Source organism: Corallococcus sp. CA049B (assembly GCF_003611685.1).
Taxonomy (GTDB): Bacteria; Myxococcota; Myxococcia; order Myxococcales; family Myxococcaceae; genus Corallococcus; species Corallococcus coralloides.
Genome location: NZ_RAWC01000020.1, coordinates 1 through 57,671 on the forward strand (window position 1 = coordinate 1; position 57,671 = coordinate 57,671).

Genomic DNA, 57,671 nt, shown 5'->3' on the forward strand with positions numbered 1-57,671 from the left:
GACAACGCCCTGCCCCCTCGCGGCGGGACGGGGGCCACGGCGCCGGTTCCGGCAGGCGCGCCCCCCGCGACGACCGGCGCCACGGCCCGCCCCGCGCCGGTGGCGTCGCGCTTCGGGCTGGCGGTCATCGCCGGGACGACGCGCGGCCAGCGCTACAAGCTCCCGGTGACGGGCTGCGTGGTGGGCCGCCAGCGCGGCGCCATCCTCTTCCCGGACGACGTCTTCGTGTCACCGCTGCACGCCACCTTCCTCGTGAAGGACGGCGCCCTCTTCGTGCGCGACGAGTCGAGCGCGTCGGGCGTCTACGTCACCTTCGCCGGCACGGAGCCGCTGGCGCCGCGCGCCCTCTTCAGCGCCGGCCAGCGGCTGTTCCGCTTCACCGGCCGCGTGGAGGCCCCCGCGCCCGTGGCGGGCCGCCCCACCCCGTATGGCTCGCCCGTGCCGCTCGGCCAGGCGCTGTACGGCGTGGAGGAGGTGCACATGGGTGGCAGGGCGGGCCGCGCGGTGGTGACGGCCGCGGCGCTGCTCACCATCGGACAGGCCCACTGCGACCTCGCGTACCCGAACGACGAGGGGCTCGCCGGCCGGCACTGCGAGCTGAGCCCCACCGCGACGGGCGCGATGCTGCGCGACCTCTCCGGCGGCCTGGGCACCTTCGTGCGCATCCCGCCCGCCACGGAGCGGCCCCTGCGTCCGGGCGACCGCGTCCGCCTGGGCCAGCACGTCATGCAGGTGGAGACGCTGGGCTGACGCGAAGCAGCCCGCCCCCGCCGGAGCGGGACGGGCGCTGCCGGCCGCTCAGGGCGACGAGGGACGCGCCACCGGGCTGCCGAGCCGGACCTCGATGTACGCGCGCGCGCGCGAGTCGGGCATGTCGGTCAGGTGGCGCACCCACCAGCCGCGGGCCTCGTCCGTGTTGTCGCGCTGCCAGTACAGCTCGCCCAGCTTGAGGGCCAGCTCCGCTTCCGGGTTGAAGTTGAAGGCTTCCTTGTAGCTGGAGGTCGCGCGGCCCAGCTCCCCGGCCATCACGTCGCGGTCCCCGTCCTGGGTCAGCTTGCGCGCCTTGTCCACGTTGCGCGCGTTGCTGGGGATCTGCCGCAGGTAGTCCGGCTGATCCGAGCCGGAGGTGAGCAGCCGGGGCGCGTTGGGCGGCGCCACGTACTGGTTCCCCTCGGAGCCGCTGCCCGCGCCAATGCCGAAGTAGTAGACGAAGAAGCCCACCGCCCCCAGCACCAGCACGGTGGTGAGCGCCTTGAAGAAGAGGATGATGCCCTCGCCGCCACCGGAGGCGGGCGCGACCACGGAGGTCTGCGTGCCCTCCTGCGCGAGCGTGGCCTCCGCGGAAACGGGCGTGCGCGAGTGGGGCAGGCCCTGCACGGTGGCTTCCACCGTCACGTCGTTCCAGGCCGTGTTGTTGCGCGCGGCGTTGTGCGCGGCCTGCGACTTGCGCGGGATGGGAGCCAGCACGCCGGAGGCCTGGGGACGGCGCCCGCCCGTGTCGTTGGCGGCGGCCCCTCCGCGACGGCGCTCCTTGTCCACCGCGAGCAGCTCCGCCTTGAAGGCCCCGGCGTTGGCCGGCCGGTCATCCGGGTCCTTGGACAGGACGCGGAGGATCAGCCGCTCCATTCCCGGGGAGATGCGCGCGTCCGGACGGCGGCGCGTGGGCGGAGGCGGCTCCTCGGTGAGGTGCTTGGTGGCGAAGCCCACCGCCGAGTCGGACTCGAAGGGGAGCAGGCCCGTCATCAGCTGGTAGAGGATGACGCCCACCGCGTACAGGTCCGAGCGGTGGTCCAACACCGCGCCGCGCGCCTGCTCGGGCGACATGTACTCGGGGGTGCCGCACACGAAGCCCGCGCGCGTGAGGGCCGGGCCCTCGTCCTGCGAGTCGGTGATCTTCGCGATGCCGAAGTCCAGCACCTTCACGAAGTCCGGCTCGTTGCGGCGCTGCTCCACCATGATGTTCTCGGGCTTCAGGTCCCGGTGGATGACTCCCGCGCCGTGCGCGTCCGACAGCGCGCTGAGGATTTGAAGGGCGATGCGCACCACGCGCGCCTCGCCCAGCGGCCACTCGCGGCTGAGGATCTGATGCAGGTCCTGCCCGGCCACGTACTCCATCGCGATGAAGAGCGCGCCGTCGTCCGCCTGACCGAAGTCCAGCACGCTGATGGAGTTGGGGTGGTTCAAGCGGCTGGCGGCCTTGGCCTCGCGCTGGAAGCGCGCCACGGTGCGCTCGTCCGACAGCAGCGTGTGGCGCAGCACCTTCAGCACCACCATCTTGTCCAGCGCGAGCTGACGGGCGCGGTACACCTTGCCCATGCCACCCTCGCCGATGAGGGCTTCCACCCGGTACTTGGCGGCAATCGTCTTGCCCACGTATTCGTCGCCGCCGTCCGCCGTGCGCAGGAGCGTCGCGCCGCAGGCGGGGCAGTAACGGGAGGAATCTTCGGCGTCGGCGCCGCAGGAAGGGCAGTACACGTCAGCGTCCAGTCAGTGGGGCCGGGACTTCACCATGCCCCTCGGGTGGGAGCAAGCCGTGCGCTGTCGGGCCCCCCAACGCGGCGCGGGCCTGCTAGAAGGGACGCTCGCATGGACGCCGTGGACTACTGCCCCCGCTGTGACACCGAGAATTCCCGGGATGCCACTGTCTGCCGAGCTTGCGGCTCGGCGCTGCGCTCCGGGACCATGGTGATGGCCGTGGCGCACATCTCGTCGCGCCCCCAGGTGTCCATCCGCGTGGTGCGCGCGGACGGCGGCCCGGAAGCGCTCGTGCGCATGCAGCGCGACACCCTCACCTGCGGCCAGCAGGCGGACATCGCGCTCAACGACGACCCGTTCATCATGCCCGTGCAGGCGCGCTTCTTCTTCTCCGGCGCCCGCCTCGCCATCGAAGACGTGGGCGGCGCCAACGGCGTCTTCGTGCGCCTGCGCAATGAGCGTGAGCTGCCCGCCGGTGGAGAGCTGCGCCTGGGCCGCCAGCGCATGGTGCTGGAGCCCATCCCCGCCGCGGCGCTGGGGCCCGGCGGCACGCAGGTGTGGGGTTCGCCGGATCCCGGCTACCGGCTGCGGCTCATCCAGCTGCTGGAGGGCGGCCTGCGCGGCGCGGCCTTCCCGCTCAAGGACGGCGACAACCTGCTGGGTCGTGAGCAGGGCGACATCGCCTTCCCCACGGACGGCTTCGTGTCCGGGCGGCATGCGCTGCTACAGGTCAGGGGGGACCGGCTGATGGTGCGCGACGTGGGCTCGTCCAACGGCACCTTCATCCGCCTGGCGGGGCCGACCTTCGTCGACAACGGCGATCACTTCCTCATCGGCCGCCAGCTGCTGCGGGTGGAGATCCAGCCCGCGGCGGCCTGAAGCGGCGGTCCTTCGCTCGAGCCGCGCGGACCGCACGGGCATGGAAGCCCCGTGCGGCCCGGTCAAGCCACGGCTTCAGCCGTACGACTTCTCCTTCTTCTCCTGCTCTTCCTTGCAGCGGATGCAGAGCGTCGTCACCGGACGCGCATCCAGACGCTTCGGGGAGATGTCCTCCTCGCAGCGCTCGCAGATGCCGAAGGTGCCGTCCTCCACGCGCTTGAGGGCGCCGTCGATCTTCTGCAGGAGGAACTTCTCGCGGTCCCTCAGACGGAAGACCATGGACTGGGTGTACTCGGAGGCGGCCTGGTCGATTTCGTCAGGCAGGTCGTCCGTGTCGAAGGACGATTCCTCCACCAGGGTCTTCTTCGCGCTTTCGAGCAGGCTCGCTTTGCTGTCCTCGAGCATCTTCTTGTAACGCTTGAGATCTTTCTGGTTCACAGCCTGCGGCTCCGTTGGACGGGTAGAGGGGGCCTGCCCCCGAAAAAAAGGGCCCGAAAGCTTTATTCATGCAGCTGCCAGTGTCAAGCTGACCTGCTCTAAAACGAAGGGTGCATGAGGGGCGCCTTGAGCGACAACACGAAGTTCGATCGGGAATTCATGCGCTCGGCGCTCTCCCTGGCCGCCAAGAGCGAGGTCGACCACTTCCTCTACATCTGCGACACGCCCATTGCGCCGGAGGACCTCCGGGGTAAGCCCGCGCGCAAGAAGCTGGTGTACGCGGTGACCATGGACAAGCTGGCGCAGGAGCTCCTGCACAAGAAGGTCCGCGCGCTCGTCATCCCCGCGTACGACTACTCGCGCACGGAGCGGGTGAAGGTGGCGCTCGTGTCCGCGCTGTCCCAGGGTGCGTTCAAGGAAGGCGACCTGGTCCTCTGCATGACGGGCAAGGTGGGCCGCGCGCCGGACACGCTGATGCAGATGCGCATCGGCGGGTCGCTGGACGACCGGCTGGCCATCGAGGGCGTGAAGCTGGGCGAGGAGTTCAACTCGCAGGTGGTGGACGCGCTGATTCAACTGGCGCTGCAGATTGGCCAGGAGGGCTTCGAGGGCCACCCCATCGGGACCATCATCACGATTGGTGACCACACGAGCGTGCTGGAGAAGAGCCGGCAGCTCACCATCAATCCGTTCCAGGGCCTGTCGGAGTCCGAGCGCAACGTGCTCGACCCGAAGATCCGCGACGCCATCAAGAACTTCTCCGTGCTGGACGGCGCGTTCGTCATCCGCGAGGACGGCGTGGTGCTGTCCGCCGGCCGCTACCTGTCCTCCAACGACGACACGGTGAAGATTCCCCTGGGCCTGGGCGCGCGTCACGCGGCCTCCGCGGGCATCACGTCCACCACCCACTGCATCGCGCTCACGGTGAGCCAGACGTCCGGCGCGGTGCGGCTCTTCAAGGGCGGCAACATCGTGCTGGAGCTGCACCAGACGGCGCGGCGGACCTGAGAAGCGCCCTCCCCTACTTCACGCGCTCGGGCGCGGCGTGGGGCTGGTGCTCTTCGCGGTAGATGTCCGCCAGGGCGTGCGCCTTCTCCACCTCGTCGCGCGCCGCGTCCAGCGCCATCACCCGGTCGAAGCGCTCCACCTGCTCGCGCAGCGCTTCCGTGACGACGCCGCCCGCGGCCATGCGCGCGGACGCGCTCTCCCGCTCGATGCGCAGGTCCGCCACGCGCTCGCCCAGCTCGCCGGCCGCGCCGAGCAGCAGCTCCGAGTCCCGCTCCGCGCGCCGCAGCGACTCCCGCGTGGATTCCAGCAGGCGCTCGGTCTGCACGCGGTCGCGCTCCAGCACGCCCACGCCCTTCGCGTCTCCCCGGTCATGCGCCGTCTGCCGCCGTCCGGCGATGTCGCCCAGGCGGGCCGTGTAGCGCGTCACGCCGCGGGAGAGCTCGCCCTTGAGGGCCAGCAGCGTGGCGGCGGACTTGCGCACCTCGGCAGCCTGGCGCTCCAGGTCCTCGATGAGCCGGTCGAACGTGGCCAACGGGTCCACGGGCGCCGCGGGGGTCTTCTTGCGTTTGAGGAAGCCGAACATGGCGCGAGCCGAAGCCTACCCGAACGGGCGGCAGAGCAACCGCACCCGTTCCAGTGCCTCGGCCACCGGACGCCCGCCGCCGGACAGCACGGCCAGGTAGCGCGCGGGCGTGAGTCCGTAGACGGACAGCAGGTGCTGCAGGAGCACCACGCTCTCCGTCGCGCGCCGGTCCGCGGAGGCGAGCGACGCGGCCTCGCCCACCGCCTCCAGGATGTCCGTCACCCGCGCCACCAGCTCCGCGCCGGGCGTCTCCGGCACGAGGGACGCAGAGGGCGCGGACGGGAAGAGCGCGTCGAAGGAGGCCTCCACGGCCACGCCCGACCCGGGCGCGCGGCCCGCCGCCACCGCCTCCAGCGCCTCCAGGTGCGGGGCCAGGGCCTCCAGGGCCTCCAGCGAGGCCGGCACGTCGCGAGGCAGGAGCGTGCGCCAGGGCGTGTCGAACTCCGTGCGCGCCCAGCGGATCTCCTCGTCGGAGAGCGGGTGGTAGAAGGCGCGGCCTCCCGCGGCGCGCTGCTCCAGCACCAGGGACTTGAGGTCCGGGTTCTCCTCGCCCAGCGAGATGAAGCTCAGCGCGATGTCCAGGGCGCCCATGGGCGCGCGCGTGCGGCGGATGAGGTCCAGGTCCACGCGGTCCTCGCCGTCGGTGATGAGCACCACCGTGGCGCGCGCGAGGTACGGGTCGCGCCCCTGCGCGGCGCGGATGGAGTCGAAGGCGGACAGGAGGGCCAGGGAGATGTCCGTCTGCCCTTCCGCGGGCGAGTCCCGGAAGAGCTTCTCAATCTGCCGGGTCGCCTCCGCGGCGGTGTCCACGCGGGCCAGCTCCGTGGGCACGTCGTTGAAGAAGCTGAAGTAGAGCGGGTCGAAGCTCTCTCCGCGCCGCGCCTTCACGCGCAGGTTGTTCAGCTCCGCGATGATCAACGCGTCACGGAAGCGCGCCCGCGCGCCGTGCATGGAGCCGGAGGCGTCACAGACGTAGACGCGCACGGCGGTGCGCTTCACCTTGCGCGGCTTGGGGGGCGGCGCGTCGTCCAGGTACGTGCGCACGAGCTGCCGGTGCCCCGCGAGGTCCTGGAGCAGGCGCCGAGGGTCCGTGATGACGAAGTGGTGGACCTCGTCCAGGCTGCCCGTCGTGGCGAACGACATCGTCTGCGTCGGATAGGGCACCTGGCGCGGGACGGCGCGCACGGCGGCGGCGTCCTTCTCGACGATCTCCTCCGACAGCGCGTCCTCCACGTCGAAGAAGCGCGCGCACCCCGCCGCCAGGTCGAACGTGGCCAGCTGCTCCGGCTTCAGGGAGAACGCCAGGTCCGCGAGCTGCTCGTCCGGCGCGTCCTCCGCCTCGCGTCCGGAGTCCGCCTCGGCATCCGCCTCTCCCAGCCACTGGAGCCGCGTGCCCGCCTCCGCGTCCTCCACCATCCGCGTCAGCCGGGACTCGGGGGGAAGCAGCGGCGTCAGCGCGCGCCGCGCCGCCGAGGCCAGCTCCGCGTCTCCCGCTTCGATGGCGCGTTCGTAGAGGCCCTGCAACGAACGGTAGGCGCCCCGGGGATCCCTCTGGGCAGTCTCCCGCACGCCGCGCACCAGCGCCTCCAGGGAGCGCGTGGGAGGCACCTCGCGCACCCGCTCGCGCGCCTCCGCCACGTCGGTGCGCAGCGCCATGCTCCGCGCGCGGTCCGCGTCCGTGGTGCCCAGGCGCAGCAGCATCTCGTGGGCCAGGTCCAGGTCGCGCCGCTTCTGCACCAGGTCGATGACGTTGTCCCGCGCGCGAGCGGCCAGCAGCTCCGCGACGGCCAGGCGCGCGTTGGCCGGCGGCCGCTCCCGGGTCGTCCCGGCCGGGCGCTCGAAGATCTCGAACGGCGCGTCCTCACCGCCCTGGGCCTCCAGCGGACGGCTGAAGAGATCCGCCACCTTCACCGCGCGGGCCAGCCGCACGAAGCCACGGTCCAGCGCGGTGAGGGCCCCCGAAGGCATCTCCCCGGAGCGGTGCGCCTTCTCCACCAGGCGCAGGCACTCCTCGTACTCCTCCAGGGCCTGGTTGGCGCGCGTCGCGAGCCCCTGCGCGAGCGCCCCCGCCCTGCCCCGCTGGGTGCCCAGCGCGAGCAGCAGCCGGGCATCCGCGGCGGTGTGGATGCCCACGCGATCCAGCTCGCGGTCGAGCGCCACGAGCACCGGCAGGCCCAGGTCCTCCGGCCCCTTCAGCTTGCGGCCGAAGGGCCAGGACCACGCGCCGCCACGGGCCGCCGCGGGCTGGCGGAGCGCATCCAGGCGCTGCCGCAGGGGAGTGAGCCGACGCGCCAGCACGTCTCAGCGCCGCCTTCCGGACAGGGCCCCCGCGCTCACGGCGCGGTCCGCCGATCCAGCACCTGCCGGCTGAAGCGTCCGAAGTCCTCGTCGACGCCGCGAAGCTGGGTGGACAGCTTGCGCGCGCGCTCGCCCAATTCGCCCGGGAGCGTCTCCAGCAGGCCCAGGGCGGCATTGAGCCGCACCAACTCGCCCTCCTTGAGCGCGAGCTGGGGGAAGCGGCTGCGCACCAGCCGTTCGAAGGTGCGCTCCGCGTCGGCGCGGCCGTTGAGCGCGTCCGGTGCGGGCAGCGCGGACAGCAGCTGCGTCAGCCAGCTGCGCAGGTACTTGATGCGCGACTGGAGGAAGGACAGCTCCGCCTCGCCCACCGCCGCGTGCACCGTGTCGGAGAGGAACGCCGACGCGGACGGGGGACGCGCCGCCATCAGCTGCCCGTCCAGGGCCACCAGCGCGTAGAGCTCGCCGTCGGGCGCCTGCGCGGACAGCTCGCCCCGGTAGTAGGTGTACGCGTCGCCGCTGAGCACTGCGTTGGGGGCTGGCGGGGGGCTGGCCACCTCGCGCGACAGCACGCGGGCGTGCTCCCGGAGACGGTTCTCCATCAGGTCGCGGCACTCGGCGAGCACCGGCTCCGCCTTCACGCCCTCGCGCCGCAGGTTCTCCGCCACCGCCTGCACCGCGCGGCCGTACTGTTCGATGCGCTCGAAGGGAGTCGCCCCCAGCACCTCGCGCGCGTACGCCACGCTCAGCGGCCGGAGCATCTCCTGCTTCAACCCGGCCTGCGAGGGGTCCAACGCCGTCAGGGCGGTCTCCAGTTGGGTGAGCCGGCGCGAGTCCGCGGACAGCGCATCCAGCGGATCCTTGCGGCCCCGGGGCGCCTGCGCGGGGAACGCCGCCGACACCCGGCGCCGAAGCGCGGCCACCACCCGGCGGCGCGTGTTCCGCTCCGCGTCGCGCAGCCGCTCGTGGAGGGACGGCACCTCCTCGCTGATCAGCGCCACCAGCAAGCCCATCACGCCCAGCTCCTCCTCCAGGTTCTCCGCGAGCCCGATCAGCCACTCCATCTTGACGCTGTCCTCGAACGCCAGCCCCTCCGCCGCGGACGCGCTCATCTCCAGCGCCTGCTCCAGGAAGCGCGCGGCCGACTCGCACAGCGCGGGGTAGCCCGGCTTGAGCTCCGGCACCGCCCGGCTCAGCTCCAGGACGTCGCGGATGGCGATGAGCAACGCCACGCCGCCGCGCCCCTCCCCCTGCCCCGCCGTCATGCCCCGCGACAGCCGCTGCTCCAGGGCCGCCACCAGCGCACGCGCCGCCACCAGCAGCGGCGCCCGGTTCTGGCCGTGGCGAGGCCCGGGCACCAGCTTGCCCAGCACGCCGCGCGCGGTGGTGGACACCACGCCCGCCTGCCAGTTGCGGCTCAGGCCCTCCGCGGCGTTCACGTCGTCGGCGGCCGCGAGCGTCGTCGCCTCGCGCTCCACGCCGCCGCCCAGCTCCTGGCGCACCTTGCCCAGCACCTCGTCGAAGGTGCGCTGCTCCAGCCGGACGATCTCCAGCTGCGCCCGCTCGCGAGGGTCCACCGCCGCCTTGAGCAGCGCGTCCGCCTCCGCCGCGGGCGGACCGCCCAACAGGAAGAACCAGCGCAGCGCGTCCAGGTCCTCGACGGTCGCCTCGAGCGGCCGGTCCGGACGGCGGTAGATCTGATCGCGCACCACCGCCGCCTTCAGCGTCCAGAGCGCCTTCACCACCGAGCGCTGGGAGAAGTACTTCGTGGGCACGTAGTCCGGCAGCTTCGACACCTGCGCCACGAGCGCGCGCTCCAGCGCGTCCGTGAGCATCTCCACGCCCTCCAACACGTGGCCGGGCACCTTCACCTGGGCCACCGCGTCCTGGAGCAGATCCAACTGCTGGAGCGTCAGCGTGGCGCGCAGGTCCGGCCGCGTCCCGTGCACGAAGCGGTGCAGCATGGCGGCCCGGCTCTCCCGCCGGGCGAAGGCCTTGGGCACGAAGCTGATGAAGCTCAACCGGTCCGCGAACGCCAGCAGCAGCTCCGGCGAGCGCGCCAGCACCTCCGTGAGGTACCGGTTGCTCGTCATCACCACGCACTCGGTGCGGCCGGCCGTCACCTTGCGGCCGTGCTTCAGCTCCCGCTCGTACATCACGTTGAGGATGGAGCGCAGCAGCATGTCCCGGCCGTCGAAGACCTCGTCCAGGAACGCGTGCACCGCGCCCAGCATGCCCTCGTCGGTGAGGTACTCGGTGCGCCCCGTCTCCGTGAGCACCTTGAAGTCCACCGGACCGATGAGGTCCGTCTGCAGCGTCGTCTCCGCGATCTGCTTGGAGAACAGCGACGGCAGCCCGGACACCTCGTCCGTGATGCGCCCCAGGACGGCGCTGGCGACCGCGCTCTTCGCCGTCCCGGGCGGCCCCACCACCAGCACGTGCTCGCGGCAGAGCAGCGCCAGCTCAATCTGCGTGAACAGCGTTTCCCGCTCCAGGTACGTCTCCCGCAGCTCCCCGAAGAAGCGGCGAAAGGACTGGGCGGCCTGCAGGTTGGGAGGAGGCGAAGTCACGAAGGGGCCAGAGGAGGATGCGGGGAAGGCCGCATGCTACCCGCGCCCCTCCCCCTATTTGAAGTGCACCGCACAGGCCCCGTCGGGGCAGTTGCGACCCGCGATGCGGAAGCGGTAGCGGGCCACCACCCCGTACACGGCGTCCGCCAGCTGCCGCAGTCCGGGGACGTAGTACACGTAGAGCAGCCGCCCCAACGGCCGCCGGCCCAGCGCGCGGACAATGGCCTCCGCTCCCTCCAGGACCCGGCCATCCGCCTGGATGAGCTGCATGGCCTTCTCACAGCGCTCGAAGCTCACCCCCGGGAAGGCAGCCAGGACGCCCTCGTCGCGGAACGAGAGCAGCTCCGTGCCCTGCCCACCCACCAGCTTGCGCATCTCCCGAGCGGCGCCGCTGCACACGCGGCAGTGGCTGTCGTAGAGCACCACGTCATGTCCCGGCGGCGTCGTCTGGAGCGTCGTCATGCGTCAGCGTCCCCTTGCGCCCAGTATGTCAACGCGGCTTGAACATCTCATGCAGTTGTCCGTGCACGCTGCGCCAGATGTCGTGCTGCCGTTCAATAGGATCCATCAGCGCCATGCCCACCGACGTCGCCGGGGAGCTGCCCTGGAAGGCCGAGTACTGTCGGATGCGCGTGCCGCCGCTGCCGTCGTCGTCGAAGACGAACTGGTTGGTACCGCGCAGCGGGTGCCCGTCCAGGGTGGTGATGTGGACGACGCGCTCCGTCTCGTTGAGCTTCACGGTGATGGGCGCCCACACCGGCGGCGGCCCCTGCTCCTCCAGGAACAGCCGGGCGCCGTCCGTCAGCGCGCTCGCCGCTGGCCGCAGTGAGATGCCCGCCGCGCCGAAGAGCAGCTCCGGGTTGCTGACGAAGGCCTCGAAGGCGTCCCTCGCGGACACACCGGGGAGGGTGCTGGTGTAGTCGGTGAGCGCCGTGGGAGCCCCCGCGATGGGCGGGCTCGGGTCCAGGTGTCCCAGCTGCTTGCGCGCGTAGGCATCCATCGAGGCGCCCTTGTCCAACGTCACGCTGAACGCGGCGGCCTGGGTCTGCTCCAGGAGCCGCGCCCCCTGCTTCAGCTGCTCCTGGATGGAGCCCGTGGGCTTCGGCGGGAACGCGCCCCCCACGCCGAAGTCGAAGCCGTTGCCCTCCCGCGCCCGGGGCGCCACCTGCGGCGCCCGCGCGGGAGTCGTGGCCGGCGCGCCGGTCCCCCGAAACACCTCCACGGAGTTGGCCGGAGCGGCCGACGTCCGCGAAGGCACCTCCGAGCGCGGGGCCAGGGGAAGCGCTACGCCCTCGGGCGCGGGGAGGTCGGGGAGGACGCCGGACAGCAGGGAGTCGATGCGGGACATGGCGGGACACCTTCAGGGTGGACAGCGAGGAACCCACCCGCCCCTTGCAGTGCTTCCGCCACCCGCGCCCGCGTGAATTCGCGGGGTTGCTCCCGGCCCTCATCCCACGTCCGGCACACCCGTCCACCGCCGCGGAAAAGAAGAAGGCCGGCGCCCCTCGTCGGAGCACCGGCCCTTGGACTTCAGCCCCCGCCTCGAAGCGGGAGGCTCACGGCATCAAGACTGGCGGAACTCGGCGTCCACCACGTCGTCCTTCGCGGACGGCTGGGCGCTGGAGCCCGGAGCCGCGGAGGGCTCGGCGCCCGGAGGAGGCGTGGCACCCGGCGCGCCGCCGGTGGCCCGGTACATCTCCTCCGCCGCCTTGTAGCTGGCCTGCTGGAGCTTCTCGAGGGCCGCCTTGATGGCGTCCTTGTCCTGCCCCTCGCGGACGGAGTTCAGCTCCGCGACACCGTCCTCGATGGCCTTCGCCACGTCGGGGGTGAGCTTGTCCTTGTTCTCCTTGATCATCTTCTCCGCGGCGTAGGACTGGCTCTCCGCCTGGTTCTTCACCTCGACCAGCTCGCGGCGCGCCTTGTCCGCGCTCTCGTTGCTGCGCGCGTCGTCGACCATCTTGGTCACTTCGTCCTTCGACAGGCCGGACGAGTGGCTGATGGTGACCTTCTGCTCCTTGCCGGTCGCCTTGTCCTTGGCGTTGACGTTGAGGATGCCGTTCGCGTCGATGTCGAACGTCACCTCAATCTGCGGCACGCCGCGCGGCGCCGGGGGCATGCCCGTCAGGTGGAAGCGGCCGAGGCTGCGGTTGTCGCCCGCCATCTCGCGCTCACCCTGCAGCACGTGGATCTCCACCTGCGTCTGGCCGTCCGCCGCCGTGGAGAAGGTCTCCGACTTGCGCGTGGGGATGGTGGTGTTGCGCTCGATGAGCTTCGTCATCACGCCGCCCAGCGTCTCCACGCCCAGCGACAGCGGCGTCACGTCCAGCAGGAGGATGTCCTTCACCTCGCCGGAGAGCACGCCCGCCTGCACCGCGGCGCCCACCGCCACGACCTCGTCCGGGTTCACGGAGCGGTTGGGCTCCTTGCCGAACAGCCGCTTCACGGCCTCCTGCACCATGGGGATGCGCGTGGTGCCGCCCACCAGCACGACCTCGTTGAGTTCCTTGGGGTCCAGCCCCGCGTCCTTGAGGCACTTGCGGCACGGCTCCAGCGAACGCTCCACCAGCGGGCCAATCATCTGCTCGAACTTGGCGCGCGTGAGCTTCACGTTCAGGTGCTTCGGGCCAGATGCATCCGCCGTGAGGAACGGCAGGTTGATCTCCGTCTGCGTCGCGCTGGACAGCTCGATCTTGGCCTTCTCCGCCGCCTCCTTCAGGCGCTGGATGACCATCTTGTCCTTGCTGACGTCGAGCCCGGTGTCCTTCTTGAACTCGCTGATCAGCCAGTTCATGATCTCCAGGTCGATGTTGTCGCCGCCCAGGTGCGTGTCGCCGTTCGTCGCGAGCACGTCCACGACGCTCTCGCCCACCTCCAGGATGGACACGTCGAAGGTGCCGCCGCCGAAGTCGTAGACGGCGATCTTCTCATCCTTCTTCTTGTCCATGCCGTACGCGAGCGCGGCCGCGGTGGGCTCGTTCACGATGCGGCGCACGGTGAGGCCGGCGATCTCACCGGCGTCCTTCGTGGCCTGGCGCTGGGCGTCGTTGAAGTACGCCGGGACGGTGATGACCGCCTCCGTCACCTTCTCACCCAGGTAGTTCTCCGCGGCGCGCTTGAGCTTCAAGAGCACCTGCGCGCTGATCTCCGGCGCGCTGTACTGCTTGCCGGCGATGTCCACGCGCGCGTCGCCGTTGGGGCCCCGGCCCACCTTGTAGGGGACGAGCTTCGCCTCCTCGGTCGTCTCCTCGAAACGGCGGCCCATGAAGCGCTTCACCGAGTAGACGGTCTGCTCCGGGTTGGTGATGGCCTGGCGCTTCGCCACCTGACCGACCAGGCGCTCCCCGTCCTTCGTGAACGCGACCACCGAAGGCGTCGTGGGGGCTCCCTCTTCGTTGACGATGACCTTGGGCTCGCGACCCTCCATGATCGCCACCACGCTGTTCGTGGTGCCCAGGTCGATTCCGATAATCTTGCCCACGGTTCCCATCCTCTGGAAATGACTGCGTTTTTCCTGCGAAATCCCGATGTAAGCCCAACGTAACCACCCCCCCCGGCGTGTCAAACGCGAGGGCGGGTTTCACCGCGGGCCCGGGCACCCAGAGCAAAGGTGATGACGCCCGCTGCGTAGCGCAGTGCGCAGCCCCGGCCGGCCGCGTGTCACCGGAACGCCATCCGCGCGCCACGGGTGCGTAACGCGCTCTACACTGCCGTCACCCCGCGGTAGCAACCGGGCGGGCATTTTGGACACCAGCGGACCGTTCAACCCCTCGGAATCACTTCAACCCGCCCGCCTGACACCGCGCGTCAGGGGTTGGCGAGAAAAGTGCACAGTCCAAACCGCGTCATCGCTGTCATACCGCTCCCCGCCCCTTTGGAGTCGTCCATGCTGGTTCAGCCCCTGCGTTCCACGGACTTCCGCCGCTCCCCCGCGGCGCAGCCGTCCGCCGAACCGAAGGTCGCGGTGCTGCTGAACGCGAACGCCCGCAAGGTGGACGCCCGGGTCGTCAAGCTGCTGTCGCACGTGGTGCCGGAAGAGGACCTGTTCCTGTCGCGCTCGCCGCTGGACGCGCGGCGCATCGCGCAGACGGTGCTGGAGCGGGGCTACCCTACCGTCTTCACCGGCGGCGGCGACGGCACCTTCATGGGCTTCGTCAACGAGGTGCTGCAGCAGGTGGGCCCGCGCGGGAAGTTCGCCGGCCAGGCCGCGCCGCGCTTCGGCATCCTCAAGCTGGGCACGGGCAACGGCATCGCGGCGTTCGTCAACGCGTCCAGCACCCGGGGCGACGGCATCCTCAACGACGTGGTGCGCGCCCGCGCGGCGGAGTTCCCCAGCGTGCGCACCATGGACCTGGTGCAGGTGGACGGCCAGCGCGCGCCCTTCGCGGGCCTGGGCGTGGATGGCAAGGTGCTCAACGACTACATCTCCGTGAAGGAGTCGCTGGGCAAGGGCATGTTCAAGCGGGTCATGTCCGGCGGTGGCGGCTACTTCTCCGCGGTGGCCTTCAAGACGGTGCCGCACTACCTCACCAGCTCCGTGCTGGTGGAGTGCGAAGTGGTCAACGGCCCGTCGGAAGCCTACCGCCTGGGCGCGGAGGGCCAGACGGTGGGCGGGCCGCTGGCGCCGGGCGCGCTGCTCTTCCGGGGCAAGCTGATGATGGCCGCCGCGGGCACCATGCCCTTCTACGGCTACGGCTTCCGCATGTTCCCCCACGCGAATGACCGCCGGGGCTTCCTGCAGCTGCGCCTGGGCCAGGTGTCGCCCACGCAGGTGCTGGCCAACCTCCCCCGCCTCTGGAACGGCCGCTGGGCTCCGGAAGGCTTGCACGACTTCCACGCCCGCGAGGTCACCATCCGCTTCGCGCGCCCCATGCCCTTCCAGGTCGGCGGCGACGCGGCCGGCTACCGCGAGCAGGTCACGCTGTCCGTGGCGCCCGAGTCCATCGAGCTGCTCGACTTCAACGGCGTGCAGTAGCCGCGGTCCCGGCGGTTGAAGGGCCCTGAGTCTCCGGGCCCTCCCCCACGCAGCAAGACTCCGACAGGCTTCAGCCGCGGTCGCGCGACGCCGGGGGCTTCTCGCCCGGCTCCTTGCGACGGCCCACGGCGAACGCGTAGCTGACACCCGGCCGCTGGTTGTGCTCGCGGTGCAGGGCCAGCTCCTCGCGGAAGGTGGCGCTCTCTGGCGAGGCGCCTTCCGGCAGGTTCGCTTCCATGTCCTTGTAGAGCGCGTCCAGCTCCGTGTCGTGCAGCGACTCCACGGACTCCGGCTCGAAGCCGGCGTTCTCCAGCGCCTGGAGCAGCTCGCGCGGCAAGAGCAGCGGCGCGCCCAGGCGCTTCTCCCAGAAGTCCAGCACGGGCTTGGGCGTGAAGCGGCCCACCTTCGCCGGGAAGGTGAAGCCCACCCGGCCGCGCTTGCCCAACAGCGGGCGGAACACGCGCAGCGACACGTCTAGCGGGTACTGCACGCGCCCCGACACGAGGATGCCGTGGAAGGGGCCATCCAGCATGCCCAGCGCGTCCGGCGCCACGCGGCGCACTTCAATCCGGTCCGCCAGGCCCTGGGTGCGCACGCGCTCGCGGACGGGGGACACCAGGGCCTCATCCGTGTCCACGGCCACCACGGAGCACTTGAGCTCCTGGGCCAGCAGCACGGCGGCGCCGCCCTCCGGGCCACAGCCGAGCACCAGCACGCGGGAGCCCTGCTCGAGCTGGGCCACCTTGGCGAAGCGGCGCGTGGCGTCGTCGGATCCGAACGCGCGCTGCGCCCCCGGCGGGTGGTACAGCGGGAAGTGCTCGGCGGGACTCATTCCACCCTCATATACGCACCCCGGCCGGACTTCCAGCCGCCGGCGGCCTCCGGGCGCCCTGGGGCATCCGGCCGCGCACCGCCTGCCTCACAGGTAGTAGACGATGCGGGGATCCTGGTGCAGCTCCGCGTAGATGGCCCGGCGCTGCTCCTCGGACAACAGCAGCACGGACACGCTCAGGGACACGAACTTCCCCTTGCGGCTGTGCTGCACGTGGATGGAGTCCGGGGAGACTTCCGACCCCAGCTTCCGCCGGAAGAGCGAGCGCACGTGCTCCTCGAAGCCGGGCGTCTCCTCGACCGTCGCCTTGCCCATCACCTTGTACTCGTAGACGGAGGGGTACTCGACGAGGGGCTTCTTCTCCTCGCCGGGGGCGTCGGGCTTGTCGGTGCCGTCCTGGGTCATGACACGTCTCTATCAGGCACGGGCCTTCGGCGCTCTACAGCAGGTTGGCCGCCAACTCGGCCAGCATGCTGCGCTCGCCCTTGGCCATGGTGATGTGGCCGGCGATCTTCTCGTTCTTGAAGCGGTTGACCACGTGCACGAGTCCGTTGTTCGTGGAGTCCACGTACGGGTTGTCGATCTGGAACGGGTCGCCGGTGAGGATGATCTTCGTGTTGTCGCCCACGCGGGTGAGGATCGTCTTCACCTCGTGCGGGGTGAGGTTCTGCGCCTCGTCCACGATGATGAACTGGTTGGGGATGCTGCGCCCGCGGATGTACGTGAGCGGTTCTATCTCCATCAGCCCCAGGTCGATGAGCTCATGGTGGCCGCGCCCGGCCTTCTTGTCCGCGCGGCTCAGGTTCATGAGGAACTCGACGTTGTCGAAGATGGGCTGCATCCAGGGGTTGAGCTTCTCCTCGACGCTGCCGGGCAGGTAGCCGATGTCCCGGCCCAGGGGGAAGATGGGACGGCTGACCAGCAGCTTGTGGTACAGCCCCTCCTCCGTCACCTTCTGCAGGCCCGCGGCGATGGCGAGCAGCGTCTTGCCCGTGCCCGCCTTGCCGACAATCGTGACGAGCTTGATGTCGTCATTGAGCAGCAGGTCCAGGCAGAAGGCCTGCTCCATGTTGCGCGGACGGATGCCCCAGGTGCCTTCCTTGCTGCTGCGCGCGAGCGGCACGAGCCGCGCCTTGGCGCCGCTGAAGCGGGCCATGGCGGTGTGGGACGGGTTGAGCTCGTCCTTGAGCAGCACCAGCTGGTTGGGGAAGAGCCGGTCCTGGGCGGGCACCTCCACCTCACCGCCGGGCTTGTAGAGCTGATCCACCATCTCCGTGGGAACGAGCAGCTCCGTGAAGCCGGTGTAGAGGTCGGTGATTTCGACGCGCTCGGTGTCGAAGTCCTGGGCGGACAGGCCCAGGGCGTCGGCGCGGATGCGCAGGTTGGTGTCCTTGGTGATGAAGACGGCCTGGGTCTCCGGCTCGGTCTCCATCACGTCCAGGGCCACCGCGAGGATGCGGTTGTCCACCAGGTTGCCGTCCGCCATGGAGGACGGCAGCGAACGGTCGGTGAAGGCCACGCGGAGCATCCCGCCGTGCGGCAGCGGGACGCCCTCCTTCAAGGAGCCCTCGGCGCGGAAGGAGTCCAGGTAGCGCGCCACCAGCCGCGCGTTGCGCCCCAGCTCGGAGAGATCGCGCTTGAACTGATCGATCTCCTCGATGACGTAGATGGGGATGATGACGTTGTTGTCCTTGAACCCGTAGATGCTGCGGGGGTCATGGAGGAGGACGTTCGTGTCGAGGATGAAGTTCTTTCGCATCGAGGGCTTCGCGACCTGACCTGGTTCGGGTGCGATTGCTGACGGCGAGCGACGACCGTGGAGGACCGACGCCTTCCAATATAGGCACCGAACGAGGGGCCACCAGCCGCATTCCCGTCCGCAAGCGCGAAGGTCCGTCCGAAACAGCACGGCGGTTCCGGCACAGGGCGCTACAGCGGGCCCTCAGGAGGTCGCGGCCGTGCGCAGCGCGGCGGGCGCGGGCTCGCCGGCGTCCTGGAACGGAGAGGCGGGCGCCAGCGGATCATACCCCAGGACCTCCACCACCCTCTCGGGCGGGGGGCCGGGGGGCATGCGGGCCCAGGGGAAGCGCGCCTGCAGCGACTCTTCGTCCAGGGACAGCACCTGCTTCGCGTGAAAGCGCCAGGCCTTGTGCCAACCGTTCGTGTCGAGCCGCCGGGCCACCCGCCGCGACAGGGGGCTGATCATCGGAGAGGGCGTGAAAGGGGCCGTCTGTCCCTGCGCGTCCCGCATGCAGCCCAGCTCCACCGCCCACGCCAGGAGCCAGCGGGGCCAGCCGCGGCCCGCGCGACGAAGGGCGCTGAAGTGCCCCTGCGCGGCGCCGTCCCCGAAGGTGAAGCGCGGCTCATAGACGCACGCCGCGGAGAAGGTCGCGGGCATCAGCGCCACGCCTTCCGCGCCGATGCGGCGGGCCATGAGGTGCAGGAGCTCCATCAGGTCGCGCGACAGGGAGAGTCCGGGATGGAGCTGTCCCGGGAGCGGCGGCCGGTTCCAGTCAAAGGGGCGCCCCGGGTGCTGCAGGAGGAGGCTGTCCACGTAGAGCAGCGGCGCCTCCGCGGCCGAGCGGGTGAAGCCGACCTCCGCCCCCAGGGACTGGCGCAGGGACAGGTCCACGACGGCCGCGTGGTAGCGGCGGCTCAGGACGGTGATGCGCGGCTGGAACGGATCCTGGCAGGACAGGCGCACGTGGACGGGGCCCACCCGCTCCTCCAGGCGCTGCGCGAAGCCGTAGGCCCGGAGGGCGTGCTCCAGGCCCTCCTGGCTGTAGGTGCCGAACGCCAGGCCCACGCGGTCACCGCCGGACTCCAGGCCCAGGTCGTCCAGGGACAGGGACTCCTCCGCGGACGCGGCCAGGTCCGCGCTGCTCAGGCGCGAATAGGTGCGGCGAGCATGGGAGCTGAGCTCTGGCGTCCGGGGCATGGGGGCGTCCTAGTCGTAGCGGATGTCCACCAGGGTGAGCTCAATCTCACCCCGTGGGCGCCGCACCTCCACGGTGTCGCCCAGGGTCTTGCGCAGGAGCGCGCGGCCCATGGGTGATTCGACGCTGATGCGGCCTCCGGAGGCGTCGATCTCGTCCGAACCGACAATCTGGTACGTGCTGCGGATTCCGGCCTCGTCCTCCAGGGTCACGGTGGCGCCGAAGTAGACTTTCGAGCGCTCCCCCTGTTCCGAAGGGGTGACGATGGTGGCGGTGTCCAGGCGCTTCGAGAGGAAGCGGATGCGCCGGTCGATCTCCCGCAGGCGCTTCTTGCCGTAGATGTATTCGGCGTTTTCTGAACGGTCGCCCTGGGCGGCGGCGGCGGAGACCTCGGCGGTGACCTTGGGGCGGGCCTCGTTGAGCAGCTGGAGCAGCTCGCGGTGCATGCGCTCGGCGCCCGTGCGGGTGAGGTAGCGGCGGAACGGGGCCTGCTCCCCTGCCTCTTCGTCCTCGGGGGTGTCGTCGGGCGGTTCGGGAGCTTCCTGGGACATGCCCTGTGTATAGCGCCGGACGCTGACAGGTGGAGGGCGCCGGGCCGGCGGATGTTCACCGCGGGTCGGGATGGGGCATGTCAGGAAGGGGCGCCTGCGATCGCCAGTGGAACTCCCCGGGCGCTGCTGGTAGGAAGCGCCTCGCGGGGCCGCTGGCGGATCCGCGGCCGGTGCCAAAAAAAGAATAGCGAGTCGCTAGCTCAGCTGGTAGAGCACCGGCCTTTTAAGCCGAGGGTCGGGGGTTCGAGCCCCCCGCGACTCAAGCAGTGACGACGTCCCCGTCGTCTAGAGGCCCAGGACGCTGGCCTTTCAAGCCGGTAACACGGGTTCGAATCCCGTCGGGGACACTGGAACAGCCCCGTAGGTGCCCTGGAGACACAGGGTGCCTACGGGGCTGAACCGTTTCTGGGGGTCGATGACATACGGATTGCGTACGTCAATCCCCTTGCGACTCGCCTCGCTTCTCCATCGGCGTGCCCTCTAAAACGACGGGGCCCGAGGCCTTGAGAGATTCACGCAGTGCCGCATGCTCGGAGTCCAGCAGCGCTGAGTAGAAGCGGAAGACCCGTGAACTGGGGGAGCACCTTGGCGGTTGCGGTATGTTCCATCGCCGATGGCTCCCTCCCCTCCCCTGACTCCTCAGCAGCGGCGCTCAGCGCTTGAGAATCTCTCCCGTGACCGGCTCATTCGCCTCTCCGACCACTTCAAGTTGGACGTCGGCGACCGTCGAGTCGCTGAGAACCACATCAGCGCAATCATTCGGTCCGGGTCCGTGGACTTCGGGGAATTGCTCGGCCTGCTCAAGCGCGAGGAGCTTCAGGCCATCTGCGAAGCTCTGGGATTGGACCGGGGGGGCCGTGAGAAGGAGCTCCTCGTCCAGCGCATCCTGAACCTCGGCGAAACCAGCGACGAAGTTGAGACTGCTGCCAATGCGTCCGTGGCTGCCCAGCCTCAAGCCGGAACGAGTAAACGGGCTCGCACCGAGAAGAACGGCGGCGATCTCGGCTTCGAGGCCACCCTCTGGCAGGCGGCAGACAAGCTCCGCAACAACCTTGATGCCGCTGAGTACAAGCATGTGGTCCTCGGCCTGATCTTCCTCAAGTACGTCAGCGACGCCTTCGAAGAGCGCCGGACCCAGCTTCTGGCTGAAGCCGACCAGGGTGCAGACCCCGAAGACCCGGACGAGTACCGGGCCGAGAACATCTTCTGGGTCCCCCAAGAGGCACGTTGGACTCAGCTCCAAGCGCAAGCGAAGCAACCGACCATCGGCAAACTCGTAGACGACGCCATGGTCGCCATCGAGCGAGACAACCCTAACCTCAAGGGCGTCCTGCCAAAGGAGTACGCCCGCCCGGGGCTCGACAAGCAGCGCCTTGGCGAGCTGATCGACCTCATCGGCAGCATCGGCCTTGGCGATCGGGAGAACCGCAGCAAGGACATCCTCGGCCGGGTCTACGAGTATTTCCTCTCAGAGTTCGCCAGTGCCGAGGGCAAGAAGGGCGGCCAGTTCTACACGCCACGGTCCGTGGTGAAGCTACTCGTGGAGATGCTGGCGCCGTACCGTGGCCGCGTCTACGACCCCTGCTGCGGTAGCGGCGGCATGTTCATCCAGAGTGAGAAGTTCGTGGAGGCCCACGGCGGCAAGCGCGGGGACATCAGCATCTTTGGTCAGGAATCGAACCCCACGACCTGGCGCTTGGCCAAGATGAACCTTGCGATTCGGGGCATCGACGCGAACCTCGGCGCCGAGAATGCTGACAGCTTCCATCGAGACCAGCACAAGGATCTGAAGGCTGACTACGTACTGGCAAACCCGCCGTTTAACGACAGCGACTGGGGCGGTGAGCGACTCCGCGAGGATGTACGCTGGAAGTTCGGGGTGCCCCCAGCCGGCAATGCGAACTTCGCCTGGGTCCAACACTTCATCAACCACCTGTCGCCGACCGGGACAGCGGGCTTCGTCCTGGCGAACGGCAGCATGTCCTCGAATCAGAGCGGCGAGGGTGACATCCGCAGGGCCATGATCGAGGCAGATCTCGTGGATTGCATGGTGGCGCTGCCTAGTCAGCTCTTCTACTCGACGCAGATCCCAGTCTGCTTGTGGTTCCTTGCCCGCGACAAGAAGAATAACCGGCGCCGGGACCGGTGCGGCGAGACGCTGTTCATCGACGCCCGCAAGCTCGGGCGGATGATCGACCGCACCCACCGTGAGTTGACCGATGAGGACATCGCTCGGTTGGCCGGGACCTACCATGCGTGGCGTGGTGACAGGGGCGCCGACAAATACGAGGACATACCCGGATTCTGCAAGGCGGCGCGCCTTGAGGAGATCAGCAGCCACGGCTTCGTACTGACCCCGGGCCGGTACGTCGGCGCAGAGGACATTCCGGACGACGACGAACCCTTCCCTGCTCAGTTCCGGCGGTTGGCCTCGATACTTGAGGCGCAGTTCGAAGAGGGGGCCCGTTTGGAAGCTGCGATCCGCGACAATCTCCGAAGGCTTAGCCGCGATGCGTAACGACTGGGTCCAGACAACCGTTGGGGACCTCATCCGTGCCAAGGGGGGCAGCATTAAGACAGGCCCCTTCGGTACGGTTTTGAAGGCAAATGAGTACTCCACCGATGGCGTGCCGGTGATCTCGGTAGGCGAGATTGGATACGGCTCGTTTCGGCTTCATCGGGCAACCCCCCGTGTCCCTCCAGCCGTGCTCGCTCGGTTGCCGGAGTACGTGCTGAAAGCTGGCGATATCGTCTTTGGCCGCAAGGGAGCAGTTGACCGGTCAGCGCTGGTAAGGAACTCGGAAGCGGGATGGTTCCTGGGTTCGGACGGGATTCGCCTCCGGTTGTCCGACGAGTGCGACCCGTCCTTCTTCGCGTACCAGATTCAGAGTCCGGCAACACGGGCATGGTTGCTTCAGCATGCGACCGGGACAACCATGGCTTCCCTCAATCAAGGAGTGATCGAGAGGATCCCGGTAGTGGTGCCCCCACTCTTCGAGCAACGCGAGATGGCAGGCATCCTGCGACCGCTCGACGAAAAGATCGACCTCGACCGCCGCATGAACCAGACCCTAGAGGCCTTGGCCCAAGCGCTGTTCCGGTCCTGGTTCAGTCAATTCATTTCCCGTCCAGAAGTACAAGTGCCCGTGAAGATTCTTCTCGACGAGGGGGCACTCGCGATTGGAGATGGCTACCGCGCCAAGAACAGCGAGATGGCTGACACCGGTTTGCCTTTTGTCCGAGCAGGTGATGTCAGCGACGGATTCGCTCTCGATGGCGCCGACCTGCTCGGCGATGAAGCGCTGAGCAAGGCGCGAGAGAAAGTCTCGCGCCGAGGCGATGTGGTCTTCACATCGAAGGGAACCGTTGGCAGGTTCGCTCGCGTCACGGCTCGAACAGCCCCCTGCGTCTACTCGCCCCAACTGTGCTACTGGCGCCCTCTCATCCAAGATCGGGTCAACCCGATTTTCCTCTGGCACTGGCTCCGTAGTTCTGAGTTCTGGGCGCAGGCTGCAGCAGTCAAGGGGCAGACCGACATGGCCGACTACGTGAATCTGCGAGACCAGTCCCGAATGAAAATCTCGCTGCCTCCCATCGAAGATCAGATGGAGATTGCTCAGGTGTTGGAGCCGCTAGACGAACGTATAGATCACAACCGCACTGAAAGCCGCACGCTTGCGGCACTGCGGAACATGCTGCTGCCGAAACTCCTCTCCGGGGAGAGCCGCGTCCGCGACGCCGCGGCACAACTCGCGGCCAGTGCCTAACCATGAGCCCGAACCTCACCGAGTCCATCGCCGAGGAGGAAGCGCTCCGCTACTTCGAGGAACTGGGCTACTCGATTCTGGTCGCCCAGAAGAACGCTCCCACAAACCGGGAGAGTTTCGGCGAGGTTATCCTCACGGCCCATCTCCGAGGCGCAATCGCTAAGCTGAATCCTGGTCTCCCACCGGACGCCCATGACGAGGCGTTCCGGAAGGTGCTGGTCCAGGAGCATCCTGGCTTGGTCCAGGAGAATCGTCGTAACCACCGACTCCTTGTCGATGGCGTCGAGGTCGAGTACCTCCAGGACGGCCGGGTCGTCGGCGACAAGGCTCGGCTGATCGACTTCGAGATTCCGGAGAATAACGACTGGCTGGTACTCAGCCAGTATACGGTGATCGAGGCTGGGCATAACCGCCGCCCTGACATTACTGTCTTCCTGAACGGACTCCCGATCGCAGTCATCGAACTGAAGAACGCTGCCGACGAGGACGCCACTATCTGGACGGCTTTCCACCAGCTCCAAACCTACAAGAAGGACATCCCGTCGCTGTTCCGATTCAACGAGGTCCTAGTCGTCAGCGACGGTCTCGAAGCTCGGATCGGCTCTCTGACGGCGAACCGAGAGCGGTTCGCGCCCTGGCGGACCATCGAAGGCGAAGACCTCGCCCCGACGACAATGCTGGGCCTTGAGGTCCTCATCCGAGGCATCTTCGAGCAACGGCGACTCCTGGATTTCATCCGGCACTTCGTCGCATTCGAGGAAGACGGCGCCGAAATCATCAAGAAGCTTGCTGGCTACCATCAATTCCATGCCGTGCAACGGGCTGTCGAAGCGACCGTGCAAGCAGTCCGCCCCGATGGAGATCGTCGCGTAGGCGTCATCTGGCACACGCAGGGCTCCGGAAAGAGCCTGACGATGGCCTTCTACGCGGGGAAGGTGATCCTGCATCCGGCCATGGAGAACCCGACCCTGGTCGTACTAACGGACCGGAACGATCTCGACGACCAGCTCTTCGCGACCTTCAGCCGCTGCCACGAGTTGCTCCGACAGAAGCCGGTCCAGGCGGAGGACCGAGCCGACCTCCGGGAGAAACTGAAAGTCGCCAGCGGCGGCGTGGTCTTCACGACGGTGCAGAAGTTCGCCCCCGAGGAGAAGGGTGACCGCTTCCCGCTGCTCTCGGACCGCCGGAACATCATCGTGGTTGCGGACGAGGCGCACCGCAGCCAGTACGACTTCATCGACGGCTTCGCCCGGCACCTGCGGGACGCGCTGCCGCACGCCAGCTTCATCGGCTTTACTGGCACTCCCATCGAGACCACGGACAAGAACACCCGTGCGGTCTTCGGTGAGTACATCAGCGTCTACGACATCCAGCGGGCCGTCGAGGACGGCGCCACGGTGCCCATCTACTACGAGGGCCGGCTCGCCAGGCTGGAGCTGCTGGATTCGGAGCGACCGCGCATCGACTCCGAGTTCGAGGAGGTCACGGAGGGCGAGGAGGATGTCCGCCGGGAGCGGCTCAAGAGCAGGTGGGCCCAGCTCGAAGCCATCGTTGGTACGGAGAAGCGGCTCGGGGTCATCGCCAGGGATCTGGTGCAGCACCTGGAGCGGCGCCTGGAGGCCATGGACGGCAAGGCCATGGTGGTCTGCATGAGCCGGCGGATTTGCGTAGAGCTGTACCGCGAGCTGGTCCGGCTACGGCCCGAATGGCACAGCGACGACGACGAGAAAGGCGCCATCAAGGTCGTCATGACAGGCTCTGCCTCCGACCCGCTGGAATGGCAGCCACACATCCGCGGCAAGAGCCGCCGCGAGGCCCTGGCAAAGCGATTCAAGACCCCGAAGGACGAGTTGAAGCTGGTCCTGGTCAGGGACATGTGGCTGACCGGGTTCGACGCCCCCTGCGTCCACACCATGTACGTCGACAAGCCGATGCGCGGCCACGGCCTCATGCAGGCCATTGCCCGGGTGAACCGCGTCTTCAAGAACAAGCCCGGCGGCCTGGTGGTGGACTACCTGGGGCTTGCCGATCAGCTCAAGTCCGCGCTAGCCACGTACACGGAAGCCGGTGGCAAGGGCGGCACGGCCATCGACCAGAATGAGGCCGTGGCGGCGATGCTGGCCCGCTTCGAGGTCTGCCAGGCCATGTTCCACGGGCTCGACTACCGACAGGCGGTCGGCGACCCGAAGCGGCTTCTGAACTTCCTGCCAACGGCGCAGGAGCACATCCTGAAGCAGGAGGAGGGCAAGGACCGCTTCGTCCAGACAGTCACGGAGCTGAGCCGGGCCTTCGCACTCGCGGTACCTCATGAGGATGCACTGAAGGTCCGGGACGAGGTGGCCTTCTTCCAGGCCGTGAAGGCGGCACTCGTCAAACGGACAGCGGTAGATGCACGGCCCGAGGAGGACCTCGATCAAGCCATCCGGCAGATCGTTAGCCGGGCGGTCGCCGCCAGCGAGGAGGTCATCGACATCTTCGCGGCTGCCGGCCTGAAGAAGCCGGATATCAGCATCCTCTCGGACGAGTTCCTTGCCGAAGTCCGGGGACTGCCGCAGCGGAACGTCGCCCTGGAGCTGCTTCGAAAGCTCCTCAACGACGAGCTGAAGCGCCGGTCCAGGACGAACCTGGTCCAGTCACGAACCTTCTCGGAGATGCTGGAGCGTGCCGTCCGGTCGTACCGGAATCGGGCCATCGAAACCGCGCAGGTCATCGAGGAGTTGATCAAGCTCGCCGAGGAGATGCGCGAGGCGCAGGCCCGGGGAGAGAAGCTCGGACTCTCGAATGATGAACTGGCCTTCTACGAGGCGCTCGGCCTGAACAATGCCGCGCTCCAATTCATGGGCGAGCCGGTGTTGAAGGCCATGGCCCGGGAGCTGACGGAAATCATCCGCAGAAACGTGACCATCGACTGGACGCAGCGGGAGGCGGCCCGGGCGAAGCTCAGAACCCTCGTGAAGCGGTTGCTCCGCAAGTACAAGTACCCGCCGGACCGGCAGGATGCAGCAACGCAGACGGTGATGGAACAGGCTGAGCGGCTCTGTGAAACCTGGGCCGAGGATGGACTCCTGGGGGCGTCGGCGACTCCGCCCCCGGGCGCCTCTGCCAGTGTGATTCAACTACCGGCGCAGGTGTATCAGCACGAGCCAGCGAAGCCACTGATGGCCGCTGAGCCTGACCCGAAACTGGATGTCCCACCGAAGCCCCGCCGCCGTCATTAGCTGGTGGGCTCCATCCAGCAGCAACGCGCAGCACGCGGAGGTGCGGCGCGTCACGTGATCAGGATGGGCCATTCCTGACCTGTAGCTCCCTCCCGTAGTGGAAAGGCCGTGGTCATGCGTTCCAGGGCTTGCATCGCGCTTCTGCTCTTTCTTTCTGCCTGTGCTTCGTCAACGCCCTCTCCCAACGAGCGGGGAACGCGGAGCCAGCGACTTGCCAACCTCCAGCGAGCGGCGACGCTGCCGTGGACGGACGGGGGACGGTGCGTCGTCCGTGAGGCGTCGCAACCTTGGCCCGCGCTGGTGGAGAGGTGCTATCGGGCCCTCGACCGTGACCGGCTTGAGTTCCACGACACCACGGGAAGATGCACGGTCGCCTCCGCTGATGCCGCTGCCGTGGGAATCGGGTTCTGCGTGCTGGCGGCTCCTGAGATTGCCGTGGGAGCCGTGATTGTGCTTGGCGTGGTGGTGGTCGGCGTCGCCATCAAGGAAGCGTTGGACGCATATGAACTCCGCCACGCCTACCCCGAGGAAGCAGGGACCTCACGGGGAACGAAGGTGGCCTCCCGGGAAGCTGAAGCGCAACGCAAGCCCAAGCTGAAGCCCGAGCCAGCGGGGCAGGACAGGCAGCCTCCCGTGCCGCCTGTGCCCGTGGACCGGACGGGACGCGCCAGCTGCGAACCTGTTCCAGTGCCCCACGCAGGCGAGGACGATCCACACAATGAATGTGCCGACAAGTTCCCACCCAACCGTTATCCCGGGATGGACGTGCTCGTTGGCGGTGTGCGCTTCGATGCGCTGCAAGTCGGCGTGCGCAAACTGTGGGAGATCAAGACCCATCGATTCAATTTGTACAATAGCTTCGTCCGAGGCCAGGAGATCAGAAGAGAAATCGAGCAGCTACGCAAGGAGAGAAAAGCTGCAATGGCATGCGGATATGAATTCATCATCGGGGTGAGCACCGAGGCCCACAGAGAGGCGCTGTTGCAAGAAAATCAATCCCTGAATGTCGTCGTTACGGACTGCAAGCGATGACTACAAGAAAACGCCTCGCCATAATCGTTTACGCGCCCGCGCTTGCGGAAAAAGACCGCCGCGCCATCAATAGTGTTTATGGGATGGAGAGGGCGCTTCCCGGTTTGCGGCTGGAATGGCGGCTGTCCAAGAGCGGGCGCCCTATTTCACTGCCGCAGCGTGACGCATGGGTCATGGAGAAGATTGAAGACGGTGGATTCCCGATGGTGTGTAACGGGGACGAGAGTTACCCCGTAACGGTTTGGGGAACGGAGAACCCTGGTCCCTTCTGCCCAGGTGGTCAGGCCCAGTTCGAGGTGCACGCGGAACTGCCTCTGGACGAGCCTGTTATCGCCTCAGCGGCGGCTGTACTTGAGGGGGTTTCGGAAGGAGCACGGGCACTCTGGGGACGAGCGACACCATACGAAGCCGCGGTGGACATCGCGTATCAGACTGCCCCCACTCTTCAAGGGCCGCCATCCCCGCGCCGGGGGTTGCCCGCCCTGAAGCTCTTCGAGCACATCCGGGCACCCGAGATTCCCTATTACCTTGGGTGGCTGAACTACTGGTCTGCCGCTGCCGCGCAGGCCATCGGCTTTCCGGACCCGACCCGCGACTCCGAACTGCTTTCACGGGCGCGGCGCACGGTATCGGGCGGCTGGGTCGTGCAGCTCACCGACGCGCCGCTCGACCTGGACAACCCCGCCCACCTGAACACCCTCAAGCGGACCTACGAACGCTTTCCGGAGATCGGCGGACGCGCAGCGCCTTGACGCGATTCAGGGGCCTGGGATGCCCCCTCGGAGGCGAGGACGTGCTACCCCGTGGACTTCTGGACCGGGACAGGACTTGGACGCGGAGGCGTGAGAGGGGGAGGCCGTGTCTCGGTATTCGCCAGCCGCTCGAGAGGGCGGAGGAGCGACATGACGCCATGGCCCAACACGGGTAAGGCCACGGAGGGCTGGAGAACCGCCTCCAGCCCCGCGTGCAGGTGCAGTATCCGGTAGAACTGGCGATGGACGTGTGCGTCGGTCGACGTGCGCTCCATCAGCCGCAGGATGTACCAGTGCAGCAAACCCAGCCCGAAGGGCCGCTTCCCGACAGCCTGCGGATACAGCAGGTCCATGCCCGTGCCCAACAGCCACGGGAGCCGGATGACTTCAGGCAGTCGCTCGCGGAAGCGCTGCGCCAGGCCCGAGAGTTCGCCTCGTTCGGCCTGCTCGCGAAGGCAGGTGTCCAGCAGCTCGGCGCCAAGCCCCGCCACCGACATGCCTTGCCCGTAGAGGGGGTTGAAGGCACACGCGGCGTCTCCCAGGATGACCAGCCCCTCGGGAAAGCGGGGCAGCTTCTCGTAGTGCCGCCACCGGCAGTCCTTCACCTTGTGCTGGGAGATGGGCCCTATCGGCGTGGCCTCTTTCAAGTAGTTGTACAGGTCCGGACGCGTCAGTGAGCGCGCGTACTCGAGGAACCCCGCGTACTCGGTGGGCGCGTGCTCCCCGAAGTAGCCATTGAGGGTGACGAGCCACCGGCCTCCCTCGACGTGTGAGATGAAACCCGCGCGCCAGGCCTTGGGAGGACTTGGATAGAGGAAGAGTGCCTTCCATTCCTTCTGGAAGTGGGGCGGCGGCTCGTGCAGGCACGTCGTGTAGGAAAGGTCCACGATGACCTGCTCTTCCTCCGGGCGCGCGTAGCCGATGGCTTCCAACCACTGCGGCATCCGCGAGCCCCGGCCACTGGCATCCACGACGAGGTCCGCCTCCCACGACTCCTCGCCCTGGGGTGTCTTGACCCGGACGCCCGTAATGCGCCCCGTGCCCTTCTCGTCGCAGATGAGCCCTTCGATGGAGCAGCCCTCGCGCACCGCGACGTTGGGCCGCGCCTTCACCCGACGCAGGACGTTCCACTCGAGCAGGGGCCGGGTGCACAGCAGCCCGGGGATGCCGCTGGTGTGGCGCAGCTTCCACACCCCGAAGTGGTGCCAAGCGAGGTCTCCACTTGAGTCGATGAGCTCGGCGCCCTGGACCTGGAGTTGCTCGAACAGGTCCGGGAAGTACTTGTCGAGGATGCGCCGGCCCGTATCCAACAGCACGTGGATGTGCGGCCCTTGCGGAACACCTTTGCGCGCGGCGGGCCCTTCCCCCCGGACATCCCGCTCCACCAGCGTCACCTTGTCGAAGTGGTCCGCGAGCACCCGCGCGCTCAGGAGCCCCGCCATGCTGCCGCCAATGACCACGGCGCTTCCGAATCTGCGTCCAGGGGTTTCCAAGTCCCGAGCCTCCACGGTTTCATGTCGTGGCGCCGCGGCTCAGAGGGGTCCACCTTCCCCAGAGCCGCTCGCCACCGCCGGGGAGATTGCACCTTACCGGTCTGACATGCCCTCTCGGACCCGGGACTACGCCTTCCGGAGCCCCACGACCTCGCCGTAGCCGCCGGGGATGAAGAACTCGTGCGTGTCCATGCCCAGGATGCGCAGCGCGGTCGTCACCGCGTCCGCGGAGCGGGGCACGCGCTTCGAGGCCTGGCCGTTCTCCTCGATGATGTCCACCGGGACACCGAGCCCGCGCGGGGTGTACGAGCCTACCTGCCGGTTCCCCGCCACGTTCCCGCCCGCGAAGCAGATGGACGTGTAGGGGTGGTGATCGTCCGGCAGGTAGTAGCTGCCGTCGCTGCTCCGCGAGGCCCAGCTCCGGCCGAACTCGCTCATCACCAGCACGAGCGTGTCGTCGAGCAGCGTCTTGCCGGGCTTGCCGGGCGCGGGCGCGGCCTTGAGCTCGCCGAGGAAGCGCGCGACGTTGTCCATCATCCCGCGGCCGTGCGCGCAGCTGTAGCCATGGCCCAGGCCGTTGTGCGTGTCGAAGTCCTGCTGCAGCGAGACGTGCACCGAGGTGCAGAGGTCCGCCTTGAGCAGGCGCAGCGCCAGGTCCATGCGCGGGTCGAGCCCCGTGAGGTGGAAGTTCGCGAGGCCGAAGGTGTACGTGAACGACTGGTTGGACAGGTAGCTCGACAGGTACGCGGGGCGGTTCGAGGTCATCATCTCGATGCCCTTCGTCTTCTCCAGCACGGACACGACGTCCGTCGCGAGCACGCGCGACACCGACGACAGCGAGCCGTGCAGCCCCTCCAGGTAGTTGTCCACCTTCGCCGTCGAGCGGTCCAGGAGCTGCTGGGCGCGCGTCAGCGAGAAGCGCTCGATGGCCGTCGTCTTCAGCGTGCCCCCGGTGGGCTTCCCGCGCGCGTCCAGCTCGGGCGCCTCGGTGCGCGCTTCGAGCCCCGTCCACCACGGGTTGTCCGAGGGCTTCGCCGAGAGCATCGGCTTGAGCGCCTCGATGGACGGCACGCGCAGGGGCGAGGCGTGGGAGGGCAGCCCCATGCCCACCGGTATGCCGCGCTCTCCGGTGACGACGACGAAGGGCAGCGGCCGGCTCTCGCGGTACTTCTCGTACAGGTGGTTCGCGATGACCGAGTGCACGGCGGGCGCCCGGTAGTCCGCGCCGGCGACACCGCACATCGCGGAGATGAACGCGCTCGAGTGGTCGTTGGTGCCCTGGTCGATGCCGTGCAGCACGCTGAGCTGATCCGCCAGCGCGAAGTGCGTGTAGCCGTACATGAGCGGGCTGTAGCTGCCGCGCGCGGCCGGGTCGGCGGGGTTCCACGATTGCCACGTCCGCAGCGGCTTGTAGGAGCCGTTCGGAGGCGCGAGGTTCACCAGCTGGCTCGCCTGGAAGAAGACGGGCTCGCCGCTGTGGTTGGAGGGCGTGGGGACGCAGAGCGGGATGTCCGCGTCCTCCATCGGGGTGAAGTAGTACGCCGGCCGGTAGCCGCCGGGGATGTAGAGCACCACGAGGCGCGAAGGGACGTCTACGTCCGCGGCGTGCGCGGTGCTCGAACCGAGGAGCCCCGCGCGATCGAGGAGCGCGAGCTGTCCCGCGCCGAGGGCCCACTTGAGCAGGGTGCGACGAGAGGTGTTCGGCATGGTGTCCTCGCTCAGTAGGTGATCCACATCGGGTGACGGATGAGCGCCGCGCAGACGCCAATCCAGGCGAGGCGCGTGTTCTGCGCCTCCAGCGGCAGGTAGACCTGCTCGTACAGCGCCTGGGCCTCCGCGTCCGAGGGCGGCTGACCGAGCATGCGCAGGGAGAGCGAGCGCAGGTTCTTCTGCACCGCGTCCGGGTTGCTCTTGGAGGTGTCGGCGAGCGTCACGTAGCGCAGCACCGCCGGGTTGTTCTTCTTGTCCACGGCGCGCGCGCACCACGCCTGGGACATCTGCACCAGCGTCTGCGCGGCGGACGGACCGAAGCTCACGTCCCGCTTGCGGTAGAGGAGCGAATTGCCGCCGCCGAGCGCCTCGAAGCGCTCGACGCTGCGCGAGTCGGAGACGTACTCGCCCGAGATGCCGGGGGCCCAGTCCCCGGGCCAGATGAAGAACTTGCCGCCGTTCGCCACGTACGGCTTGTTGCGCCAGTTGGCGTCGGTGGTGCTGACGAAGTCCTCGAGGGTGAGCCCGAGCTGATCCATCAGGCTGATGATCATCTCCTCGGCGGTGAGCCGGCGGACGCTGAACTCCTCCGCCACGGGGGCCTCCAGTTGCGCGGGCGTGGCCGGCAGGTTCCGGATCCAGTCCTCCACCTGCGCGATGGTCAGCGTGACACGGCCGCTGCTGACGAGCTCGTTGTACGGCTGCCCGGGCGGCATCTGGGGATAGCTGCCGGGGGCCACGCCGTTCAGCATCTGGATGAGCATGCTGTTCGCGGGGTCGCCACGCTTCACATACTTCTCGTTGTAGACGAGCCCGTTCTCGAAGGCGGTGAGCGAGGCGAAGAAGGGCTTGTTGCCGGTGAGGTGGCAGCCCTGGCACGCGGGCGCGAGCGCGAGACGGATCTCGTCGTTCTTGCTCACGGCCGCGCAGCTGTCGCCGCCCGGGTCCTCCGCGGAGTCACCGGGAGCGTCCCAGATCTTCCCGTCGCAGCTCACGGCGAGGAGCGCGACCGCGGCCAGCGCGGCGCCCATCAGGGTCGAACGCAACGTGTTCATCACAGGCCCCTCCGCAGCTCGGGCTGTTCGAAGAGGTATCGGATGAAGGGTCTCAGCTGCCGGTCGCCCGCGACGAACTCCCGCGCGAGCTTGTCGATGAAGCCCTTCTCCGTGGCCGGGTTCAGGTCGCGGCCGATGAACAGCGAATACATCTTGCGCGCGACGCAGCGGTCGAACTCGCCGGAGCGCACGACGAGCTTCCCGAAGCCGAGCGGGCCCATGGTGCCGTCGCCGTGCTCGCCGAGCAGCGTGTACGTGTCGGGCATCGTGTCGAGCAGCACCGCCTCGGGGTTGGCCTTCACCTGCTCGGGGGTGACGGGCGTGAGGAGGGTGTTGGGGACGAACGCGTTCTTCCAGCGGTAACCCGGCGAGGTGCCGGTGTACGGGTACTGCCCGGACAGCCACTCCTTGGTGATGCGGTAGCGGCCCACGCCCGGCATGAAGGGCCACGGGACGTAGAAGCTCTGGGCCGGGTTGAAGTCCCAGCGCTTGAAGGAGATGGCCGCGGGGTCGAGCGTCCGGTGGCAGTGCAGGCACGTGCCGCCGGTGCCGGGGTCCACCTCCAGGGGCGGGAAGTGCACGTCCGCGGGCGGTGGCGAGAAGCTCTGGCAGGCGAACATCTCGAGGAAGCGCGCGGCCCGGACGCGCTCGCGCGGGAAGGACGACAGCGAGCCGATCATGGTGAGCACGCCCGCGGTGGGGAGGCCCTGGGGCGCGTCGGTCGTGGTGCGCGGGTCGAAGCGGTAGGTGCGGTCGATGCTGCCGGAGCGCGCCCGGTTCGGGGTGAGCGCGAGGTGGAAGGGCTCCAGGTCCTCGACCACGAACTCGCGCCACGCCTGCGGATCATTCGGCGTGGGGTGCAGCGGGTCGCGCGGCGCGTTGTCCGCGTCGGGACGCCACCACGTGGTGTTCTTGTCCAGCGCGCTGGTGCCCATCTGCCGGCCGAAGCGCACGTACAGCGCGCGCAGCCAGTTGGTGCCGACCGAGTAGTTCCCGAGGATGAGGTCCGAGAGCGGCCGGTCGTGCCACGCGAGGTGCGCGAAGAGGCGCGCGGGCTCCTCGTAGGGGTGCCGGCGCTGCATGCCGAAGTCGTGGTTGCTGTTGCCCTGGAGGCCGGAGAGCGGGCTGCACCACACCAGGTTCGGGCCGCAGCCGCACGCGGGGGGCAGCATGGGGTCGTAGTAGCCGCCGTTCGCGAGGCCGCAGTCGACTGGCTGGCCCTTGCTGTCGGTGACCTGGGTGACGTCGGAGCCGGCCTTGCCGAGCACGGTGACGGTGGTGCCCGGCGCCCACCAGGGCTCCACCTGGTGCACCTCGGGCACGGCGGGGTTGCCGTCGGCGTCCTGGTCCTGGCACTGCCTGGCCGGGTCCTTCGAATCGCCGAACTCGTGCACGGCGTAGTACGCGCCCGCGTGCGCAGTGTTGGCGTTGCACTTGAAGAGGTGGCCGGACATGTCGCCCTGGTAGGCGTCACCCGCCGCGCCGGTGGTGTATGCGCCCACCGCGAGCCACTCGTGGCCGAAGTTCACCATCCGCTCGTAGAACTTCGGCGAGGCGAGCGCGGCCTCGAGCGTGGAGCGCAGGATGGATTCCCGCGCCTCGGGCGTGGTCGCGTCCGCCATCGCCTCGTACTGCTCGACGGTGGGCGTCGTCCCCGTGAGACCGAGGACGACGCGGCGCAAGACCCGCGTGCCGCTCATCTGGTCATTGAGAGGGACGGCGGGGGGAGGTGCTTCGGGGCCACATTGTTGTGCGTGCGCGTCGACTCCGGTGAGTCCGGACGCCGCGAAGAGCACGGCCAGCAGGGCCGCGCGCTTCAGGTGCAAGTGCCAGTGCATATGCACGAACACTATACCGGGCGCATGACTCCAGGAGACAGGAAGCGCGATCCGGGCCCAGAACGTATCCAGCAGTGACACGGTGGCCGCATGGACCTGGGCCCAGGAGCGCAGGCGGTGGAAGTGATGGCCCTCGTCACCCTGAGCGCTGGAGTCGCGACACGCGCGACTGGACACCCCCAGGCCCCGTGCGCCTCAATCCCTCGCCGGAAGCGCAGGAACTGACGCGCATCGGCTGAACTCTCTCACGCGACAACTACCTTGACGTTCACCGCCACCTGTCACCCTGTCTTCAAAGAAGCGCTTGGCTTCATATGAGGGGATGGCTCAGGCCGCGACGCAGAGCCGGCCGCCCCGCACGCGGCACTACACGCGGCGCCCGGCCACGTAGTGGTTGTCACGGACGTGGAGGATGTCGATGGTGACGCCCGCTGCCGGTACGTTCGAGCCGAAGTACTGTGCCGAGAGTTCCCTGAAGTCATACGTGTCGACCCGGTGACCGTGGTGGTCGCGGATGCCCCGCTCCGAGGTATCGACGTAGTGGATCCGCAGGTTCACCCGGGCGGAGAGCACAAGGCCGCGGAAGTCGAGGTCCCCGGCCCACTGCCGGCGGCGGCGCTGGCCCGACTCATAGGCATCGGCGATCAGGCGGAGCGATTCGCTCAGCTCGACGTTCCGGCGGACGGCTTCCATGACGAAGGTCTCCGCGAGGGCGACATGCTCCGCGTAGCGGGGATCGGTATCCCGGAACGCGTAGTCGACCCGCAGCCCGCGTCGCAGCCGGACGCTCGCCCAGGCGTCGAGCCGGATCCGGTCCAGGGCCGTGCTCACGTTGTCGAGCCGGCGCAGGACATCCTGGGACGGCCGCATGTCCCGGAACATCACCGGGGAGATTCCCACGCCACGGCGGATGAGGTTCGCGGTCATCGCGGCGGCGCTCTCGCGATACAGCATCGCCTCCTCCAGCCGGTCGCCCTCGGGAATCTGACCGACGGATTGCGGAGTGCGGCGCTTCACCCCATCCGAGAACGCGTAGTACAGACAGTCGCCGCCGCCCGGGTTGTCGGTGATGACGAAGTTCTGCTGCACGTACATGTCGAAGAGCGCTGACGCCCGCTGCAGCCGGAGCTCGGCCTCGGAGCGGATCCGGCTTTCAGCCTGCTTGGACCACTGCTCCATCTCCTTCAGGTTGTTCTTCGTGCCACCCTTGTCGAGGCTCACGAGAGGTCGCTGACGTGAGCCCCGGCCCCTGCCGGAACCCGTCGAGCCGCCGGACCCCAGGAGCTTCTGCTGCCCGAAGAGCGGACGGTCCAGCGCGATCACCTCGGGGTCGAGCAGGCCGAGCAGGTGATACATCGAGCGGATGCGGCCAATCTTGGTCTCCACGACTTCGCTGTAGGCGCGATCGTCGAGGTTGTTGTTCTTCACCAGGACCAGCCCGTTGTTTCCGGAGAGCGTCTTTCGCGTCGACACCGTGATGGGATTGGAGTCGTCGAAGGCATCGAACCCCTGCTTGGGTGACAACACCTTTGACGGCTCGTTCTGGGTGGCGCGGGTGAACTCCGTCACCCAGTCTCCCGTCTCCACGCTCTTGTCCACCTGGCCTGTGTTGCGGCTCAGGCTGCGGAACCCCAGCTCCACGGCGGCGCACCAGGGACAGGTCTCCTTCGGCCGGTTGCGGTGCTTGCCGGTGTCCTGGAACCCCTCGTAGGGAAAGCACACCAGCACGTCGGCGCCGTCACAGAAGTAGGACGAAGCGGTCATGAGCGCCGCAGGCTCGGCGCAGTTGAGCGAATGCCAGCCGCAGATCCACAGGTCGACGCCGAGCGCGCGCCCCTGGAGGCCAGAGACCGGGTGCGCTTCGATCCGCAGCTTGTCGTGGGTCTTGTTCTGCCGGAACGACACGTAGCTGAGCAGGGCCTGCCGCGCGGGCCTGCGCAACTGGAGCAGGTCCCGGGCGCGATACTCGAGCGCCGCGGTGTTCGTGCGGCCGATCATCACGTCGTAGTTGGTCCAGAGCCCCTTCTTGAACTCCTCCTCCTCGTGCTCTTCCGCCTGGCGCCGCCGGGCGTAGAAGTCCAGCAACTCCAGCTCGGCCTGACGCCGCTCGTGGGTGTCCAGTTGGGACTGCTGGTCCTCGTCGAGCTGGATCTTCCCCTTCCCCTTCCACTTCTTCTTCAGGAACTCGCTGGACTCTTCCTTCAGCTCCTTGCGGAGCTTCTCGATCTCCTCGGGGGACTTGTACTTGTCGGGAGCCTTCTTGGGGACCTCCTGGTCCTCCTTCCAGGTGGGGAGCGCGAGGTGCCGGCAGTACTTGCCGAAGTACTTCTCATCCGGCTCTTCCTGGACGACGCCGGAGAGACCGAGGACGGGCACGTACACCGTCTTGCCCCCTTCCTGGTGCCGCGTCCACGACACGCACAGACACCCCACGGTGGACACGAAGGCCGTGCAGACCGTCCTCCAGTTCTTCTTGAACTCCTCGCTGAGGGGGTGATCCACCGGCGGCTTGAGCAGGCGGGTGAGCGCGCTCGAATCGTCGCCGAGCAGTTTGTAGCGCAGGACCAGCGCGTCGGTGCGCTCCTTCACCTTTTCCCAGAACTGCGACTCCAGCGGGAGGTCGCGGACCCAGTCGCTCGCGGGGAACACCGCGCCAAGCGGGGTGCCGGCCGGGGAGACGACGAAGCCGAGGCTCATCAGCCGGAGCCGCACGGGTTCGTAGTACTGGAACTTGGCCCGGCTCTTCCCCTGGTCCTTCTTCAAGTCTTCGACGGTCACCGACTTGAGCGCCTTCTGGAGGCGACCGGAGGAGACCCTGCCACTCTTGTCCCCTCCAGAGGTGTGCCAGTCGAGCTGCTCGTACAGCGAGGCGCGGCACTCATCGAGGTAGTCCCACTCCTCGTCCAGCATCGATTCGACCACCCGGGTGACGTCGTCATGGAGCGCCTGGGCCTCCTCGGTCTTCGGGAAGGCCTTCACGCCCAGCATCTTGCGCACCAGCTCGGGCGACACCTTCTGCTCATCCAGGCGCGCCTCGTAGGCGTCCAGGTTCTTCAGCGCGACCTTGATGCTCATGCGGACCTGGAGGAACCGCACGAGCTCCAACTGGAACTGCACGAACTCGTCCTGCCGGTAGATCCGGTCCTGCGTGGCCAGGAAGAGCTCCAGGCCATTCTCGTCGACGAAGTCCGGTAACTGGATGCCCGCTTCGCGGGACCACCTCAGCGCGACCTCGGACGTCAGTTCGACCAGACCCGTGTTCAATGCGAGCAGCATCGGCATTGCCCGAGTAGAACCGACGCCTCGGCCCACGCCAAGGACCTGACAGGCGACTCCCCCCTCCAGGCCCGAGCGGATGGGGTCCAACGCTTCTGTCGCCGCAGCCGGGGGAGGCGCCCTGACGCATCAGGCCATCGTCTGTCTTTTGACAAGGCTGTCAGGCGGGTGCTACCCGTAGCTGAAACATGAATCGGGCTTCACCTTCCCCCGTGCGCCCGAACGAGGAGTCACCCCCATGAAGAAGACGCTGTCGTCCGCGATGCTGCTGTGCGCGTTGGGCCTCACGGGTTGTGGGGAGGAGACGACGCAGGAGCCCGTGGACAGCGCGCCCAAGCTGGACAGCCAGTCGAACATCCTGGCCTTCCTGGAGGGCAAGACGCTGGTGATGGAGGGGGACAACATCCCCAGCCACCCGCTGTCGCTGGACGAGGACATCAACTGGGGTTCGGCCAGCCAGTGCTTCCAGAAGGTCACCATTGGCGTGGGCGGCAACAACTTCCACGTCACCAGCATCCCCGGCACCATCCGCGGCTCCGCCGGCGTCGGTCAGGCCGGCAGCACGTGTGATCACGCCGCCGCGCAGAACGCGCTGGTGTTCGACTCCAAGGCGGTCACGCTCTCCAACATCACCGCGGGCGGCAGCTGCTTCGAGATCCTGGTGGACTACGGCAGCTTCAAGCAGGAAGGCCGCGTGAGCATCTCCTCGGACACGAAGAAGATCTCCATGGAGCTCTACTTCGAGGCGAAGGCCACGGGTTGGCGCTGCGCGGACGGCGCGGTGGGCGCCAAGACGGTCAGCGTCTCCGGTGCGGCCTTCACCGGCAACGCGGTGCAGGTCTACGACATCAGCGGCTAGTCGCACGGCGCACGGTGGGCGCTAAACCGCCCTCACGGCAATCCATCAGGGTGAGGTGTCTCTATGTCGGGAGGGTGGTTGGGCGCGGCGCGCCTGGGCGCGGTGGCGCTCGTGCTGGGGCTGGCGCTGCCGGCCGCGGGGCAGAGCCCCACGGTGCCGGGCCTCTATTACGGCGACTGGTTGGATGAGAAGGACCGCGAGGAGGATGCGAAGCCTCGCGAGTTCGTCCTCATCAACTACTTCTTCACCCGGCTGTCGGTGACCAACAGCGTGGGCGACCCCGCGGGCCTCAAGGGCGTGTCGCTGGGGCCCATTGGATCGCTGTCCGGCAGCTCCGTCCGCGTGGAGCCGGGGCGCTCGGCGTTCTACGTGGAGCAGCGCTGGATCCCCGTGCTGGAGTACAGCCCGTCCTTCGCGGACGGGCTGGCGTCCTTCCGCGCCCAGTTCGAGGTGGACTACCTCTGGGGCCGCGCCGCCAATGCCTCGCAGCAGAACGAGGGCGGCGGCTTCAACGCGGACCAGGTCAACCTCCAGACGAAGAACGTCAACGTCGCGGTCTATCCCACGCGCAACCCGGCCCGGCTCACGCTGCTCATCGGCACGCAGCCGGTCTACGACTCCATCTTCGACCCGACGCGCTCGCCGCTCAACGACATCGTCCGCACGGGTTACAAGCTGGCGTTCATTGGCAGCGACGCCACGGGCCTGTCGCTCTACAGCAACTACAAGGGGCTCTCCAAACTGAGCCTCCTGCCCCTGGGCAGCGCCCAGGCGGACAAGGCGACGCGGGACGACCCGCGCCTGAAGTTCGTCTACCTGCTCACCGCGGACTACGCCTACCCCGTGCAGCCCGGGACGAACATCGGCCTGTCCGCCTGGTACCTGCGCGATGACACGAAGGGGGACGCGTATGCCTTCGAAGGCATCGTGAAGAGCGGGCCTTCGTCCACGGGCCTCTCCCCGTTCGTCGGCACGCCGCGCTTCAACATCGAGCGGCCCACGGGCAACGTCTTCTGGCTGGGCGCGAACTTCCACCACAACATCGACTTCCGCGCGGGGCGGCTCGCCGCTTCCGGCTTCGTCATGTACAACGGTGGCAGCTACACGAGCGACCGCGCGGACACCACGTTCAACAAGACGGTGGACATCTCCGGCCTGTCCGCGAACCTGGAGGTGCTCTACCAGTGGGGCCGCGGCCCGGCGGACCTGCTCACCCTGGAGGGCATGTTCACCACCGGCGACAGCAACCTGGATGACGGCCGCTACACGGGCGCCTTCACGCTCAACCAGTACGGCCTGCCCGGCTCGGTGTGGTTCAACCACAAGATGCTGCTGCTGTTCCCCTTCACCAGCACCGTGAACAACTACACGGGCGCGGTGACGGACATCTCCAACCAGGGCTACGGCCTGCGCACCGGCATCGCGAGCGCGGCGTGGGACGTCATCCCCAACACGCTCAACCTCAAGCTGGCCACGGGCCTGGCCAACTCGGGGGCGAGCCCGCCGCGCTGGGATCCGGCCGTGCGGCGGGGGCGGTTCATTGGCGCCGAGGTGAACGCGGAGGTGCGCTACACCATTCGCTACCTCATGACGGTGGGCCTGCACGCCGGCTACCTGTTCCGCGGCGCCTTCTATGACGGCTCCACGACGGTGAAGAACAACCCCTTCGCCGCCTTCACCACCTTCACCTGGTACGCGTTCTGACCATGAGCCCCTTCCGCGCCCTCAAGGCCCTGCTGCTCGTGGCGGGGCTGGGTTCCTCCACCGGCTGCGTGCGCTCGTACGCCAGCGCGCCGCCGCTGGCGTTCCAGGACCTGGACTACGCGTCGCCCGGGGCGAAGGAGCCCTGGCCGCTGAAGCGGGTGGCCCTGCCCGAGACGGCGGCCACCTACGGCATGGCGCGCGTGCCGCGGATGGCCTACGTGGAGCTGCCCGCCGCGCCCGGCGCGCGCACCGTGGTGCTCATCCATGGCCTGGGCAGCTACCTGAAGTTCTGGAGCGCGCAGCTCGACGTGCTCCAGCGTGCGGGCTACCACGTCGTCGCGGTGGACCTGCCCGGGTATGGCAAGTCCGACAAGCCCGGCTCCTTTCCGTACACCATGGAGGCCATGGCGGACGCGGTGCGTGAGCTGACGCGGAGCCTGGGCGTCGAGCATCCCATCCTGGTGGGCCACTCCATGGGAGGGCAGACGGCGCTGTCGTACGCCATCCGCTACCCGGACGAGCCCGCGGGGGTGGTGCTGGTGTCGCCCGCGGGCTTCGAGAAGTTCTCCCAGAAGGAGAAGGACTGGTTCGCGCGGGTGATGAGCACGGAGTTCATCAAGTCCGCACCCGAGTACGGCATCCGGGGCAGCGTGCGGCAGGCCAACTTCCAGCACTGGCGGCCGGAGCTGGAGTGGCTCATCGAGGAGCGCGTGCGGCTGGCGAAGTCACCCGAGTTCGACGCGTATGCCTATGCCAACGTGCGCTCGGTGCGGGGGCTCGCCAACGACGACTTCGTGCGCGACAACCTCCACCGCATCACCGCCCCCAGTATCATCCTCTTCGGGGAAGCGGACCGCCTGATTCCCAACCCGTTCCTGCACGGTGGCTTCCCGCGGGACATCTTCGAATACGGCCACGCGCGCATCCCGGGCTCGAAGCTGGTGGGACTGGAAGGGTGTGGCCACACGGTGCAGCTCGACTGCCCGGTGCCGTTCAACGCGGCGCTGGAGGCGTTCCTCAAGAGCTTGCCTGTGGCCGGGGCACCCGAACCCTAGACGGACTCGGCCGCCCACCCTCCTCCCCCGTGGCGGCCAGGGAGGCACCATGCACGGTCGAGGCATTCGTCGTCTTGGGTGGTTCACGCACGTCCCCGGGTTTCGCGTCGCGGCGTTGGCCGTCGCGGCGGCCGCGGGCTGCGGCCCGTTGGGAGCCGAAGCGCCGGACACCGGCGTCCCCCAGCTCGAGCAGGTGGAGCAGGGGCTGACGCAGGTGACGGGCTTCGGGTCCAACCCCGGCAACCTCCAGATGTTCCGGCAGGTGCCCGCGGGCATGCCGGCCAACGCACCGCTGGTGGTGGTGCTGCACGGATGCACGCAGAGCGCCGCGGGCGTGGAGCCCGGTGGGTGGACCGCGGCGTCGAACGTCTACAAGTTCTACGTCGTCTACGCGCAACAGCCGAGCAGCAACAACCCCACCAGCTGCTTCAACTGGTTCGAGCCAGGGGACATCGCGCGCGGCGCGGGTGAGGCGCTGTCCATCAAGCAGATGGTGGACGCCATGAAGGCCGCCTATTCCATCGACCCGGCGCGGGTGTTCGTCACGGGCTTCTCCGCGGGAGGCTTCATGGTCCCCGCCATGTTGGCCACCTACCCGGACGTCTTCGCGGCGGGCGCCATCAACTCGGGCGGTCCGTACCGGTGCGCCAGCTCCATGACCGAGGGCTTCAGCTGCATGAGCCCCGGCGTCAGCAAGACGCCCGCGGCGTGGGCGGACCTCGTGCGCAACGCCTACCCGGGCTACACGGGTCCCCGGCCGCGCGTCTCCATCTGGCATGGCACGAATGACTACACGGTGAGGCCCTCCAACCTCACCGAGTCCATGAAGCAGTGGACGCAGGTGCACGGCATCGACCAGACGCCGGACACGACGGACTCCGTGGGGGGCTTCCCGCACAAGGTGTACCGGGACAGCGCGGGCACGGCGCTGGTGGAGACCTATGAGCTCACCGGCATGGGTCACGCCGTTCCGGTGGATCCGCAGTACAGCTTTCCCGGGAGCAGCACCGCCTGTGGCGCGACGGGCGCGTACCAGTCCGACGTGAACCTCTGTGGTGTGTATCACCAGGCGCTCTTCTTCGGGCTCACGGAGGCCAGCACTCCGCCGGATGACACCACCGCGCCCACGGTGAACGTGACAGCGCCTGTCTTTGGCGCCACGGTGAGTGGCACCGTGACGGTGACCGCGAGCGCTTCCGACAATGTCGGCGTCACGCGGGTGGACTTCTACGTGGATGGGAACCTCGTGGGCACGGACAGCACGGCGCCCCATGCGTTCAGCTGGGACAGCACGACGGTCGCCAACGGCTCGCATGTGCTGGGGGCCCGGGCGTTCGATGCGGCGGGGAACTCCGCGCTGGACGCGGACACGTCCGTCACGGTGAGCAACAGCGGGACGACGCCGACGATGGTCAGCTTCACCAGCATCGCGGCGGAGGATGGCTACGTGAAGGCGAACGCGGACGGGAGCGCGGCGGAGCTCGGGACGCTCACGGGCCTGGCGCTCGGGCGGGGGGTGGACGGCAAGCACAACCGCTCCCTGCTGTCGTTCGACACGTCCAGCCTGCCGGACACCGCCAGCATCACCCAGGCGTTCCTGACACTCTCCTATTCGTCCGGCTCCGGAGACCCCTGGGCCAGCCCCGCGGGCAACACGCTCGTCATCGACGTGGCCACGGGCACCTTCAACGCGGCCGCGACGGAGACGGGCGACTGGGCCGCCCCCGCGACCGCGAGCGCCGTGGCGGGCGTCGCGAAGTTCACCGCGGGCACCGTCCGCTCCACGGACTTCGCGGGGGCGGGGACGTCCGCCGTCAACACGCGGGGCCGGACGCAGCTGCGCCTGCGCTTCGCCCAGAATCCCGCGGCGACGGCCTACCTCTTCGTGAAGGACGGTGCGAACGCCACGCTCACCGTCGTCTACACGCCGTAGTCCATGCCCGCCGCCCCGGGGGACATCCGGGGCGGCGGGGAGATGGGCAGGCCACTGCTCAGAGTGACCACGAATCCGTAGACGGCGGCCTCGCGAAGCCTGGGGGCTCCCGGCGAAGAGATGCTCCTGAAGACGAGGCCGTCTGCTCCCAGGCGGCATTCGAGCGCATCACCTGTCCGCCCCATGCCCAGGCATCGGGCACGGCCATGATTCCCCCTCGCCTCCCCCCAACCGCGAGTCGCGCCGGTCTCAGCCGGCGAGGGCGCGGCCGTCGTGAGCAGTGGCTCGCCTGCCTGGCCTCCGCCCCCAGCCGCGTTGCGACCGGCCCCCTCGCATCCCCATGTTCGACACGATGAGGCCACCGGACGGAGGCCCCAACACGGAGCGTGAGCCATGAACAAGGCATGTCCCCACCTGCAAGCAACCGAGCATCACCGGAGGGCCCCCGTCCACCCCAGCGGACACGGCTGCGCGGAGTGTCTGAAGGACGGAGGGGACTGGCTCCATCTGCGGATGTGCCTGACCTGCGGGCACGTGGGCTGCTGCGACGACTCGCCGTCACGCCACGCGACCCGGCACTTCCACGAAAGCGCCCACCCGGTCATGAAGTCGTTCGAGCCCGGGGAGGACTGGGCCTGGTGCTACGTGGATGAGCAGCTCCTCGAGCGGATTCCCACCTTCCCAGGTGAGTCGCCGCCGGTGCACTACTCGGCCCCCATGAGCGCGCCGTAGGCACCTGGCCTTGGACGCCTGCGCGGCGCCCCTGACAATACCTGACAGACCCTTGTCACACCGGGTGGATAGGACCTCCCCCTCAACCCGTGCCGTCCCGGAGGTCCTTCTTGAAGCTCTACTTCCATCCCCTGTCCGGAAACTCGCGCCGCGTGCTGCTCGTGGCCGCCCACCTCGACCTTCCCCTCGAGCGCATCGTGGTGGACCTCACCACGGGCAAGCAGCGTGAGGCGTCGTACCTGGGCATCAACCCCAACGGGCGCGTCCCCGTCCTGGACGACGGCGGCTTCGTGCTCTGGGAGTCGCGCGCCATCATGGTGTACCTCGCCGAGAAGACCCCGGGGCAGACCCTGCTCCCAACGGACGCGCAGGGCCGCGCAGACGTCAACCGCTGGCTGTTCTGGTGCTCGGCCCACATGGCCCCGGCGAACACCGTGCTCGTCCAGGAGAACTTCGTGAAGCAGCGCACCGGCCGCGGGCCGCCGGACCCCGCCGAGGTTGCGCGCGGTGAGGCCCTCGTCGCGCAGACCGCGCCTGTGCTGGACTCGCACCTGGCGGGCAGGACGTGGGTCGCGCAGGAGCGCCTGACGCTCGCGGACCTCTCGCTCGCCGCGTCGTTCGCCCTCGCGGGCCCGGCGCGCCTGCCCCTCGAAGGCTACGCGAACCTCCGGGCCTGGCTGGGGCGCGTGCAGGAGCTGGACGCGTGGCAGCGCACCGCGCCCCCCATGCCGCCGCCGGCCGCCCGGAGCTGACGCGAACTTCAGGTCCTGGCGAGGAAGGCGTCCGCGTCACCGCCTTCGCACTTCCAATCGGCGTACACCCCGATGAGTCCGCAGGCGGGACAGAAGCACGCGATGTAGAGCCAGCGGACGTCCTTCGTCCCTTTGTACAGCGCCACGCCCGACACGATCTGGAATGCCTCTGCGCCGCAGAGGCACTCGCTGCGTTGGAGTTCTGCGGTGTCGGCGTACTCGGCGCTGTCCCCTACCCACTGGACCGCGCCACAGCCCGTGCAGGTCCTCCTCGCGACGTCGCTGTCTTCGTCCTGATCCAGGGTGAAGGTGTGTGCCCCACAGGGGCAGCGCACTTCGTGGAACCGGGTCGCCGGGTAGCCGTTGAGCTGGCTGTACCGTCCCATCTCCAGCCGCGCGTCCTCCAGCCCCGTTCCATACCAATGCTTGCCCTTCTTGCGCGGCGCCATGGCTCGACCCTCCGTGGGGAAGCGGGAGCCTGCCGCGTCTTCCCGTCGCTGTCAGGTCCGGCGACGCATGGGGCGAAGCGAAGGCCTGTCGTGGATGGGGGCGGGTGCGGAGGTGTTGAGGAGGGACGCTGATGGGTGACGCCGAGCTTTGCGCCTGGCCAGTGCAGAAGCGGTGCAGCCCTCAATTGAGGGAACCCGGTCCTGGACCAGTTATACGCAGGAGAAGGAACCGGAGGTGCCTTGCGCCCCCGGCGCTCTGTTATGAACTGCGGACGCTGGTCACGGACCTGCGCAAGCATCCGTGGAAGATCCTCTGGAAGGATTGAGCGGCCAGGACCCCATACCACTACAAAAAACTATGACGACTGAAACCATCAAAGGCACCGAAGCCCTACTGCACAAGGTCTTCAGCGACGACTTCGCGTTTGAAATCCCGGAGTACCAGCGACCGTACGCCTGGAAGCAACAGCAGGCGGATGAACTACTCCTGGACCTCATCGGAGCACTCGGGACCACGGAAACCTCGGAGATCGGACAAGCCACTCCTTATTTCCTGGGCAGCATCGTCCTGATTGAAAAGGAGAAGGCCAAGTTCGAGGTCGTCGATGGTCAGCAGCGACTGACCACCCTCACGATCCTTCTCTCCGCGCTTCGGCACGTCATCACTGCACCGAGGATCCAGGCATCCATCTCTCGCTTCCTGATGCAGGAAGGCGACGAGGTGCTCAGCACGCTGGACCGGCCCAGACTCAAGCTCCGGCAGCAGGACGCCCCCTTTTTCAAGAAGTACATCCAGGACAAGGGCGGTTTCACCGAGCTGCTGAAGCTCCAGACCAAGCCCGCGACCGAAGCACAGGAAAACATCAGGGCCAATGCCCAGCACCTCGCCGACGCGCTTTCCAAGCTCCCAGAGCAGGACTGCCAGCGGCTGGTCGCATACATCGCCCAGCGCTGCTTCCTTGTCATCGTCTCCACGTCGAATCTCGACTCGGCGTTCCGCATCTTCTCCGTGCTCAATGACCGGGGACTCGACCTCGCGGTGTCGGACATCATCAAGGCGGAGCTCCTGGGGCGGTTGCACTCCAGTAACTCAAGCCACACGGGCGAGTATCAGCGCCGTTGGGAAGCGCTCGAGAACGACCTGGGGCGGGATCGCTTCCAGACGCTCTTCAACCACATCCGGATGATCCATTCCCGGAAGAAGCTCCAGGGCACCGTGCTCGCGGAGTTCCGTGAGTTCGTCCTCAAGGGCAAGACAGACGTGGGCGCGTTCCTGGATCAGTCCTTTTTCCCGTACGGACAGGCGTTCGAAACGATCCTCCAGGAGAACTACCAGGGGATGGATGAGGTCGCGGCACGGAAGGTCAATGCTGCGCTCAAGTGGTTCTCCTACATCGACAACACGGACTGGCTACCGCCCGCCATCCTCTACTTGAAGAAACACTCCAACAGCCCGGCGCTGCTCATTGAGTTCTTCCAGGACCTGGAGAGACTCTCAGCGTTCTTCATGTTCGTCCGGCCGACGATCAATGTCCGCTTGGAGCGCTACGCCCAGGTGCTGGAAGCCATCGACCTGAACGCGAACCTCCGAGAGGACGGCAGCCCCCTCCAACTCACGCAGGAAGAACGGGAGGAGGCCATGCAGGTCATCGAGGGTGACGTCTACAATGCCTATCCCACCGTCCGGCGCCTCATCCTGCTGCGGCTCGACAGCGAGATCTCGGCGGGTGGCGCCACCTACGAACTCGACCGGCTCTCCGTCGAGCACGTGGTCCCCCAAACAGTCAAACCCGGGAGTGATTGGGAAAAGCACTTCCCGGACTCGGAGGCCCGACAGCAGATGATCCACCGGCTGGGGAACCTGGTCCTCCTCACCCGGAGGAAGAACAGCCAAGCGTCGAACTACGACTTCGCCATCAAGAAGGCCAAGTACTTCTCGACGGCGGAAGGCGTCACGAACTTCGCCCTGACCAACATGGTCCTGAAGGAAGACAGTTGGACTTCCACCCACTTCCAGGCCCGCCAGACTGACCTCTCCCAGCGTCTGAAAGCCGTCTGGCGACTGTAGGCCCGCGCAGGCTGGAGCCCGCCCGGCGGTGGCACCTGCAGTTGGAGAAGCTGAACACGGAAGATCCCGGGCGGCTGGCGCGGCTGCTCTCCGAGGGGGCGCTCAGTCCGATGCAGGACCACACGCGCTTCGAGCTCGCCGTGGCCATCCGGCTCCTCCAGTGCCTGGAGGCACGGCTGGAGGTGCGTCAGCCCGGGCGCTGGAGGCTGCAGCGAACACTCGTGATACGTGGCCGGACTGACAGCGTAGCTCAGTGAGGCTGAGCAACGGGGTAGCCGCAGTGAGAGAACCAGCCTGCGGCGTCCCTGGGCGTGAGTGCAGCCAGGGCCAGTCGGAGGCCGCAGCCGAGAGACTGACGCGTGCGCAGCTTCCACTTGCGCAAAAGCGCCTTGAGCTTGCTCCAGGCTGGCTCGATGGGGCTGAAGTCCGGGCTGTAGGGCGGCAGGAAGAGGACTCGGGCGCCCCGCGCCTCAATGACGTCGATGAGTGCGCGGCAGTGGTGCACGGCCAGGTTGTCCCAGACAACGACCTGGCCGGGTTCGAGGACCGGCACCAGATGCTCCAAGACAAAGCGGCCCCAGACTTCCAGGGTGGTGCCCCCCTCCACCTCCAGGTGAGCGGTAATGCCTTGAAGCGTCAGGGCTCCGATGACTGTCGTGACGCAGCCCCGGTTACGAGGGACGGCTTCGCCCTTCAACCGCTCTCCACGAGGTGCGCGCCCATGCGTGCGGGTCATGTCCGTGCGGCAGCCCGTCTCGTCCACCACGACAAGCGCTTCGGCAGGCACACGCCGCAGGGCCCACGCGTATTGCCATCGCAGAGCCTCTACGGCCGGGCTGTCGCTCTCCACGGCGTGGAGTGACTTTTTTTACGCGTCAGCCCCATGCGGTGCAGCACTCGATTCACGGTCGCGTGGCCCACGGTGTACTGCGCATGCTGGGCATACAGCCGCGCCAGCTCTTCATCGGTCGCATCAGGACGCTCCCGCACCAGCCGCCACAGGAGCGCTTCCCCCTCGGCATCCACCTTGCGCCGAGCTCCGCCTCCATGCGGACGGGGCCGGGCGCTTCCGCTCGCCTCGAACCGAGTGATGTATCGGCGCACTGTCGCGTACCCCAGCATGAAGCGCCGGGCGATGGCACTCTTGCCCTCGCCCTGTTGCCAGGCCGCAATAACCCGCTCCCTCAGGTCGAGCGAATGGCCGTTGGACATGGTGCTCCCTCCTCACCTCTCCAACACCCCAGTCTGCTCACCTCATTCAGGCTCCGCTGTGAGTTCGCCGTCCTCGTGCGCGACGATGGCGCACAGGTGCGGCTCTTCTACAACCAGACGGTCCTGGGACCGGGAGCGGTGGAAGCGGGCTCGCGTCACTACTTCGGCCATACCGGACGGATGCGGCCCGACCTCACGCTGAGCGTGGCGCTGCCCTGCGGAGTGGAGCGCAGCGCCATCGTGGAGATCAAACACTCGGCAGAGCCGGACACGCTCCTCGCCGGCTTCCACGAGGCGAACCTCTATCGACTCGAATATGCGAGGTGGCTGAGCGGATGGCCTCAGGCCGTGCTGGTCGCGTCCGGCACACTGGCCGGAGCCCCACGGCGAGAGGATGACGTCGTTGCCGTCGACTGGGCACACTGGGTCCCGGACGACGTTGTCGACGGGTTCCTCGACGGCCTCTGAGGCTTCAGGTGCGCGCCCCTTCCGCCGCTCAGGCCCACTCCGTCAACCCCTCGCGCTGGTACAGGGTCGCGAACGAAGGGCGCGGCACACTCAACCGGTCAGGGCAACACGCTCTCTAGCTTCTCAGCGGGAGGAAGGAAACCGAGCGTCTTGCGTGGGCGGCAATTTGAGGCGGGCGGCAATCGCGTTGAGCTGAGCCTGCGAGTAGACGGACAGGTCGGTGCCGTCGGGGAAGTACTGGCGTAGCAGACGGTTGGTGTTCTCGTTCGTCCCCCGTTGCCAGGGTGAGCGTCAGAGCGCCGGGGGACTCTCACCCCCAACTTCCCCCTCCAGCGAGGCCAGGAACCGAGCTGGACGCGATGGGACGGCACCTCGAACCGACGCAAGCCTTCACCCCGGGTGAGGGCCCCTCTTGATTATCCATAAAAAGCTGAATAATCTGAAAACACCTACCCGAGCGTATGGGCAGGCATTGGGCTGGGGAGGCACATCGCGCCCCAGGTGAACCTGTCGTCACATGAAGGGGGAATGAATCAATGAAGCGATTTTTCGAGGGGGCGTCTTCAGCAGTGGTGGCATTGGCCGCGGTCACGATGCTCGCTGGCTGCGGCGCCGCGCCAGAAGAAGAGGGAGCGGAGTTCGACGTGGAGGTGGCGAAGTCGTCGCTCTCCTTCACGGGCTGGGTGGTCTACGACGCAGGGACGCGCTGTACCGTCGGTGGCAGCACCATGCACTGCTGTCCTACCGGCTACGCCATGATTGGCGCGCACCTCAGCAAGGACGTCTTCAAGTGCGCTCAACTCTCCTCCACGAGCGGCTCCCGCTTCCTGGATGCGGGCGGCAGGCGCAACGGGATGCATGCCTGTCCCTACGGCAGCGTCATGGTCGGCCTGCACGTCAGCAATGACTACCTGGCCTGCCAGTATCCCGGAACGAGCGTCGTCTCCGAGTATGTGGATGGGAGCCCCGGCACGAACGACTCCTATCCCATGCACGTGTGCGGGGCCGGCGGGTACGCGATGAGCGGCATCCACGTCAGCAACAACCTGTTCACCTGCGCCCGGTAGCACCGGACACCGCGAGGACCGCTCGACGTGGAGCGGTCCTCGGCGGGATGAGAAGGCGTTCCTCTCCGTCCTGAAGCCGTGCCCCGGACGAGGCCTGACAGACCCTTGTCACACCGGGTGGGAGCGCATCGTGGTGGACCTCACGTACCTCGCCGAGAAGACCCCGGGGCAGACCCTGCTCCCGACGGACCCGCAGGGCCGCGCCGACGTCAACCGCTGGCTGTTCTGGTGCTCGGCCCACATGGCCCCGGCGAACACCGTGCTCGTCCAGGAGAACTTCGTGAAGCAGCGCACCGGCCGCGGGCCGCCGGACCCCGCCGAGGTTGCGCGCGGTGAGGCCCTCGTCGCGCAGACCGCGCCCGTGCTGGACTCGCACCTGGCGGGCAGGACGTGGGTTGCCCAGGAGCGCCTGACGCTCGCGGACCTCTCGCTTGCCGCGTCGTTCGCCCTCGCGGGCCCGGCGCGCCTGCCCCTCGAAGGCTACGCGAACCTCCGGGCCTGGCTGGGGCGCGTGCAGGAGCTGGACGCGTGGCAGCGCACCGCGCCCCCCATGCCGCCGCCGGCCGCCCGGAGCTGACGCGAACTTCAGGTCCTGGCGAGGAAGGCGTCCGCGTCACCGCCTTCGCACTTCCAATCGGCGTACACCCCGATGAGTCCGCAGGCGGGACAGAAGCACGCGATGTAGAGCCAGCGGACGTCCTTCGTCCCTCCTCAGCGGCGCCTCAGTTGCAGCCCTGGCTCGACAGCCAGTTCACGCCGCGGGTCCGCTCGGTCGTGCCGTTCGTCCCGCCGCCGTCCGTGTTCGAGAAGGACATGGACACGGCGCTCCCCGTGGACTGGTTGGTGATCTGCATCGTCAGGTTGTTGGGGATGAGCGCGGTGGAGTTCGGGTAGTTCGCGCCAATGGAGTAGCGCAGCCGGCCGAGCGGCAGGCTCCCGCACCCGGCCATCGCATTCTCGAGCTGCAACCAGTTGCCACGGTTGAAGTTGGCATCCTGAGGCACCAGGTTCGCCCGCCCTCCCCAGCCCCCGAGCTGTGAGCCGAAGAGGTGGCCTCCGTCATAGTCGTTGCTGGGGTTCTCCGCGTCTCCCCACTGGCCCACGTTCGTCTGACAGGAGTCGACGCGCGGCGCGGCGGTGATCCGCGGCAGATCCTTGTACGCCCGGTTCGGCCGGCCCACGCTGTCGATGAAGTAGTACTCGCCGTCGAAGCTGTGCCACTTGTTCCGGTCCGTCGACGGGAAGAGCTTCGGGCAGTCGCTGATCAAGGCCGCGGTGACGTCCCCGTGGGCGACGTACCCGACGCCGTAGGGCGTCAGCGCCTGCCGGATCTCCTCCTCCGTGTGGCTCTCGAAGAAGTCCATGAGGCCGCTCGGGCCACCGAAGTCCTGCTCGAGCTGAGAGGTGATGTCTTCTCCGCCCAGGTCCGTGACGCCGCAACCGCCGAGCAACAGACCCAACACCACCGCGACTGAGAGCTTGTTCAGGGTGCGCATTCTTCCGGCTCCTTTGGGCGGCCTTGATTACCAATAAATCAAGAAAACACAAAAGAAAGGCGATAGGCGCTTTGTGAGATTTCTACAACAGCCCTGCAGCAACCTGTTTCAACCGCGAACGCGTGAGCTGGGCGCCAGTGGCCAAGGCCCGCAGGCTGCAATCATTGCCATGCAATGTGACGTTCTGGAGCGGAGACCAGGCGGTGGCGGCGGCGACTTCGTCCGCCAGCTGCACGCCTGAGCCGCTCTGACGGGCAAGAGGCTCCGAAGGCCAGTCTCCCAGGCAGCGTGGGCAGTCCCCCTCGCTGAAGCATGAGAGGTCCTTGCATCCGCGCCGAGGCGCCCGTCAGAGCGTCAGCGACTGGCACTCCAGAAGAGCAGCGGCTCCTGGGACACGGTGACCACCTGGCGGCGCAGCCAGCGCGGGTCCAGGTCGCGCACGTCCTGCCCGTCCAGCAGCACGCGGCCCGCGTTCGGGTCGTACAGGCGGCCCAGCTGGCCTGCGGGTACACCAGGCCCATGCCGCTGCCCAGCACCAAGAACGCCGTGGCCGCGACCAGCCGCCGCCGTTCCGGCCGTATCAGCCTCCAGAGCTGGCGCGGCAGTTCCCCCGGCCGCGGCACCGCCTGCTCGTCGCTCACGCCGCGCTCCATCACCGGGCCTCCCGGTCCAAAGGTTCCCAACCCATGCGTCCCTGCCCTGAAGTGCCAGACGCCATCCCACGCTCCGTGGCCGGGGATCCCTCCCTCCCTACGGAGCGCACCGCTCCGCCGGGCTGTGCGGACGTCGCGGAGTCCCAACTGGAGGGGCTCTGCACCGCGCTGGGCTGGAGCGCGCCGGACGCGGGCGCACGAGCGCTGCTGCGCGGCTTCACCTCCACGTGGACGCAGCGGCCACGAGCCGAAGGCCCGCGCTTCTCCGCCGTCGCGGACGACGGCTCTCCTTATGAGTTCTCGCTGGCCTTCACGCCCGGACGCGCGGAGCTGCGCGTGCTGGTGGAGGCCCAGTCGGAGCCCGCCACCGCCGCGGGGTACTGGGCCGCAGGACGGGCCCTCACCGACTCGCTCGCACGGACGTTGAAGAAGGAGCGCGCGCCGCTGGACGGCGTGCTGGACCTCTTCGTGCCGCGCGGCCCGCGCAACTTCTGCGCCCTGTGGCACGGGCTGCGCTTCACGCCGGGCCGCGACCCGGACGTGCGCCTCTATCTGGATCCGCACGCGCGCGGCCCGGGCAGCGCGCCCGAGGTGGTGGCGGAGGTGCTGGAGCGCCTGGGGCTCGAGGCCTCGCGGCCGGAGGTGGACGCGGTGCTCGCGGGCGGGCGGCTCGGGCTGGGCCTGCTGGCGCTGGACCTGGGCGCGCCCTCGCGCGTGAAGCTCTACTTCTCCGCCCCAGGCCTCACCGCGGACGAGGTGGAGGCCACGGTGGCGCACGCGGTGGACGCGGTGCCGGGAGAGGCGCGTGCGTTCTTCCGGCAAGTGCTCGGCACGGACGGGCCTCATGCAGGGCCGCCCCTGCGCGTGTGCTTCACGCTCGACGCGGCGACGGGCGGCCGCCTGTCCCGGCCCGTCACCGACCTCACCGTGGGCACCCTGGACGATTCCACCGTCACGGCGCGCACCCGCGAGGTGCTGCGCGGACACGGGCTGGACGTGGCCGCCTACGAGCGCTGCCTCGAAGTGATGGCCTCCGCGCCGGAGGCCCCGGGTCATGGGCTGCACCCGGTGCTGTCCTTCCAGCGCGACCGCGGCGAGCCGCGCGTCACCGCCTACCTGGCGCCGCGCCTGTATCCCACCGGCGGCGAGGACACCGGGCCGCGCAAGCACGCGCTCTGGCGGGCGTGGAACGCGTAGCAATCCAAGACACGCCAGCGGCCCTGTTCGAGCGGGCACGACCAGGAAAACCGCGTGGGCTCGTATCGAATTCTGGTGGGGGAAACCGGTTCCCGAAAGGCGGCGATACCCGCGCCTGCGGAGGCCGGCACCACCGCCTTCGCGAAATCCATCGCAAGGCCAATCACACACACCGGAGAAGTATGAACACCACGACCGAGACGACCCTCGTCGAGATCTGCGACCTCGACACCGTGCCCTCCGCCAACCTGGCCTCGAACAAGTTCGAGTACGGCGCGGAGGAGTCCGCCACGGCGCAGCAGATGATGGCCATCGAGCCGCCGACGACCTACGGCTGCTGCGCCTGGTAGTCCGCCGTCCGCAGTGAAAGGGGCGCGGCCGGCATCGACCCGGTGCCGGTCGCGCCCTTCTGTCCCGCCCCCAATCCGGGCCCGGCCCGGGAGAAGCCCATGCGAATCACGGTGCTCGGCCATGCGGGCCTCTACGTGGAGGCCGCCGGCGAGCGGATTTTGATCGACCCCGTCCTGCGTGACACTCCGCTCGGCCACGGCAGTCTGGTGTTCTACCCGGGACGCCGCCTCGCGCCGGACGCGGTGCCGGGCCCGACACTGCTCGTCATCAGCCACGCGCACTGGGACCACTTCGACCTGGAGAGCCTGGAGCGGCTGCCGCGCGACGTGCCGGTGGTGGCCCCCAACGAGGCCAGCGTGCTTGCGGGGCTGCGGCGATTGGGCTTCGCGCGCGTCACCGCGCTTGAGTCCTGGCAATCGCACGTGCACGGCGGCGTGAAGCTCACCGCGACGCCGTCCGCGGGCGACATCACCGAGATGGGCGTGCTGCTGGAGGCGGAGGGCACGCGCTTCTGGGACATGGTGGACGCGGAGGTGGGGCCGGAGGTGGGCGAGCGCATCCTCGCCGAGCACGGGCGCGTGCACATCGTCGCGGCCAAGTACCAGCCGCAGGGCAAGCTGCAGGTGCAGCTGCTGTGGGGGCTGGGGACGTCGTTCGACAAGCGCGACGTGGCCCGCTCGCTGGAAGCCGCGAGCGTGGTGCAGCCGCAGTTCGTCTTCCCCTATGCGTGCGGCCTGGCCTTCCAGGGGATGCACGCGTGGATGAACAAGCAGATATTCCCCTTCACCCAGCCGCAGGTGGTGCGGCTGCTGCGCGCCCGCCTGCCCCAGGCCCGCGCCGAGCAACTTCACCCCGGCGACGTCCTGGAGCACCGGGACGGGGGCGTGGCGCTGCATGCGCAGGCGTCGCCCTTCGTCCGGCACGAGGAGGCGCGGCACGACCAGGACTGGGAGCCGCTCGACAGCACCAGCCTGGATGACCCGCTCACCCCGGCCGAGGCCGACGACACGCGGCGGGAGGTGGAGGCGCTGCTGGCGGGCCCCTTCGCGCGCTGGCTGCGGGCGCACTTCGCGACCGAGGGCTACCTGCGCGCCTTCATCGAGTACCGCGTGGTGTGGCAGCTCGTCGTGCACCTGGGCCCGGGCCGGCGGCTTGCGTACGCGCTGGACTTCCGCGCGCCGCGGCTCGCCCTGCTCAAGGGCATGCACGAGGACGCCAACTACTTCGTCCACGTGTCCGGACGCGGGCTGACGCGCAGCATCCAGCGGCCGGAGATTTCGGGCGACCTGTTCAACCTCTGCGGCGACCTGCGCCTGTTCGAGAAGGTGCTGGGCGTGGTGGATGGCCACTTCTTCGTGCCGCCCGTGGCCGGCAAGGAGCTGCTCGTCTCACTGCCGGACCCGCTGACGCTGTTCTTCCGCCAGGCCCCCGCGTCAGCGCCCGGCCTGGCGATGTCCGCGCACGAGGAGAGGGCCTGACATGGAAGCCCAGGTCATGTTCGGTGACACCGAGCTGCAGGCGGTGCTGCGCAAGAAGGCGCTGTACCGCGTGCTCGCGCGGCATGAGGCCCAGCGGCTGGGATTGGAGATCTCGCCCGCCGAGCTCCAGGCCACCACGGACGTGTTCCGCCACTACTTCCACCTCACGCGCGCGGACGAGATGCGCGCGTGGATGGCGGAGACCGGGACGAGCCTGCAAGAGCTGACCGAGATGATGCGCGACATCGCCCTCATCAACCGCCTGGATGCGCTGTACGCGGCGGAGATCGACGCGGGGATGGCGGACCAGCACCGGATGCTCGCCGCGCGCGAGCGGCTCCAGGGTCCCAAGGGATAGGCGCGATGGGCTCCGTCCTCACACTCGGCGACCGCGTGGTGGTGCGCGCGGCCTGCTGGCCCATGGCGGCCCTCGCGGACTTCGCGGCGCCGGACTTCGCGCCGCCCGCGGGCCGTCATGCCCTGCACGTGCCCGCCACCTTCGCGCACTACGAGGCGGCCTACGCGACGCGCCTGCGCGAGCAGCGCCGGAGGCTGTGGGCGAGGACCCGCGAGGACGTGGGCTTCATGCGGGCGCTCGCCCTGGTGAACCCGGGCTTCTGCCGTGCCGTGGCCGCGCTCCACTTCGAGGAGACGCCATCCAAGAGCACGCGCCACGCGGAGACGACGCTGTACCGCTACCTGGCGCGCGCCGTGGGCCGCACCGAGCCCAATGGCGTCTGGTCCGGCACCGCGCTGGCCCGCTGGGGCGAGCGCACCCGGGTGGTCTCCCGTCCCGCCCGGTGGGCCTTCGCGCCGGAGCTGGCGCCGCTGCAGTCCCTGGCCGAGGCGCGGCTCTCGCGCGAGCCCTACCGCCGCTCGGGGCACTGGCGGCTCAACGAGACGCTGGCGCCGGACGCGGAGGGCGGCTGGACGTACCTCGCCCGTGGCCCCAGGGGACTCTCCCGCAGGCGCGTGCGGCTCGCGCCCGAGGTGGGCGAGGCGCTCGGCGCGCTGCGGGGGTCGGGGCCGGCGACGTGGGACGCACTCCTTTCGCTGCTGGCCTCGCGCACGCCCGCGGGGACGGATGTGGCCGCGCTGGCCGAGGCCTTCGCGCGCGGCGGGCTCCTGCTGGGCGGCCCGCGCTTTCCCACGCGCTTCGTGTCCGCCTGGGACGCCCTGCGCAAGGTGGCCGCGCGGCTTTCAGGCCCTGACGCGCGGGCATGGCGTCGCTGCGTCAACCGGCTGGGACGGCTGTGCCGCCGGCTGGAGACGCGCTTCGAAGCGCTGGAGGCCCCCGCGGTGCTGGCCGCGCACGAGTCCGCGCGTCACTGCGTGCGCACGCTGGCGGCGGCGCTCGGCGAGCCACCTCCGGAGCTGCCCCGCGCGATGCTCCGCTGCGACCTGGAGCTGCCGTTCGAGCTGGAGCTGGGGCCGGAGGTGAAGGACGCGCTCGGTGACTCGCTCGAGCAGCATCTCGGGTGGATGGAGGACTCCGGGCTGCTGGGCCGGGCCCATGCGGCGACGCGCGCGTGGTTGCTGCCCGCGGGTGAAGGGGCGCCGTGGGCCGCGCTCCGCCCTCCCCCGCCGCTTTTTCCGGCTCCGGGCCTTGAGGCCCGCGAGCGCCGCGGGCTCCCCCTGGGCCTCTTCTTCGCACGCCTCACGCCGGAGGCCGTCGCGGCGAGAGGCGTCTTCGAGCTGGGCGCGCACACCTCCCGCTTCTGGCACCTGTGGCGCCAGCGCGACGGGGGGCGGTTGGATCCGCTGCACGCGTGGCTCGCGGCGCAGTACCAGCGGCTCTCCGACGCGCACGGTGTGGACTGGGCGGAGCTGGCCCAGGACTTCGGCCGCAGCCCCAACACGCTGGCCCGTCCGCACCTCACGCCCCACGTGGTGGATGTCTGGGGCTGCGAGCGGCGCCGCGTTCCACTGGCCCTCGCGCGCTTCGAGCCCACCCCCGCGGGTGCACCGCTGCTGCGCGTGCCCGGCCGCGAGCGCCCCCTGGCGGTGCGCTTCTCCAGCGCGGCCCATGCGACAGGCGACGACCCCCTCACGGAGAGTCTGCTCCTCACCTCCTTCCGCCTTCCCCCGGGAATGGTGGACGCGAAGCCGCTGCCCCGTCCCGGTCCCTCGGCGGCCCCCGGAGCCCGGGCTGGCGTCGTGGCGCGGTGGGAGTTGAAGGGCGAAGCGCTGACGGAGCTGCGCGTCCGGCACCGCGCGCGGCGCTACGCGGCCTGGCTGGCGCTGGCGGCGCGGCACGGACTTCCGGAGTGGCTGTGGCTGTCGCGAGACGGCCAGCCGCCCGTGCTGGTGCCGCGCGACAGCCCGCTCGGCATCGAGTGCTTCTTCGAGGGGTTCGACCCCGAACGACACACGCTCACCCTCGAGGAGGCCGCGGATGACAGGTGGTTGGTGGACGAGCGCGGACATGGCTTCCGCGCCGAGCTCGGTGTGCCCTTCGTGCGGGAGCCGCACGCATGGTCGGCCTAGGGAAGGGAGGCGGTGGAGATGGCTCCAGGT

The 57,671-nt window shown here is 68.6% G+C and carries 47 protein-coding genes, 2 tRNA genes and 1 pseudogene (1 of these 50 running past the window's edge); 27 read left to right on the forward strand and 23 right to left on the reverse strand.

Going from position 1 to position 57,671, the window contains the following annotated elements; genetic code table 11:
* Window positions 1-750, forward strand: a 750-nt coding sequence (locus tag D7W82_RS06905; RefSeq protein ID WP_120617568.1) for an FHA domain-containing protein, incomplete at its 5' end; no start/stop codon positions are given.
* A 48-nt stretch (window positions 751-798) separates the two neighbouring features.
* On the opposite strand, the gene D7W82_RS06910 is transcribed toward D7W82_RS06905, so the two are convergent.
* Window positions 799-2,475: a serine/threonine-protein kinase gene (locus D7W82_RS06910; protein ID WP_120617569.1), complete on the reverse strand. Its 1,677-nt coding sequence runs from the start codon at window positions 2,473-2,475 to the stop codon at window positions 799-801.
* Between the two features lie 111 nt (window positions 2,476-2,586).
* Here D7W82_RS06910 and D7W82_RS06915 point away from each other — a divergent pair, with 111 nt between their 5' ends.
* The gene (locus D7W82_RS06915; protein ID WP_014395768.1) at window positions 2,587-3,354 is read left to right on the forward strand and encodes an FHA domain-containing protein; all 768 of its coding nucleotides are present in this window, start codon (window positions 2,587-2,589) and stop codon (window positions 3,352-3,354) included.
* A 75-nt stretch (window positions 3,355-3,429) separates the two neighbouring features.
* On the opposite strand, the gene D7W82_RS06920 is transcribed toward D7W82_RS06915, so the two are convergent.
* Window positions 3,430-3,792: a TraR/DksA C4-type zinc finger protein gene (locus D7W82_RS06920; RefSeq protein WP_014395767.1), complete on the reverse strand. Its 363-nt coding sequence runs from the start codon at window positions 3,790-3,792 to the stop codon at window positions 3,430-3,432.
* 126 nt (window positions 3,793-3,918) lie between these two features.
* Here D7W82_RS06920 and D7W82_RS06925 point away from each other — a divergent pair, with 126 nt between their 5' ends.
* On the forward strand, window positions 3,919-4,800 hold the full coding sequence (locus D7W82_RS06925; protein WP_120617570.1) for a diadenylate cyclase: 882 nt from the start codon (window positions 3,919-3,921) through the stop codon (window positions 4,798-4,800).
* Window positions 4,801-4,813: 13 nt separating this feature from the next.
* Here the strand turns inward: D7W82_RS06925 and D7W82_RS06930 are convergent, their stop codons facing one another.
* From D7W82_RS06930 to dnaK, 6 genes are all read right to left on the reverse strand, one after another.
* The gene (locus D7W82_RS06930; protein ID WP_120588307.1) at window positions 4,814-5,383 is read right to left on the reverse strand and encodes a PspA/IM30 family protein; all 570 of its coding nucleotides are present in this window, start codon (window positions 5,381-5,383) and stop codon (window positions 4,814-4,816) included.
* 15 nt (window positions 5,384-5,398) lie between these two features.
* Window positions 5,399-7,681 (reverse strand): vWA domain-containing protein, encoded by a 2,283-nt coding sequence (locus tag D7W82_RS06935; protein WP_120617571.1) that lies wholly within the window; start codon window positions 7,679-7,681, stop codon window positions 5,399-5,401.
* Window positions 7,682-7,716: 35 nt separating this feature from the next.
* Window positions 7,717-10,248 (reverse strand): AAA family ATPase, encoded by a 2,532-nt coding sequence (locus D7W82_RS06940; protein ID WP_120617572.1) that lies wholly within the window; start codon window positions 10,246-10,248, stop codon window positions 7,717-7,719.
* A 54-nt stretch (window positions 10,249-10,302) separates the two neighbouring features.
* The gene (locus tag D7W82_RS06945) at window positions 10,303-10,710 is read right to left on the reverse strand and encodes a thiol-disulfide oxidoreductase DCC family protein (RefSeq protein WP_120617573.1); all 408 of its coding nucleotides are present in this window, start codon (window positions 10,708-10,710) and stop codon (window positions 10,303-10,305) included.
* Window positions 10,711-10,738: 28 nt separating this feature from the next.
* Complete coding sequence (locus D7W82_RS06950; RefSeq protein WP_120617574.1) at window positions 10,739-11,596, reverse strand: hypothetical protein; 858 nt, start codon at window positions 11,594-11,596, stop codon at window positions 10,739-10,741.
* Window positions 11,597-11,812: 216 nt separating this feature from the next.
* Window positions 11,813-13,726: a molecular chaperone DnaK gene (gene dnaK / locus D7W82_RS06955; protein WP_120617620.1), complete on the reverse strand. Its 1,914-nt coding sequence runs from the start codon at window positions 13,724-13,726 to the stop codon at window positions 11,813-11,815.
* Between the two features lie 405 nt (window positions 13,727-14,131).
* Between dnaK and D7W82_RS06960 the strand changes: the two genes are divergently transcribed.
* Window positions 14,132-15,220 carry a diacylglycerol kinase family protein gene (locus D7W82_RS06960; protein ID WP_120617575.1) on the forward strand — a complete coding sequence of 363 codons (1,089 nt, stop codon included), beginning with the start codon at window positions 14,132-14,134 and terminating at the stop codon, window positions 15,218-15,220.
* 70 nt (window positions 15,221-15,290) lie between these two features.
* Here D7W82_RS06960 and D7W82_RS06965 read toward each other — a convergent pair whose 3' ends face one another.
* The 5 genes from D7W82_RS06965 to greB form a co-directional block, all read right to left on the reverse strand.
* On the reverse strand, window positions 15,291-16,052 hold the full coding sequence (locus tag D7W82_RS06965) for a cyclopropane-fatty-acyl-phospholipid synthase family protein (RefSeq protein WP_120617576.1): 762 nt from the start codon (window positions 16,050-16,052) through the stop codon (window positions 15,291-15,293).
* A gap of 87 nt (window positions 16,053-16,139) precedes the next feature.
* Entirely contained in the window at window positions 16,140-16,457 is a 318-nt protein-coding gene (locus D7W82_RS06970; protein WP_120596522.1) for a YbeD family protein, read from the reverse strand.
* A 34-nt stretch (window positions 16,458-16,491) separates the two neighbouring features.
* Window positions 16,492-17,811 carry a PhoH family protein gene (locus D7W82_RS06975; RefSeq protein ID WP_120617577.1) on the reverse strand — a complete coding sequence of 440 codons (1,320 nt, stop codon included), beginning with the start codon at window positions 17,809-17,811 and terminating at the stop codon, window positions 16,492-16,494.
* 183 nt (window positions 17,812-17,994) lie between these two features.
* Window positions 17,995-18,990 (reverse strand): deacetylase, encoded by a 996-nt coding sequence (locus tag D7W82_RS06980; protein WP_120617578.1) that lies wholly within the window; start codon window positions 18,988-18,990, stop codon window positions 17,995-17,997.
* A 9-nt stretch (window positions 18,991-18,999) separates the two neighbouring features.
* Window positions 19,000-19,539: a transcription elongation factor GreB gene (greB, locus tag D7W82_RS06985; protein ID WP_120617579.1), complete on the reverse strand. Its 540-nt coding sequence runs from the start codon at window positions 19,537-19,539 to the stop codon at window positions 19,000-19,002.
* A gap of 189 nt (window positions 19,540-19,728) precedes the next feature.
* Between greB and D7W82_RS06990 the strand changes: the two genes are divergently transcribed.
* From D7W82_RS06990 to D7W82_RS07020, 7 genes are all read left to right on the forward strand, one after another.
* A tRNA-Lys gene (locus D7W82_RS06990) sits at window positions 19,729-19,801 on the forward strand.
* Between the two features lie 12 nt (window positions 19,802-19,813).
* Window positions 19,814-19,886: transfer RNA gene (locus D7W82_RS06995), tRNA-Glu, on the forward strand.
* Window positions 19,887-20,326: 440 nt separating this feature from the next.
* Window positions 20,327-22,057: an N-6 DNA methylase gene (locus tag D7W82_RS07000; protein ID WP_233587351.1), complete on the forward strand. Its 1,731-nt coding sequence runs from the start codon at window positions 20,327-20,329 to the stop codon at window positions 22,055-22,057.
* The gene (locus D7W82_RS07005) at window positions 22,050-23,306 is read left to right on the forward strand and encodes a restriction endonuclease subunit S (RefSeq protein ID WP_120617581.1); all 1,257 of its coding nucleotides are present in this window, start codon (window positions 22,050-22,052) and stop codon (window positions 23,304-23,306) included. The genes D7W82_RS07000 and D7W82_RS07005 overlap by 8 nt, the downstream gene beginning before the upstream one ends.
* A 2-nt stretch (window positions 23,307-23,308) precedes the next feature.
* A complete protein-coding gene (locus tag D7W82_RS07010) occupies window positions 23,309-26,524 on the forward strand; it encodes a type I restriction endonuclease subunit R (RefSeq protein WP_120617582.1) in 3,216 nt (1,071 codons plus the stop codon).
* A 393-nt stretch (window positions 26,525-26,917) separates the two neighbouring features.
* The gene (locus D7W82_RS07015; RefSeq protein ID WP_370450944.1) at window positions 26,918-27,556 is read left to right on the forward strand and encodes a DUF6310 domain-containing protein; all 639 of its coding nucleotides are present in this window, start codon (window positions 26,918-26,920) and stop codon (window positions 27,554-27,556) included.
* Entirely contained in the window at window positions 27,553-28,308 is a 756-nt protein-coding gene (locus D7W82_RS07020) for a DUF5953 family protein (protein ID WP_120617583.1), read from the forward strand. The genes D7W82_RS07015 and D7W82_RS07020 overlap by 4 nt, the downstream gene beginning before the upstream one ends.
* A 44-nt stretch (window positions 28,309-28,352) precedes the next feature.
* On the opposite strand, the gene D7W82_RS07025 is transcribed toward D7W82_RS07020, so the two are convergent.
* The 5 genes from D7W82_RS07025 to D7W82_RS07045 all read right to left on the reverse strand — a co-directional run bounded on the left by D7W82_RS07025 (window position 28,353) and on the right by D7W82_RS07045 (window position 37,680).
* Complete coding sequence (locus D7W82_RS07025; RefSeq protein ID WP_120617584.1) at window positions 28,353-29,801, reverse strand: NAD(P)/FAD-dependent oxidoreductase; 1,449 nt, start codon at window positions 29,799-29,801, stop codon at window positions 28,353-28,355.
* 126 nt (window positions 29,802-29,927) lie between these two features.
* A complete protein-coding gene (locus tag D7W82_RS07030; RefSeq protein ID WP_199727696.1) occupies window positions 29,928-31,508 on the reverse strand; it encodes a DUF1501 domain-containing protein in 1,581 nt (526 codons plus the stop codon).
* 11 nt (window positions 31,509-31,519) lie between these two features.
* Window positions 31,520-32,566: a hypothetical protein gene (locus D7W82_RS07035; protein WP_120617585.1), complete on the reverse strand. Its 1,047-nt coding sequence runs from the start codon at window positions 32,564-32,566 to the stop codon at window positions 31,520-31,522.
* Window positions 32,566-34,404 carry a hypothetical protein gene (locus D7W82_RS07040; RefSeq protein WP_120617586.1) on the reverse strand — a complete coding sequence of 613 codons (1,839 nt, stop codon included), beginning with the start codon at window positions 34,402-34,404 and terminating at the stop codon, window positions 32,566-32,568. Before D7W82_RS07040 ends, D7W82_RS07035 begins: the two co-directional genes overlap by 1 nt.
* A 366-nt stretch (window positions 34,405-34,770) precedes the next feature.
* Window positions 34,771-37,680, reverse strand: coding sequence for a hypothetical protein (locus D7W82_RS07045; protein WP_120617587.1), 2,910 nt, complete (start codon window positions 37,678-37,680; stop codon window positions 34,771-34,773).
* A gap of 238 nt (window positions 37,681-37,918) precedes the next feature.
* Here D7W82_RS07045 and D7W82_RS07050 point away from each other — a divergent pair, with 238 nt between their 5' ends.
* The 6 genes from D7W82_RS07050 (at window position 37,919) to D7W82_RS07075 (ending at window position 44,715) form a co-directional block, all read left to right on the forward strand.
* Window positions 37,919-38,539 (forward strand): hypothetical protein, encoded by a 621-nt coding sequence (locus D7W82_RS07050; RefSeq protein ID WP_120617588.1) that lies wholly within the window; start codon window positions 37,919-37,921, stop codon window positions 38,537-38,539.
* Window positions 38,540-38,602: 63 nt separating this feature from the next.
* A complete protein-coding gene (locus tag D7W82_RS07055; RefSeq protein WP_120617589.1) occupies window positions 38,603-40,243 on the forward strand; it encodes a hypothetical protein in 1,641 nt (546 codons plus the stop codon).
* 2 nt (window positions 40,244-40,245) lie between these two features.
* Window positions 40,246-41,298 carry an alpha/beta fold hydrolase gene (locus D7W82_RS07060; RefSeq protein WP_120617590.1) on the forward strand — a complete coding sequence of 351 codons (1,053 nt, stop codon included), beginning with the start codon at window positions 40,246-40,248 and terminating at the stop codon, window positions 41,296-41,298.
* Window positions 41,299-41,347: 49 nt separating this feature from the next.
* Complete coding sequence (locus tag D7W82_RS07065) at window positions 41,348-43,231, forward strand: PHB depolymerase family esterase (RefSeq protein ID WP_120617591.1); 1,884 nt, start codon at window positions 41,348-41,350, stop codon at window positions 43,229-43,231.
* Window positions 43,232-43,624: 393 nt separating this feature from the next.
* On the forward strand, window positions 43,625-43,963 hold the full coding sequence (locus tag D7W82_RS07070; protein WP_120617592.1) for a UBP-type zinc finger domain-containing protein: 339 nt from the start codon (window positions 43,625-43,627) through the stop codon (window positions 43,961-43,963).
* A gap of 110 nt (window positions 43,964-44,073) precedes the next feature.
* Window positions 44,074-44,715, forward strand: a complete 642-nt coding sequence (locus D7W82_RS07075; RefSeq protein WP_120617593.1) for a glutathione S-transferase family protein — start codon at window positions 44,074-44,076, stop codon at window positions 44,713-44,715.
* Window positions 44,716-44,723: 8 nt separating this feature from the next.
* On the opposite strand, the gene D7W82_RS07080 is transcribed toward D7W82_RS07075, so the two are convergent.
* A complete protein-coding gene (locus D7W82_RS07080) occupies window positions 44,724-45,164 on the reverse strand; it encodes a hypothetical protein (RefSeq protein ID WP_120617594.1) in 441 nt (146 codons plus the stop codon).
* Window positions 45,165-45,522: 358 nt separating this feature from the next.
* Between D7W82_RS07080 and D7W82_RS07090 the strand changes: the two genes are divergently transcribed.
* A complete protein-coding gene (locus D7W82_RS07090; protein WP_120617595.1) occupies window positions 45,523-47,232 on the forward strand; it encodes a DUF262 domain-containing protein in 1,710 nt (569 codons plus the stop codon).
* A gap of 250 nt (window positions 47,233-47,482) precedes the next feature.
* On the opposite strand, the gene D7W82_RS07100 is transcribed toward D7W82_RS07090, so the two are convergent.
* Entirely contained in the window at window positions 47,483-48,082 is a 600-nt protein-coding gene (locus tag D7W82_RS07100; RefSeq protein ID WP_120617597.1) for an IS630 family transposase, read from the reverse strand.
* Entirely contained in the window at window positions 48,058-48,444 is a 387-nt protein-coding gene (locus D7W82_RS07105; RefSeq protein WP_120617598.1) for a helix-turn-helix domain-containing protein, read from the reverse strand. The genes D7W82_RS07100 and D7W82_RS07105 overlap by 25 nt, the downstream gene beginning before the upstream one ends.
* A 75-nt stretch (window positions 48,445-48,519) precedes the next feature.
* On the opposite strand from D7W82_RS07105, the gene D7W82_RS07110 reads away from it, so the two are divergent.
* Window positions 48,520-48,912, forward strand: a complete 393-nt coding sequence (locus D7W82_RS07110; RefSeq protein WP_120617599.1) for a hypothetical protein — start codon at window positions 48,520-48,522, stop codon at window positions 48,910-48,912.
* A gap of 98 nt (window positions 48,913-49,010) precedes the next feature.
* Here D7W82_RS07110 and D7W82_RS07115 read toward each other — a convergent pair.
* Window positions 49,011-49,203 (reverse strand): annotated as a pseudogene (locus D7W82_RS07115) (transposase); the annotation flags it as partial.
* A 281-nt stretch (window positions 49,204-49,484) separates the two neighbouring features.
* Here D7W82_RS07115 and D7W82_RS07120 point away from each other — a divergent pair.
* Window positions 49,485-49,979 carry a hypothetical protein gene (locus D7W82_RS07120; protein ID WP_147439250.1) on the forward strand — a complete coding sequence of 165 codons (495 nt, stop codon included), beginning with the start codon at window positions 49,485-49,487 and terminating at the stop codon, window positions 49,977-49,979.
* A 130-nt stretch (window positions 49,980-50,109) separates the two neighbouring features.
* The gene (locus D7W82_RS07125) at window positions 50,110-50,556 is read left to right on the forward strand and encodes a glutathione S-transferase family protein (protein ID WP_233587352.1); all 447 of its coding nucleotides are present in this window, start codon (window positions 50,110-50,112) and stop codon (window positions 50,554-50,556) included.
* 145 nt (window positions 50,557-50,701) lie between these two features.
* On the opposite strand, the gene D7W82_RS07130 is transcribed toward D7W82_RS07125, so the two are convergent.
* Complete coding sequence (locus D7W82_RS07130; protein ID WP_120617601.1) at window positions 50,702-51,475, reverse strand: DNA/RNA non-specific endonuclease; 774 nt, start codon at window positions 51,473-51,475, stop codon at window positions 50,702-50,704.
* A gap of 686 nt (window positions 51,476-52,161) precedes the next feature.
* On the opposite strand from D7W82_RS07130, the gene D7W82_RS07140 reads away from it, so the two are divergent.
* The 6 genes from D7W82_RS07140 to D7W82_RS07160 form a co-directional block, all read left to right on the forward strand.
* Window positions 52,162-53,325 (forward strand): hypothetical protein, encoded by a 1,164-nt coding sequence (locus D7W82_RS07140; RefSeq protein ID WP_199727697.1) that lies wholly within the window; start codon window positions 52,162-52,164, stop codon window positions 53,323-53,325.
* A gap of 182 nt (window positions 53,326-53,507) precedes the next feature.
* On the forward strand, window positions 53,508-53,675 hold the full coding sequence (locus tag D7W82_RS40440; RefSeq protein WP_158617605.1) for a hypothetical protein: 168 nt from the start codon (window positions 53,508-53,510) through the stop codon (window positions 53,673-53,675).
* 99 nt (window positions 53,676-53,774) lie between these two features.
* Entirely contained in the window at window positions 53,775-55,154 is a 1,380-nt protein-coding gene (locus D7W82_RS07145) for an MBL fold metallo-hydrolase (protein WP_120617604.1), read from the forward strand.
* A gap of 1 nt (window position 55,155) precedes the next feature.
* Window positions 55,156-55,512 (forward strand): hypothetical protein, encoded by a 357-nt coding sequence (locus D7W82_RS07150; protein WP_120617605.1) that lies wholly within the window; start codon window positions 55,156-55,158, stop codon window positions 55,510-55,512.
* Window positions 55,513-55,517: 5 nt separating this feature from the next.
* Window positions 55,518-57,641 (forward strand): lantibiotic dehydratase, encoded by a 2,124-nt coding sequence (locus tag D7W82_RS07155; protein ID WP_120617606.1) that lies wholly within the window; start codon window positions 55,518-55,520, stop codon window positions 57,639-57,641.
* Between the two features lie 28 nt (window positions 57,642-57,669).
* Window positions 57,670-57,671 carry a 2-nt sliver of a thiopeptide-type bacteriocin biosynthesis protein gene (locus tag D7W82_RS07160; RefSeq protein WP_158617606.1) on the forward strand. 790 nt of this gene lie beyond the right edge of the window, so just 2 of its 792 coding nucleotides fall inside the window; the start codon is cut by the window's right edge — 2 of its three bases fall inside, at window positions 57,670-57,671; the stop codon falls past the right edge of the window.

Bases quoted from the DNA above. Each gene is read 5' to 3' on its own strand.
- D7W82_RS07145 (WP_120617604.1), top strand. From the start codon at position 53,775: ATGCGAATCACGGTGCTCGGCCATGCGGGCCTCTACGTGGAGGCCGCC.
- D7W82_RS07045 (WP_120617587.1), bottom strand. From the start codon at position 37,680: ATGCTGCTCGCATTGAACACGGGTCTGGTCGAACTGACGTCCGAGGTC.
- D7W82_RS06915 (WP_014395768.1), top strand. From the start codon at position 2,587: ATGGACGCCGTGGACTACTGCCCCCGCTGTGACACCGAGAATTCCCGG.
- D7W82_RS06945 (WP_120617573.1), bottom strand. From the start codon at position 10,710: ATGACGACGCTCCAGACGACGCCGCCGGGACATGACGTGGTGCTCTAC.
- D7W82_RS07155 (WP_120617606.1), top strand. From the start codon at position 55,518: ATGGGCTCCGTCCTCACACTCGGCGACCGCGTGGTGGTGCGCGCGGCC.
- D7W82_RS07065 (WP_120617591.1), top strand. From the start codon at position 41,348: ATGCACGGTCGAGGCATTCGTCGTCTTGGGTGGTTCACGCACGTCCCC.
- D7W82_RS07020 (WP_120617583.1), top strand. From the start codon at position 27,553: ATGACTACAAGAAAACGCCTCGCCATAATCGTTTACGCGCCCGCGCTT.
- D7W82_RS07070 (WP_120617592.1), top strand. From the start codon at position 43,625: ATGAACAAGGCATGTCCCCACCTGCAAGCAACCGAGCATCACCGGAGG.
- D7W82_RS07150 (WP_120617605.1), top strand. From the start codon at position 55,156: ATGGAAGCCCAGGTCATGTTCGGTGACACCGAGCTGCAGGCGGTGCTG.
- D7W82_RS07050 (WP_120617588.1), top strand. From the start codon at position 37,919: ATGAAGAAGACGCTGTCGTCCGCGATGCTGCTGTGCGCGTTGGGCCTC.
- D7W82_RS06965 (WP_120617576.1), bottom strand. From the start codon at position 16,052: ATGAGTCCCGCCGAGCACTTCCCGCTGTACCACCCGCCGGGGGCGCAG.
- D7W82_RS06960 (WP_120617575.1), top strand. From the start codon at position 14,132: ATGCTGGTTCAGCCCCTGCGTTCCACGGACTTCCGCCGCTCCCCCGCG.
- D7W82_RS07060 (WP_120617590.1), top strand. From the start codon at position 40,246: ATGAGCCCCTTCCGCGCCCTCAAGGCCCTGCTGCTCGTGGCGGGGCTG.
- D7W82_RS06980 (WP_120617578.1), bottom strand. From the start codon at position 18,990: ATGCCCCGGACGCCAGAGCTCAGCTCCCATGCTCGCCGCACCTATTCG.
- D7W82_RS07030 (WP_199727696.1), bottom strand. From the start codon at position 31,508: ATGCCGAACACCTCTCGTCGCACCCTGCTCAAGTGGGCCCTCGGCGCG.
- D7W82_RS07080 (WP_120617594.1), bottom strand. From the start codon at position 45,164: ATGGCGCCGCGCAAGAAGGGCAAGCATTGGTATGGAACGGGGCTGGAG.
- D7W82_RS07005 (WP_120617581.1), top strand. From the start codon at position 22,050: ATGCGTAACGACTGGGTCCAGACAACCGTTGGGGACCTCATCCGTGCC.
- greB (WP_120617579.1), bottom strand. From the start codon at position 19,539: ATGTCCCAGGAAGCTCCCGAACCGCCCGACGACACCCCCGAGGACGAA.
- D7W82_RS07035 (WP_120617585.1), bottom strand. From the start codon at position 32,566: ATGAACACGTTGCGTTCGACCCTGATGGGCGCCGCGCTGGCCGCGGTC.
- D7W82_RS07105 (WP_120617598.1), bottom strand. From the start codon at position 48,444: ATGTCCAACGGCCATTCGCTCGACCTGAGGGAGCGGGTTATTGCGGCC.
- D7W82_RS06930 (WP_120588307.1), bottom strand. From the start codon at position 5,383: ATGTTCGGCTTCCTCAAACGCAAGAAGACCCCCGCGGCGCCCGTGGAC.
- D7W82_RS06970 (WP_120596522.1), bottom strand. From the start codon at position 16,457: ATGACCCAGGACGGCACCGACAAGCCCGACGCCCCCGGCGAGGAGAAG.
- D7W82_RS07010 (WP_120617582.1), top strand. From the start codon at position 23,309: ATGAGCCCGAACCTCACCGAGTCCATCGCCGAGGAGGAAGCGCTCCGC.
- D7W82_RS07040 (WP_120617586.1), bottom strand. From the start codon at position 34,404: ATGCACTGGCACTTGCACCTGAAGCGCGCGGCCCTGCTGGCCGTGCTC.
- D7W82_RS06950 (WP_120617574.1), bottom strand. From the start codon at position 11,596: ATGTCCCGCATCGACTCCCTGCTGTCCGGCGTCCTCCCCGACCTCCCC.
- D7W82_RS07055 (WP_120617589.1), top strand. From the start codon at position 38,603: ATGTCGGGAGGGTGGTTGGGCGCGGCGCGCCTGGGCGCGGTGGCGCTC.
- D7W82_RS07090 (WP_120617595.1), top strand. From the start codon at position 45,523: ATGACGACTGAAACCATCAAAGGCACCGAAGCCCTACTGCACAAGGTC.
- D7W82_RS07140 (WP_199727697.1), top strand. From the start codon at position 52,162: ATGCGTCCCTGCCCTGAAGTGCCAGACGCCATCCCACGCTCCGTGGCC.
- D7W82_RS07130 (WP_120617601.1), bottom strand. From the start codon at position 51,475: ATGCGCACCCTGAACAAGCTCTCAGTCGCGGTGGTGTTGGGTCTGTTG.
- D7W82_RS06975 (WP_120617577.1), bottom strand. From the start codon at position 17,811: ATGCGAAAGAACTTCATCCTCGACACGAACGTCCTCCTCCATGACCCC.
- D7W82_RS40440 (WP_158617605.1), top strand. From the start codon at position 53,508: ATGAACACCACGACCGAGACGACCCTCGTCGAGATCTGCGACCTCGAC.